General features: G+C 45.3%; 36 protein-coding genes (1 of these 36 cut by a window edge). 25 read left to right on the top strand and 11 right to left on the bottom strand.

Features of this window, described 5'->3' with window-relative positions; genetic code table 11:
- Positions 1–72 precede the first annotated feature (72 nt).
- The 4 genes from EPX21_RS22800 to EPX21_RS19090 all read left to right on the top strand — a co-directional run bounded on the left by EPX21_RS22800 (position 73) and on the right by EPX21_RS19090 (position 1,863).
- The gene (locus EPX21_RS22800; RefSeq protein WP_166670817.1) at positions 73–246 is read left to right on the top strand and encodes a hypothetical protein; all 174 of its coding nucleotides are present in this window, start codon (positions 73–75) and stop codon (positions 244–246) included.
- Positions 247–281: 35 nt separating this feature from the next.
- A complete protein-coding gene (locus EPX21_RS19100) occupies positions 282–1,076 on the top strand; it encodes an SDR family oxidoreductase (protein WP_134091268.1) in 795 nt (264 codons plus the stop codon).
- A 174-nt stretch (positions 1,077–1,250) separates the two neighbouring features.
- On the top strand, positions 1,251–1,607 hold the full coding sequence (locus EPX21_RS19095; protein ID WP_134091267.1) for a PAS domain-containing protein: 357 nt from the start codon (positions 1,251–1,253) through the stop codon (positions 1,605–1,607).
- 40 nt (positions 1,608–1,647) lie between these two features.
- Positions 1,648–1,863, top strand: a complete 216-nt coding sequence (locus EPX21_RS19090) for a hypothetical protein (protein WP_134091266.1) — start codon at positions 1,648–1,650, stop codon at positions 1,861–1,863.
- Between the two features lie 283 nt (positions 1,864–2,146).
- Here EPX21_RS19090 and glgB read toward each other — a convergent pair whose 3' ends face one another.
- The 4 genes from glgB to EPX21_RS19070 form a co-directional block, all read right to left on the bottom strand.
- Entirely contained in the window at positions 2,147–4,075 is a 1,929-nt protein-coding gene (gene glgB, locus EPX21_RS19085; RefSeq protein WP_134091265.1) for a 1,4-alpha-glucan branching protein GlgB, read from the bottom strand.
- 18 nt (positions 4,076–4,093) lie between these two features.
- On the bottom strand, positions 4,094–7,411 hold the full coding sequence (treS, locus tag EPX21_RS19080) for a maltose alpha-D-glucosyltransferase (protein ID WP_134091264.1): 3,318 nt from the start codon (positions 7,409–7,411) through the stop codon (positions 4,094–4,096).
- Positions 7,412–7,417: 6 nt separating this feature from the next.
- Complete coding sequence (locus EPX21_RS19075; protein ID WP_134091263.1) at positions 7,418–9,361, bottom strand: alpha-1,4-glucan--maltose-1-phosphate maltosyltransferase; 1,944 nt, start codon at positions 9,359–9,361, stop codon at positions 7,418–7,420.
- A 289-nt stretch (positions 9,362–9,650) separates the two neighbouring features.
- Positions 9,651–11,099 (bottom strand): PQQ-dependent sugar dehydrogenase, encoded by a 1,449-nt coding sequence (locus EPX21_RS19070; RefSeq protein WP_134091262.1) that lies wholly within the window; start codon positions 11,097–11,099, stop codon positions 9,651–9,653.
- Between the two features lie 398 nt (positions 11,100–11,497).
- On the opposite strand from EPX21_RS19070, the gene EPX21_RS19065 reads away from it, so the two are divergent.
- Both EPX21_RS19065 and EPX21_RS19060 read left to right on the top strand, forming a co-directional pair.
- Positions 11,498–12,031 carry a DUF4142 domain-containing protein gene (locus EPX21_RS19065; RefSeq protein ID WP_134091261.1) on the top strand — a complete coding sequence of 178 codons (534 nt, stop codon included), beginning with the start codon at positions 11,498–11,500 and terminating at the stop codon, positions 12,029–12,031.
- A 28-nt stretch (positions 12,032–12,059) separates the two neighbouring features.
- On the top strand, positions 12,060–12,890 hold the full coding sequence (locus EPX21_RS19060; protein ID WP_134091260.1) for an MBL fold metallo-hydrolase: 831 nt from the start codon (positions 12,060–12,062) through the stop codon (positions 12,888–12,890).
- A 13-nt stretch (positions 12,891–12,903) separates the two neighbouring features.
- Here the strand turns inward: EPX21_RS19060 and EPX21_RS19055 are convergent, their stop codons facing one another.
- From EPX21_RS19055 to EPX21_RS19035, 5 genes are all read right to left on the bottom strand, one after another.
- The gene (locus EPX21_RS19055) at positions 12,904–13,278 is read right to left on the bottom strand and encodes an STAS/SEC14 domain-containing protein (RefSeq protein ID WP_134091259.1); all 375 of its coding nucleotides are present in this window, start codon (positions 13,276–13,278) and stop codon (positions 12,904–12,906) included.
- A gap of 9 nt (positions 13,279–13,287) precedes the next feature.
- The gene (locus EPX21_RS19050; protein ID WP_134091258.1) at positions 13,288–13,686 is read right to left on the bottom strand and encodes a hypothetical protein; all 399 of its coding nucleotides are present in this window, start codon (positions 13,684–13,686) and stop codon (positions 13,288–13,290) included.
- 72 nt (positions 13,687–13,758) lie between these two features.
- Entirely contained in the window at positions 13,759–14,136 is a 378-nt protein-coding gene (locus tag EPX21_RS19045) for an SPW repeat protein (RefSeq protein ID WP_134091257.1), read from the bottom strand.
- Between the two features lie 2 nt (positions 14,137–14,138).
- Positions 14,139–14,978, bottom strand: coding sequence for a manganese catalase family protein (locus EPX21_RS19040; protein WP_134091256.1), 840 nt, complete (start codon positions 14,976–14,978; stop codon positions 14,139–14,141).
- A gap of 251 nt (positions 14,979–15,229) precedes the next feature.
- Positions 15,230–17,239 carry a PAS domain S-box protein gene (locus tag EPX21_RS19035; protein ID WP_134091255.1) on the bottom strand — a complete coding sequence of 670 codons (2,010 nt, stop codon included), beginning with the start codon at positions 17,237–17,239 and terminating at the stop codon, positions 15,230–15,232.
- Positions 17,240–17,556: 317 nt separating this feature from the next.
- On the opposite strand from EPX21_RS19035, the gene tkt reads away from it, so the two are divergent.
- The 7 genes from tkt to EPX21_RS19000 all read left to right on the top strand — a co-directional run bounded on the left by tkt (position 17,557) and on the right by EPX21_RS19000 (position 25,044).
- The gene (gene tkt, locus EPX21_RS19030; RefSeq protein WP_134091254.1) at positions 17,557–19,566 is read left to right on the top strand and encodes a transketolase; all 2,010 of its coding nucleotides are present in this window, start codon (positions 17,557–17,559) and stop codon (positions 19,564–19,566) included.
- Between the two features lie 72 nt (positions 19,567–19,638).
- Positions 19,639–20,772, top strand: coding sequence for a transaldolase (gene tal / locus EPX21_RS19025; RefSeq protein WP_134091253.1), 1,134 nt, complete (start codon positions 19,639–19,641; stop codon positions 20,770–20,772).
- A 119-nt stretch (positions 20,773–20,891) separates the two neighbouring features.
- Positions 20,892–21,272, top strand: coding sequence for a glycine cleavage system protein GcvH (gene gcvH, locus EPX21_RS19020; protein ID WP_134091252.1), 381 nt, complete (start codon positions 20,892–20,894; stop codon positions 21,270–21,272).
- Positions 21,273–21,425: 153 nt separating this feature from the next.
- Positions 21,426–21,806 carry a VanZ family protein gene (locus EPX21_RS19015; RefSeq protein WP_134091251.1) on the top strand — a complete coding sequence of 127 codons (381 nt, stop codon included), beginning with the start codon at positions 21,426–21,428 and terminating at the stop codon, positions 21,804–21,806.
- A 209-nt stretch (positions 21,807–22,015) separates the two neighbouring features.
- On the top strand, positions 22,016–22,237 hold the full coding sequence (locus tag EPX21_RS19010; RefSeq protein ID WP_134091250.1) for a FeoA family protein: 222 nt from the start codon (positions 22,016–22,018) through the stop codon (positions 22,235–22,237).
- Between the two features lie 21 nt (positions 22,238–22,258).
- Positions 22,259–24,361, top strand: a complete 2,103-nt coding sequence (feoB, locus tag EPX21_RS19005) for a ferrous iron transport protein B (RefSeq protein WP_134091249.1) — start codon at positions 22,259–22,261, stop codon at positions 24,359–24,361.
- Positions 24,362–24,429: 68 nt separating this feature from the next.
- On the top strand, positions 24,430–25,044 hold the full coding sequence (locus EPX21_RS19000) for a sprT domain-containing protein (RefSeq protein ID WP_134091274.1): 615 nt from the start codon (positions 24,430–24,432) through the stop codon (positions 25,042–25,044).
- A gap of 238 nt (positions 25,045–25,282) precedes the next feature.
- On the opposite strand, the gene EPX21_RS18995 is transcribed toward EPX21_RS19000, so the two are convergent.
- On the bottom strand, positions 25,283–25,945 hold the full coding sequence (locus EPX21_RS18995) for a YceH family protein (protein WP_134091248.1): 663 nt from the start codon (positions 25,943–25,945) through the stop codon (positions 25,283–25,285).
- Between the two features lie 47 nt (positions 25,946–25,992).
- On the opposite strand from EPX21_RS18995, the gene ispG reads away from it, so the two are divergent.
- The 11 genes from ispG to EPX21_RS18940 all read left to right on the top strand — a co-directional run bounded on the left by ispG (position 25,993) and on the right by EPX21_RS18940 (position 41,497).
- Entirely contained in the window at positions 25,993–28,005 is a 2,013-nt protein-coding gene (gene ispG, locus EPX21_RS18990) for a (E)-4-hydroxy-3-methylbut-2-enyl-diphosphate synthase (protein WP_134091247.1), read from the top strand.
- A gap of 99 nt (positions 28,006–28,104) precedes the next feature.
- Positions 28,105–29,844: a thiamine pyrophosphate-dependent enzyme gene (locus tag EPX21_RS18985; RefSeq protein ID WP_134091246.1), complete on the top strand. Its 1,740-nt coding sequence runs from the start codon at positions 28,105–28,107 to the stop codon at positions 29,842–29,844.
- Between the two features lie 217 nt (positions 29,845–30,061).
- Positions 30,062–31,138: an NADH-quinone oxidoreductase subunit NuoH gene (gene nuoH / locus EPX21_RS18980; RefSeq protein ID WP_134091245.1), complete on the top strand. Its 1,077-nt coding sequence runs from the start codon at positions 30,062–30,064 to the stop codon at positions 31,136–31,138.
- A 123-nt stretch (positions 31,139–31,261) separates the two neighbouring features.
- Positions 31,262–31,825: a 4Fe-4S binding protein gene (locus EPX21_RS18975; RefSeq protein WP_134091244.1), complete on the top strand. Its 564-nt coding sequence runs from the start codon at positions 31,262–31,264 to the stop codon at positions 31,823–31,825.
- Entirely contained in the window at positions 31,822–32,373 is a 552-nt protein-coding gene (locus EPX21_RS18970; protein WP_134091243.1) for an NADH-quinone oxidoreductase subunit J, read from the top strand. The genes EPX21_RS18975 and EPX21_RS18970 overlap by 4 nt, the downstream gene beginning before the upstream one ends.
- Entirely contained in the window at positions 32,370–32,675 is a 306-nt protein-coding gene (gene nuoK, locus EPX21_RS18965; RefSeq protein ID WP_134091242.1) for an NADH-quinone oxidoreductase subunit NuoK, read from the top strand. Before EPX21_RS18970 ends, nuoK begins: the two co-directional genes overlap by 4 nt.
- Positions 32,676–34,733 (top strand): NADH-quinone oxidoreductase subunit L, encoded by a 2,058-nt coding sequence (nuoL, locus tag EPX21_RS18960; protein WP_134091241.1) that lies wholly within the window; start codon positions 32,676–32,678, stop codon positions 34,731–34,733.
- 9 nt (positions 34,734–34,742) lie between these two features.
- The gene (locus EPX21_RS18955; RefSeq protein WP_134091240.1) at positions 34,743–36,344 is read left to right on the top strand and encodes a NuoM family protein; all 1,602 of its coding nucleotides are present in this window, start codon (positions 34,743–34,745) and stop codon (positions 36,342–36,344) included.
- Between the two features lie 12 nt (positions 36,345–36,356).
- The gene (locus EPX21_RS18950; protein WP_134091239.1) at positions 36,357–37,847 is read left to right on the top strand and encodes an NADH-quinone oxidoreductase subunit N; all 1,491 of its coding nucleotides are present in this window, start codon (positions 36,357–36,359) and stop codon (positions 37,845–37,847) included.
- 266 nt (positions 37,848–38,113) lie between these two features.
- The gene (locus EPX21_RS18945; protein ID WP_134091238.1) at positions 38,114–39,430 is read left to right on the top strand and encodes an ammonium transporter; all 1,317 of its coding nucleotides are present in this window, start codon (positions 38,114–38,116) and stop codon (positions 39,428–39,430) included.
- Positions 39,431–39,586: 156 nt separating this feature from the next.
- A complete protein-coding gene (locus EPX21_RS18940; protein ID WP_134091237.1) occupies positions 39,587–41,497 on the top strand; it encodes a class II glutamine amidotransferase in 1,911 nt (636 codons plus the stop codon).
- A gap of 178 nt (positions 41,498–41,675) precedes the next feature.
- Here EPX21_RS18940 and EPX21_RS18935 read toward each other — a convergent pair whose 3' ends face one another.
- Positions 41,676–42,305 carry a LysE family translocator gene (locus EPX21_RS18935; RefSeq protein ID WP_134091236.1) on the bottom strand — a complete coding sequence of 210 codons (630 nt, stop codon included), beginning with the start codon at positions 42,303–42,305 and terminating at the stop codon, positions 41,676–41,678.
- Between the two features lie 199 nt (positions 42,306–42,504).
- Here EPX21_RS18935 and EPX21_RS18930 point away from each other — a divergent pair, with 199 nt between their 5' ends.
- Positions 42,505–42,545, top strand: the beginning of a protein-coding gene (locus EPX21_RS18930; protein WP_134091235.1) for a dCMP deaminase family protein. Its footprint extends 409 nt past the window's final position; the window shows 41 of its 450 coding nt (coding positions 1–41); it begins with the start codon at positions 42,505–42,507; its stop codon lies beyond the right edge, outside the window.

Here is a 42,545-nt window from a genome sequence, read left to right as displayed (position 1 = left end):
TTGATCCAAGAGAAAGAAATTTAACCGGCTCCGAAAAAAAGTAGCCCAAAAACTTGTAATTAATTAGAGTATATGAAAAAGCACGAAAAAGAACAGACCCCAGAAAGCACCGAATTCGATAGAGAAGAATCCGTTGGCGATTCGGCATTGGCCGAAAATCAGGAAGGCAGAGACGAAACAAAACCTATCGACGAAGACGAATCGCTTGGTGCCAGCAATCTGAACGATAAGAAAAAAAATAAGTAAGGATTAGTGATCGGTAGCAAATTAAAGGAGATATTATGGAAAACGAGGCAAAATCGTATGCACTGATTACGGGTGCAACGAGCGGTATAGGCTTGGAACTAGCCAAATTGTTTGCGCAAGACGAGTACAACTTGGTATTGGTGGCCCGCAGCGAGCAGGAATTAGTAAATGTGGCAGATGAATTACGCACAAATGGGAGAGAGGTAATTACTGTCGTGGCCGATCTTTTTAACCCAGATGCTCATTTTTCGGTATATGAGGAAGTAAAGGCGTATGGGATTGAGGTGGAGGTGCTTGTAAATAACGCAGGCCAGGGCGTATACGGAAAATTTATCGAAACTGAGTTGCAACGCGAGCTTGACATTGTACAATTGAACGTGAGTGCCTGTATCGTGCTAAGTAAATTATTCATCAAAGATATGGTGCAGCGCGGCAGTGGAAAAGTGCTGAATGTGTCTTCCATTGCCGGTAAGATCCCCGGGCCATACCAGGCGGTATATCACGGAACGAAGGCCTTCATCCACTTTTTCAGTGAAGCAATCCGAAGTGAACTGAAAGATACCGGCGTGACAGTTACGTCGTTGCTGCCCGGAGCAACCGATACAGATTTCTTTAGGAAAGCGGATATGGAGGAGTCAAAAATAGTGCAGGATCAAGAGCTGGAAGATCCGGCTTTCGTTGCAAAGGAAGGGTATGAAGCGCTGATGGCCGGTAAAGATAAGGTGGTAACAGGATTTAAGAACAAGATGTTTGTGGCTATGGGCAATGTAAGTACCGATGAGGCCGCTACCGAGCGAATGGGTGATATGCAGAAGCCAGCCGACCAATAGCCGGTCAGCTGTTTTAAAAAAAAGTCACGGTTGTCTTTTTTATAGATCAATCGGCGGTTTTTTTGAGGCACTTACTGTTTAATTTTGGAATTTTTTTAACAATAATCTAGAATTTAATGCCTTTTATTCTTGGAATGGTTTTAGCAAAAGGTAGTTAACCCTTTAGTTAGGAATATGAATAGACTTGCTTTAAATAATCCGCCAGTGCAGTTGGGAGCTAATACGACTTGGAAGCCGATCGCCGACTCCGGATCTTTGGATATTGATCCGCATCAAACCATTATGGTTATGGATGAAACAGCAGCGAATTTGCTAGGTTTCGATCGGCAAAGAACGATAGGCTACAATGTGTGGGACATTTTATGCGCCTCATTGCCCGCTTATCATCATCAAGCGGTAAATGCGGCTATTAATAATAGAGAAAAGGGTGTAATTCGCACGCGATTAAGCAAAGTCGATATTCCAGTTTTTTTAACCGTGGTGCCCAGAGGTAATGGATATATAACGATTACCATATCGAAGATTTCTTAAGTCGACGATAAAGTGCGGTTCGTATAGTAAAGTTATTACGATGGTATTTAAAAAAGGACCTGCGAAAAATGAAGCGTTAAATGTCACGACCTCACTTAGGGAGGCGTTGGAAGGGGATGGGGTGTTGCATTCGCTTTCAGACGAGATTAAATCATTGGCCTTTAACGAAGAGGGAACTTATCGTCTGGAACAGCTACTCGTTGACCATAACGGACGGCTAAAGGAGGTCGTTTTTAACGGCAAGCATTATAGATAAAGATTATTCTTCTAAATTGTAAAGTTTAGTGCCACCACGTTGTCGAGATGACATCGTGGTTTTTTTATGAAACATACATAGAATAGGCGAGCCTGCTCCCTCGTAATCCAAGCGGAGTGCGTTGTTAGATTCAGTGTTTGTGTGCGAGATAATGGAAGGGTTATTGCGTATAGAAAGAGACGTGTTGTTTTAGTATTTTTCCACTAAAGCCTCTTGCTGTCGAGAGATAACAAGGGGCTTTTTTTGGGACTTATTCGGGTTATATAGCGGAATTAGCGTGAGATCAATAATAGCCGTGCTTATATTTCACGACGATAACGCTTAAGGGCGGAAGCAGAAGCGACAACGAATGGGTGCGACCATGATAGGGGATCGGTGCAGCTTCGATAACCGCATCATTTAATACGTCACTTCCATTATATCTGAGATTGTCAGAATTAAGAATTTCAGTATAAAAGCCGCTTTTATGCACACCGATACGATAGTTTTTTCTTACAATAGGGGTGAAGTTTGCGATGAAGAAAAGGCTGTCGTCTTCCTCGTCACTCATTCGAACCCAGCTGATGACGCTGTTTACAGTATCGTCTATAGCATTCCATGCAAAGCCTTTTGGGTCATAATTGTGGATGTACATGGCCGGTTCTCGCCGATAAAAGTCATTTAAATCACGAATGAATAGGGATAGCCCTGCGTTTGCAATACCGGTTTGCTCGTCCCAGTTCAAGGAATCGTCATGCTGCCATTCATCCCGTTTTCCGTATTCTGCGCCCATAAAAAGCATTTTAGCTCCTGGATGTCCATACATAAACGCGTACAATAAGCGGAGATTGGCAAACTGCTGCCAAGAATCGCCAGGCATTTTTTGCAAGAGCGAACCCTTCCCATATACCACTTCGTCGTGTGATAAAGGAAGAACAAATTTTTCGGAAAAAGCGTAGACCATGCTGAAGGTCAGCTGACTTTGATGATGGCGACGATAGATGGGATCTTTTTGGAAATACGCTAAGGTGTCGTGCATCCATCCCATCATCCATTTGAAGTCAAAACCCAAACCGCCTCTTTGGATAGGACCCGTAACATTTGGCCAGGACGTTGATTCTTCTGCGATGGTGAAGGCTCGTGGGTAATATACATGTACAGCATCATTCAGTTCTTGAAGAAATTGAATCGCTTCTAAGTTTTCCCTGCCGCCATATTTATTTGGAATCCACTGACCGTCTTCCCGCGAATAGTCCAGATAAAGCATAGAGGCAACGGCATCTACACGTAAGCCGTCGATATGGTACTTCTCTATCCAGAAAAGAGCATTTGAGATTAGAAAGGCGCGTACTTCATTTCGATCGTAATTAAAAATGCTGCTCTTCCAATCCGGATGAAAACCCTTCCTCGGGTCGGCATGCTCGTACAGGTGCGTGCCGTCAAAGAAGCCCAATCCATGTTCGTCGGTAGGAAAGTGAGAAGGCACCCAATCCAGAATGACGCCTATACCCTGTTGATGAAGGGTGTCTACCAGATACATGAAGTCTTGTGGGCTCCCGTAGCGGCTGCTCGGTGCGAAATAGCCGACAACTTGATAACCCCACGATCCGTAAAAAGGGTGTTCCATCACCGGCATAAATTCGACATAATTGAAGCCAAGCTCTTTACAGTAAGCAGGTAGTTCCAAAGCGAGTTCTCGATAGCTTAAGAAGCTCTTGCCCTCCATTCCCTTCCGTTTCCAAGAGCCTATGTGTGTTTCATAAATCGTCAAAGGAACGGTAAAAATGTCGGTATGGGTTTGTTTCTCTAACCACCGCTCATCATGCCAAACGTAGCTTAGGTCGACGAGGCGAGAGGCGGTCCGCGGTGGCTCTTCCCAGCTATACGCATAAGGATCTCCTTTTTCAACCTCATAGCCATTATATCCCTTAATATAATATTTGTAAAGATCTCCCTCCCGTCTTTCCGGAATATACAATTCCCAGATTCCGGAGTCGTCGGGTCTGCGAGACATGACATTTGCAGTACGGTCCCAGTAGTTAAAGTCGCCAATGACGGACACCTGTTCCGCATTAGGAGCCCATACGGCGAAGTAAGCGCCTTGTCCATTCGCCTCGCTCACTAAATGGGCTCCCAGCTTATTATAAAGCTGGTAATGTTTGCCCTCCTTAAACAAGCCTAAATCGAAGGCTGTGAATAGTGGTATGGAATCGGTCTGCGGATTTGTATTCATGATCATTGATTCGTATGCCTAAACTTCTTTTAAAATTGCCTTGATTCCGCGTAATGGAACAATCAACCAGTCGGGCCGGTTGTTAATCTCGTAACTTAGTTCATACACGGCCTTTTGTAGCAAATATACGTCCATCATTATTTTCAAATCATCCAATTCTGACGGTATAAATGCCGCCTCCTTCACTTTGTCGAGGTAGGCCCCCATGAAAAAGCCGCTCATATAGTGATACCATTGCTCAACAAAGGGCGTCAATATTTTCATGTCATCCTTTCGCACTTGATTGTCTAAGAACAAACTGCCAAAAGCGGCATAGTGTAACGAGCGCAGCATACCGGCCACATCACGCAGTGGGGAGAACTTCAAGCGCCTTTCGCTGTAGCTTCTGGCCGGCTCGCCCTCAAAGTCCAATATCAGAAAATCTTTCCCTGTGAAAAGTACCTGACCCAGATGGTAGTCGCCATGAATACGGGTTTTGATAGCCTCGATGCGACGGCCATAGATTCGCTTCATAGTGCTCAGCACCTTCTCACGAAGCGACAAGACCTCTTTTGCTTCCGCCTGCGTTTCTTCGTTAAGATTTCCGAGGTTTTTCTGAAGGCTTTGGAAGCTCGCTCTTACCAGCGACTGCAGAGACGAATACAGAGAACGTTGATAATGTAAAGAAAACGGTTCGGGCTTGAACTCCGGCTGCTCCGTTGGCTTCGATAAGGCTAGGTGCATTTCTGCTGTTCTTGTGCCCAGTAGCCTAACGGTCTCCGCCAAGTTTCCTTCGAGTAATAGCTGCATGTTCTCTGGTATCTGGTCGAATGCGAGCGGGCGCAATAAATTTCCCTTCGCTTCCTCTAGCAATGAGTTAGGATCTGAATGGGACAGCACTTTTTCGTTAAAGTCATTTAGGCGGTCGAGCATATAAGCCCAGCCGTCGCTATTGCTTTTAGCCATTTCCTGCATCATGGCCAACACCATTGTACGGCCGGATTTAAACTCCCACTGTATCCGTCCAAGATAGGCCGGGACGTGTTTAAACCGGGCTTTTCCTGATAAATAGGCGATCATTTCGACATCTGGATTAATAATCGCATCGACCTTTCGGTAAATTTTTAAATAAAAGGTATTGTCGTATACAATGGAGGTATTGCTCTGTTCGGCACTGAGTACGCGTGGTCTTGGCCTCGGATTCGCTATCAAATGGCTTTTTACCTTCCTGTTCCCTAAAAAGGTGAGCTGTCCGTTTTTTTGACTGGCGCGGCGATTTCCAACCATGTTGGAAATAATGGCCTGTTGCAGTTCGATTCCGTAAATAGCATCGTACAGAACACCTTCATTATTGCCAATTTTTAGCAAAGCAATGATCGACTGTGGGCAGTTGTCTTGTAGTCGATAGGAAAATTGGCCTTTACCGAATGCCACAGGCAGCTGATACATTTCCGGCAGTCCGTCGCGGTAAGACACTTCTATTAGCAGCACAAAACAAGTTCCTTCCTCCATTCCAATAGTGGCATGGTCGATAATGCGGAGGCTTTCAGGGCCTTTGCCTTTCCCACCAAACCAGCGTAATTTCATCATGTAATCCACCAAGATGCCGTGTTCCAACCGCCCAATAGTGGGGTCTTCCAACAGTTCTTTCCAGTCGCCGATCTCAATTAGGTCTAACCTATCATCGTTTTCCATTTCGGGATGGACTTTCTCCAATAGAAAGGTTTGACTCGCATAAGGCCCCAAAGTGAAAAAATAAGGGGCATCTTCCTTTATAATGGGGAACCGGTTGCGACTTAAAATTTCAATCGGCACAAAGCCTTTATAAGCTTCCAGAAACAGTTCTGCAGCCTGAGAAAAGCGCGAAAGGTTGGCGACGACAAGCATAATTTCGTCTTCATAGCTTCTTGTAAAAGCCAAAATCTTGGCATTTTCACTGTAGATGAATTGAATATCGCCGCGTCCAAAGGCCTTATATTTTTTACGCGTACTGATCATTCTTTTCATCCACCAGAGGAGCGAAGAGGTATTTCGCGATTGGAGTTCAACATTGACAGATTCGTAATGATATTCAGGATCCAGAATGAGCGGGAGATATAAGCGTTGCGGATTAGCCTCGGAGAAGCCTCCGTTTCGGTCGGGATGCCATTGCATGGGCGTACGGACGCCGTCCCGATCGCCCAGGTAGTAGTTATCGCCCATACCTATTTCATCACCATAGTATATCACCGGGGTGCCGGGTAAGGAGAATAGTAAAGAATTCAACAGTTCGATTTTCTTTCGATTGTTCTCCATCAAAGGTGCCAAGCGGTGCCGAATGCCTAAATTGATTCTAGCAACGGGATCTTTAACGTAAACCTTATACATATAATCTCGCTCCTCATCAGTCACCATCTCAAGTGTAAGTTCGTCGTGATTTCTTAAGAAAATAGCCCATTGGCAAATGGTTGGAATGGCGGGCGTTTGCTCAAAAATATCGATAATGGGATATCTGTCTTCCATTTGCAATGCCATAAACATCCTCGGCATAACCGGAAAGTGGTAGTTCATATGACATTCATCGCCATTTCCAAAATAAGCCGCCGAGTCTTCCGGCCACATGTTGGCTTCTGCCAAAAGGAGGGTGCCCGGGTAATGGAGGTCGATATGCGCACGAAGCTTTTTGAGAAAAGCATGTGTTTCCGGCAGATTTTCGCAGTTGGTGCCTTCTCGTTCAAAGAGGTAAGGAACCGCATCGAGCCGAAAGCCATCAACTCCCATTGCGCACCAATAGTTCAGTATATTGAACACTTCCTTTTGCACCAAGGGACTGTCATAATTGAGATCCGGCTGGTGATGGAAGAAACGATGCCAATAGTACTGTTGGGCTACCGGATCCCACGACCAGTTTGAGGTCTCAAAATCCTGAAAAATTATACGCGCTTCTGCATATTGCGTGGGGTCATCAGTCCAAACGTAATAGTTTCGGTAATCAGAGCCTTTGGGAGCGTTGCGCGCTCGCTGGAACCACGGATGTTGATCGGAGGTATGGTTAATAACCAGTTCGGTAATTACTTTCAGGCCACGTTTGTGCGCTTCCTTCAGAAGACGTTTAAACTTTTTAATATCCCCGTACGATGGATTGATATTATAGTAGTCGGCAATGTCGTATCCGTCGTCGCGCAGCGGCGAAGGATAAAAAGGAAGCAACCAAATGGTGTTAATACCCAAATCTTTTAAATAGTCAAGTTTTTGGAGTAGCCCATCAAAATCGCCCACGCCATCGCAGTTTCCATCGCGGAACGCTTTAATATGTAGCTCATATATGATGGCATCTTTGTACCAGTGAAGCTGGTTGTCTAATTGGCCGTTTTCCATAACAAATTATTGGTTTACATAAAAAACATGGGCTGGCATGAGATAAGGGTTCAATTCAATATAATTCGACTCACCGAACCATTCATATTTGTCGCCGCTCAACAGATCGAATAGGTAATAGGAGCGGCTTTCGTCGAGTTGAAGCACGGATAGCGGAATTTTGACCAAAGCTCCTTGTGTATGAAATAGATCAAGATTTACGGCAATGATTAATCTGTCCTGAGCTTCATGATCCACTTTTACATAACAAATGAGCTGATCGTTTTGGCTTTCCGCAAATTCAATGTTATACGTGTTCTGCAACGCTGGATGCTGTTTTCTGATTCTGTTAAGTCGGGCGATAATTTCTCCTGTTCGGCTATATCGGTTCCAATTCCAATGTTTTATTTCATATTTTTCATTATTTGTATATTCTTCTTTTCCCGGATGAGGATCGTTTATTCCAAATTCATATACCGGCCCATAAAGTCCATAGTTGGCAGAGAGCGTGGCGGCCAGTATGACGCGTGTGATGTGAGCATTTTCTCCGCCTTCACTCAGTATAGGCGGCAGGATGTCGGGCGTGTTGGGCCAAAAGCAGGGCCTAAAGTAGTGCCGCATCTCGGTCTTCGTAAGCTCGCGCATGTAGGTCTCAAGCTCCCATTTTGTGTTACGCCAAGTGAAATAGCTATACGACTGGTTGAAGCCGCCTTTAGCCAATTGCTCCATAATTCTAGGTCTGGTAAAGGCTTCGGCAAGAAAAATGACCGACGGTTTCTCTTTGCGGATTTCTCCAATTACCCATTCCCAGAAAGCAAGTGCTTTTGTATGCGGATTGTCTATCCGGAAGATGCTGATACCCACTTCAATCCAATAATCAAGTACACTTTTAAGCTCATTCCATAGGTTTTTCCAATCCGCTGTTTCAAAGTCAAATGGAAGGATATCTTCGTAACGTTTTGGCGGATTTTCGGCGTATTGAATGGTTCCGTCAGGCCGCCATTTAAACCAGTTTGGATGAAGCTGCACATAGGGATGATCGGGGGCACATTGAAAAGCGATGTCCATTGCGATCTCTATGTCGTAGTCCTTAGCGGCGCTTATTAATTCCTGAAAGTCCGCCAAGGTGCCTAACTGTGGGTGGATCGATTTGTGTCCGCCGTGGCGGCTACCTATAGCCCAAGGTGACCCGGGTTCTTCCGGATTGGCTACGAGCGCATTGTTCTTTCCTTTTCTTTTCACCTCACCGATGGGATGAATAGGCGGCAAATACAGTACATCAAATCCCATTTGAGCAATCCGCGGCAATAAGCGTTGTACATCACGAAAAGTGCCGTGGTGCCCCGGTATTGCTGCTGTTGATCTTGGGAATAGCTCGTACCAGGTACTGTATCCCGCTTTACGCCGCTCCGCCTCTATTTTGTAAGTCGGAGTAACAGAGGTGAACGCCTCTCGACGGTGTAAGCGCATAATGAGCCTTGCTTCTTCGGTCAATTCTTTTAGTAAGTCTTCGTCTATATGGCCTTCCCGTAAGGCGGTTATCCACTGATTAAGTTTCGCGTCGGGAGTGCTGAGCACGGCAGCGGCCTCTTCTAGCAAATTCGCACCGATTAATAAGTCTACGCGGACATCCTGATTGGCATTCAGCTTTTTCACTAAACCACTTATCCAGGAGTCATAATGATTTACCCATGCTTTTATGGCGAAAAGGTGTACGCCTCTCTTTTCAAAACGATAAGAGGCAATCCAATGATCGTTAATCAAATGCCGCATGCCGACTTCCTGCCATTCGCTGTCGTTCTCATGCCTGATGAACAAGCTGGCCGATAACTGGTCATGCCCGTCCGCAAAAATGTCGGCCGTGAAATTGAAAGCAGTATGTACGGTCGCCTTCGACGGATAGGCACCATTATCAACAGTAGGCATAACCCCGCTGATATAGACCCGTCTTTGACCTGTTATGTTATTCATCCCCGATTTAATTTTGAATGCATTTGGAAAAGCACTATCTTATTATGTCTCAGAATAGTGCCATTGTATAACCGCGAAAGCGGCCAACCAAAAAATACCTTGTTTTTTTGCGTTGCAGGCTATAAGCGGCTTGAAAGCGGCCTTTAAAAAGCCTGATAGCGCTAACTATTTTATATTTGGAATGATTTTTATTAGGTACTGAATAACTTACACTACTATAGCAGATAATGCATGTTGGTGTCTTGAAGATGTCGCTGCGCGCTCCTACTGTGGCCTTAAAATTTGAGGTTTAACGGTAGGTGAATACTAAAAGACAGCCGCGCAAATCCGTTTCGTCGGGGTTCTCTTCGGTCGGACCAGAGGTGACGGATGATCGGTCGGTAATCAGGTAGATCGTTCTACCGTCGGGCGAGATGGCCAGATCGCGGTAACGCAGTTTTCCTGCAAAGTATTCTTCGGGCTCGCCTACTACCCGTCGGCCATCGTCCGAAAGCTGTAAACGAATTAACTTGCCGGCCTTCAGCGTTGTAATCAACAGGCTATTCTTCCAACCAGGTATCTGTGCTGCGGAATACGCTTCGATGCTACTGGGGGCGATCGACTCCCACTCCGGGCTTTTGGAAGAGACAATGGCTTCCAACAGATTTTTAAGTGATGTATTGTCGGTCGGATTAAATGCATAAAGCGGATTCCGATAGTTGGCTCCGAGTGTCGCGGCGAGTTTTTTCTCGTCGGTGATCAAGGGATAGGTCGTATGCCATTTCCCTGGCAACTCTCCTTTATCTGATGCCCCGGCAGCCAGCCCGTTGTAATTGCCGTCGTCGTAACCGATTATCAACGGATGTCCGTAATTTTTGCCGGCTTCGATGAGGTTTATTTCATCATCCGAAAAGGGCCCGTGTTCGCAGGAATAGATTCTGTCTGCATCATTTATCGATAGGTAAGTTAGGCCCTGAGGATTGCGATGTCCAACGCTGTAGCTTGCATATTGCGTTCCCTCCCGGTTAAAGGGGTTGCTATTGGGTATCCATTGGTGCTCAGGCTGTTTGTCTTCATCCGGCTCCAAATTATAACGGAGTATTTTTCCCTCTTTTATGTCGGGGTTTTGTGCGTGGTTGGTGCGCCCCCCATTATCGAATTGGCCGGCACCTAAATCGCCTACACTATAAAACAGAAAGTGTTTGTCGCCCTGGGCTGCAATAAGTAAACGTCCGCCATTATGATCGTTGCTTCCCGGTATATTTGCGTCTATGGTTTGCGGACTTTCGAGTTGGTTCTGCTCTTTGTTGTATCGGTAACGCACAATCTTAGTGCGGAAGAAGCAACCGCCGAAAGCAAGGGCACAGCCCTTCCCTGCTTTGTCCTTTCCTTCGAAAGCATACACAAAGGCAATGTAAACGTAGGGTTTGCCTCGTAAAAAGTAGGGATGTAAGGCCATCCCCATTAAACCACCCTGCGGCCATGGTTTACCTGCTGTTTTTAAGGTGTCGTATCTGGGAAACTCACGCTCAGAATTTAGGTCTAAAACGACGGCCTGCTTCCCCGTTTCGGGATCTATCCGGAGAATACGGTATCCCTTAGATTCAGTGACCCACAAGTGATCATCAGGCCCATAGCTTACCTCCCACGGATCGGCGAGATTTTTAGCGAGGATGCGTCGATCGAACTTTGGTTCCTGCGGATGGGGTTTGAACGTTAATGTGTAAAATAAAATAATAAATAAAATGTACAGATTCATAGATGATATACTAGGACGTCTATCATCTATACAAAACCTCTCCAAAATATTTTAATAATAAAAAAATAAGCTTTTTTGAATTTTAAGTACTTCGAGAACGATCATGTGAAAAAGCGATGTAACACGCTTAAAGCCGCTGTTATGATCTTTTTAGGACACAGAAAAAATCCTGCCAAAGAGTGATTCGGAAAATGCCTGGGGTAAATGGTTAATTTCGGCTTAACATTTGATAGTGTTATATGAAAATACAGGCATGCGCGGTGAGCGTGGTCCTGTGTGTAACAGAAAAAAATAACCAGTGAAACCACTTGAGTTCTATTCAGAAAAAATAACAACTCATATAACCTGTCTTCTACGGTAGGCAGGACTTCATTGCTTTTAAAAACAAATTTAGTTAGATGAAAAAGTATCTGATTTTTGCGTTCATGTATTTGCTGGTCAGTCATTTGGTGTTGTCGTGCAACGATGAGGACGATAGCACGCCCAATATGATGGATAATCAACACTTCGTTTCGGCGGCCGCGAGCAGCAATCAATTTGAAATTTTGGCTGGCACGCAAGCGATTGAAAAAGGAAATGCTGAAGCGGTAAAGAACTTTGGAGAGCACATGGTAAACGACCACGGGGCAGCGGGCGAAGAGTTGCAAGGAGTCGCGGAGACACAAGGCTTTACAGTACCCACAGAACTTGCGGCGAAAGAGCAAGCGAATTTAGACCAGTTGACCGCTCTGACCGGCGAAGCCTTCGATCAAGCTTTTGCTCAGATAATGGTAAAGTCGCATGAGGATGCGGTAGTGCTATTCACAGAAGCTGCCAGCCAAAACGGGGTGCCGAATAGTGCATTAAGAACTTGGGCCAATGAAAAAATACCAACCTTGGAAGCGCACTTGGAGGACGCTAGAACGTTAAACGTGCAGTTGAATCCGCAATAGTTGCCGTAAGGGGGCGTAAAACATTATCATGAAACAGAGCAAGGATCATAAATTTATACCGATTACCTCGTCGAATAGTAACAGCGGTCGGGAAATAACCGAAGACGTGTTTTATTACACCAATCAGATCGTTAACATCGTGATGATAGGCCAAGCAGGAAAGGAGGGATGGGTTTTAGTTGATACGGGTATGCCGAAATGTGCAGAGGAAGTCCTAGGTATCGCAAATGCTCGTTTTGGAGCCAATCCGCCCGCAGCAATCTTGCTAACACACGGGCATTTCGACCACGTGGGGAATATTGTCTCTCTGTTGGAAGCATGGGCTAACACGCCGGTCTTCGCTCACTCCTTGGAATTTCCGTACTTAACCGGCATAAAGGATTATCCCGAACCTGATACATCGGTAGAAGGGGGAATGTTGGCCAAACTTTCGGTCCTTTATCCGCATCAGGCCATTGATATTGGTGAGCGGCTTTCGCCTCTACCGGAACAGGGCGAAGTGCCTTTTTTATCCGATTGGCGTTGGATACATACCCCGGGCCATTCGCCCGGGCAAGTGGCGCTGTTCAGAGAACGTGATAGGATGCTGCTGTCTGCCGACGCCGTTATTACCGTTAGGCAAGATGCACTATACAAGGTGTTAGTCCAGAAAAAAGAAGTCAACGGCCCACCACGTTACCTAACAACCGATTGGAAAGCAGCCTGGGATTCGGCTGCCAAACTGCAGCAGTTGAAGCCCCGCGTTTTAATTGCCGGACATGGCGAGGCGATGGAAGGCGATGCATTGGATGTAGGATTAAGCAATCTGGTTGCCGATTTCGATAAAGTGGCGATCCCTCAATACGGGCGGTTTGTTTGACCCTGCTACCTGATTAAGTTTCCAAGGGGGCCGAAACCCATTCCCGCGCCAATTCTTGATCTTCAATTCGATAAGTGCGGATTTCGCCGTGTACTAATGGACTTAAGAGGTCGTACGCTTTTCGCACCCATTTCTGATCAGATATAATTGCCATTCGATTCCATTTAGTGAAGTGTTCGAAGCTCACTTTGACATACTCCACAAAGGCCATAAAGCTGTATTCCTCAAATCCGGTTTCCAATAACACGAAAAAGTTGATGAGTGGATAAGAGGCAGCCACTTCGTCCACACGATGCATTACCACGTCTTTATATTCCTCTTTGTTTACGCTTCCCTGTGCGCGATAGGCCGCCACATGCGGTGGAAAGTTGTGCAATAGTGTTACCATATTTATAATTTAGCGATGATAAATATGCCGCTCTCCCGATCTGTGCATATAGATGCGCTGCGACTCCCGAACGGTGAGTAGGCCGGATAAGCACAGGCCAAGGCCCATAATGAGGTGGAAAGCGTAAGTCGTTTCAGAGAACATATATAACCAAGGCGAAAGAGCCAAATAAGCGCCCCCGAAAATGTCGGCGTATAAATGGATGTCCATCGGAATGGTTTTCCGTATGCCGCCTTCATAGTTCGTCAATAAAGACATGCCTAGGATCGTTATACCAAATAAAATGCTCAAAACCGTAGCGGGTCGTTCTTGGCTAAAATGAAAAAGAAAAGGGGCCGCTAAGAGCAGCAAGCCGGCGCCATAATCGAGTATCGCGTGCAAGATTCGTGGAAAAAGTCGTACTAACATAAGTATTCAATTTGTTGTCTGTAATTGTTAGAAAAAATACAAGCAGGAGTTTTTCAACCCTGCTTGTACGGTCTAGCTGAGTACACCTTTCGGGTTCACCCCATGCTGACTCGCTGGCGCCGTGCAGACGCCCGCAATAATGGAAAACAAGCCGACGAGCAAATGCGGTAAAAATACTTCGTCACTGAAGTTTAATATCCAGGGAGACAATGCTAGCAATATTCCGAAGATCACGTCCATTACCAAGTGCGTCGGCAAAGGGATAATTTTAGCAACCCCGCCTTCATGCTTTGTAAGTAGTGTCACTGCTAGCACTAAGATCCCCACGACAATAGCGCTATACTTTGCAGCCGCAATATGGGAGAAACCCAATAAAGCTGGTGCGAATATTAATAGGATTCCTACTATATAATCTAATATAGCGTGAACTCGTCTGCTAATGAATTTCATAACTATAGATTTTTATTTACCATTTGCTCGGTTTGTGCATAGCCTTCTGGGATTGGTGGCGCCAATACGGGTTCTTCTCCTATCGGGGTGCCATGCTCGAAGGTGAATACGCCTTTGCCGTCGACGGAAGTTCCATCGGTCCATCGAGCGATCGGTTTTTCCGGAAGGTTAATATCTGTTGAGATGAAAGAATAGCTGAAGGCGCTAACTTCTTCGTCCCTCGGGAAGCTGTTCGGTATCGGATGTGCGCTTGGCCCGCCTAGTTCTTCCAGAACAGCTAGCCACTGATTTTGGTGCATGGTATCTCGCGCGATCAAGAAGGCCAGCATGTCTTTCATCCCCGGGTCGCTAGTCGACTCCCACAATCTGGTGGCCAAGGTGCGTCCCGTCGACTCGGCCATTACATTGGCATACATATCTGCTGCCAGATTACCGCTAGCCACCACCCAGGAACCGTTGAACGGTACACCATTAGCGTCGGCTGCCATCGCTGCCAAGCCTGCAGATAAGTAATGTCTCGGGTCCATGCCACCCATAATCTGCTCGACCACAGGGTTTGATGATACGACTTCGTCAATGATGGAGCCTTTTGCACCTTCCAAATTAAGCGCGACTGCCGTGCATAACATCTCAATATGAGATATTTCTTCGGTGCCCGTCTCTAAAAGCATATCTCGGTACTTAGCAGGCCCTCTGGCGCCCCAAGCTTGAAAAAGATACTGGAGACACACTCTGATCTCTCCTTCGATACCGCCGATGGCTTGTTGTAATAAGCGAGCAAACTGCGGATTGGGCTTGTCTACCCTAACCTTGTACTGTAGTCTCTTGTCGTGAAAAAACATATCTGACTTTCTTTAAGTTAAAACGATGTAAACGATCATGAGAATATTGTGCCACAGCGATAAGCGCATCAGGAGGCTTAGAAGCTTGGGGAAAAGAAGACGTTAGCGAATTAAATGGGCTAGTGCGCTATAGGGTAAAAAGGACGTAGAAAAAACCTTGCCAAAACCTTGATCTCCCAGTCACAAGCGAGGCAGCTCATCAAAGGCCGGGTGTGGCTGGCATAAGACGTCTTGATCTTAACAGTAATCGGTTAATTTTTGGGAAGCGGAAGTGAAATCACAAACTCGCTGCCCTTGCCATACTCGCTCGTCAATTGAATTGTTCCAGCATGGCGTTCCACAATTTCGCGCGAAAGATAGAGTCCTATGCCTAAGCCTGATATCCCAGAGGTATTGTCGGCACGATAAAATCGGGTAAAGATTTTTTGCTGTTGGGACGGCGTCAAACCGATTCCCTTATCTTTAATGCTAATCTCAACAGAGCCCTCTTTCCTTTTACAGCCAACCCACACGCGGTCGGCGTCGGGCGAATACTTAACCGCATTACTCAGGAAGTTAATGATGACCTGTTCAATACGTTCTTTGTCCGCTTTGATATAAACAGGCGTTTCTTGGGCGTCAAGTATAATCCGATGGCTATTTATCGAAAAGCTGAACGCTTCTACAGTTTCGTGTAAAAGCTCATTTAAGTCAAAAAATTCTGTATTGAATTGAAGCTTTCCCGCTTCTATTTTTGAGACATCCAGCAGCTCTGACACCAATTTGTTCAGTTTGTCTAATTGTTTGAGTCCTTTGTCGACAAACAAGGAGGTCATTTTGCTGTCGGGCCCTTTTGCTAAAAGTTGTAAATATCCGTAAACACTCGTTAGCGGAGTTTTGAGCTCGTGACTGGCCAGGGCTATAAATTCGTCCTTTTTCGCATTTAAAGCTTTGACTTCTTCAAATAACCTCGAATTGTCTAAGGCCACCGCGGCTTGTGCCGTAATATTGCTGATAAGACTCTCATGGTGTAAACTGAACTTGCCCGGTTCTGGATGTCCTAAAAATAGCGCACCCATAACGACCCCCTTTGCAGAAACGACCGGCGCAGCTAAATAGCTTACTACTTGCGGATGACCGCCGGGCATTCCATAAAACGGCTGATTTTGCCCGTAACGGGGATCTTTCGTGATATCGTCCGATCGTACGATCTCTGTTCCGTTAAAGGTAGGGTGGAGCAAAGCTGTATCTCGAGGTATCGGTAAGTGTTTGGCCGCTTCTTCCGGATAGCCAGATACCGTAAAACGTATATTGGCAGTACCATCTTCATCTACCAAGTTATAAAAGAACGTACCATAGGCGGCGCCCGTAACTTCTCTACTGGCGTCTGTAACTTGTTGGAGCGTACTCTGTACATCTAACTTCGAGGAGATGGTTTGACTAATCGAATTCAGGGCTTCCAAATCGCGTGTGTATTGGTAAATAGCATTTTGAACCTTCACTTCGTCAGAGATGTCGCGCGCAATTTTTGAGGCGCCAATGAGGCGCCCCTGTTTATCCTTTATTGGAGATACGGTAAGGGAAACGAGCAGTTCCTTACCATATTTGTTTAGTCTCACTGTTTGGTAGTGGTCTACCTTTTCTCCTTTACGTATCTGACCGAGAATATATTCTTCCTCACTTAAACGGGATTTGGGAATTAGAATAGTAATCGATTTTCCAATCACTTCTTCTGCCGCATAACCAAAAAGTCTTTCGGCTCCTATATTCCAACTTGTGATAATGCCCTCTAAGCTTTTACTGACAATGGCGTCATCAGATGATGCTATGATGGATGAAAGAAAAGCTTGCCGTTCTTCTAATGAAGCTTTTTCAGTGATATCTATTAAGGTAGTGTGTGCACCGACGACTTGACCTGCCGCGTTACGAATGGCTCTGGGGAAACTTAATACCTTCTTAATAGTTCCGTCAGGACGCTCAATAATCACTTCTGCTTCAACAAGCACATTCATCCCCGTCGCTGCCAGTGCGGTAGGCGATTGCTCTAATGGTAATTCGCTACCGTCACTATAATACATTTTATAAGCGCCGCTCCAACGATCTTTTTTTACATCCGGCGTTCGGCCCCAAAGAACAACGGCGGCCGCATTGTAAAAGGTGATAACACCTTCCCGGTTACAGGCGTAGATCGGTACAGCAGAATTGTAGACAAGATCATCAAGCGAAAAGCCGGCATCGTGCCTAAAATAACGATGTGATGCAGATGTAAAAGTATCTCCCATAGTCTAAGCCATTATTGTTTTGAAATGGATTGTAAAGATAGGCTATTTATCAATAGTTTGGATTTGGATTTGGAAATCATCACAAATAAGGTGCCGATCGGCTTGCTAAAGTGTACCGTCTTCTCGATGCTGAAAAATATGCTTTCCGTGTTACTTGTCATATCAGTTGCCAATTTATGACCTAATGTCAAGAAATCTAACACTATAGATACTTAAATTTGTTATGGTAACTAGGGTAAAATGGAATGCCGAAGGCCGGAGGTCTGTGCGCGAGCTGACCACTACCAGCGAAAGTTAATTATTATAGATAAATAAAAATGGCAAAAGAAAGCAGTAACACCTTAGACGGATTAGTTGTCAACACCATCCGTTTCCTTGCAGCCGACATGGTGCAACAAGCAAACTCTGGCCACCCCGGCCTCCCCTTAGGCGCCGCTCCGATGGCGTATGTATTGTGGAATCGGTTTTTACGGTTTAATCCGAAAAATCCGAAGTGGCCAAACCGCGATCGCTTTGTGCTTTCTGCTGGTCATGGTTCCGCCTTACTATACAGTTTGTTACACCTGTACGGTTACGATTTACCCCTAAGCGAATTGCGGCAGTTCAGGCAATTAGGCTCAAAGACACCCGGTCATCCGGAGTCTGTGCTGACCCCCGGGGTCGAAGTGACAACAGGGCCCCTCGGTCAGGGTTTTGGAAACGGAGTGGGAATAGCTATTGCCGAAAGGTTTCTGGCAACCAAATATAATAAAGAGGATTATCCGCTGATAGATCATTATACCTATGCGATTGTTAGCGATGGCGACCTCATGGAAGGGGTGGCCGCCGAGGCGGCGTCTTTGGCCGGACATTTGAAGCTTGGGAAACTTATTTATCTGTATGACGATAATGCGATCTCCCTGGACGGGCCCACTAATTTAGCCTTCACGGAAGATGTGCCCGCGCGTTTTAGAGCCTACGGTTGGCAGACCCTCACGGTAGAGGACGGCAATGACTTGGAGGCGATCGAACAGGCAATCTTAACTGCACAGGCGGAAACGGAGAAGCCGTCTTTAATTTCGGTAAAAACGATTATAGGTTACGGCAGTCCACAACAGGGCACCAATAAGGCACATGGTAGTCCCTTAGGCGAGGAAAATTTGAAAAAAACCAAAGAGTTTTTCGGCTGGGACCCTGAAAAGAGCTTTTGGATCCCAGATGAGGTGAAAGACTACCTAGCAGAGGTGGAAGAAAAGGGCATGGAGCTGCAACGTGCTTGGGATGAGCTCTTCGCAGGATATGAACAAAACTTCGCAAAGGAAGCGCATGACTTAACGATCAGCTTCGACGGGCAATTGCCGGAGGGATGGGATCGCGACATGCCTGTTTTTAAGGCCGGAGAAACGCTCGCTACTCGAGAAGCCTCTGGAAAAGTGCTCGAGATGTTGCGACAAAATATAAGTTGGCTCATTGGCGGCTCTGCCGATTTAGCGAGCTCCAATAACACGCCCATTAAGGGTGATGAAAGTTTTCAGCCTGGGCATTACGACTTACGCAATATTTGGTTCGGCGTTCGCGAACATGGAATGGGTGCCATATTGAATGGCTTAGCATCTTATGGAGGTACGCGGGTATATGGGGGTACCTTTCTGACTTTCTCCGACTATATGCGGGGAGCTATCCGCCTGGCCGCACTAACGAAGGCACCGGTCACTTATATCTTTACACACGATAGTGTAGCTTTAGGGGAAGACGGCCCTACCCACCAGTCTGTTGAACATGTGTCGGCTTTGCGCTTAATTCCAAATTTAACGGTAATTCGGCCAGCGGACGCCTGCGAAACTATAGAGGCTTGGAAGATCGCTATGAGCCGATTAAAAGGGCCGGTTGCTTTGGTCCTGTCGCGTCAGAAATTGCCTGTTATTGATCAGGAGCAATATGCTTCAGCAGAGAACCTGAAAAAAGGTGGTTATATCTTGCGCGATTGTGAAGGAGCTCCTGATATTATCCTCATGGCAACGGGTTCGGAAGTGCAGTTGGTGCTGAGAGTGCAAGAACGCCTTTCGAATGAAGGCATTAAAGCACGCGCAGTAAGCCTGCCCTCCTTTGAATTGTTTAATCAGCAAGATCAGGCCTATAGAGACCAGGTTCTTCCTCCCCGCCAAGGTAAACGCTTAGCCGTGGAAGCAGGAGTGACGTCTTTATGGTATCAATATGTGGGTGTCGACGGCGACGTAATTGGCATCGATACATTCGGCGAATCAGGAGAAGGCAAAGCCGTGATGGAATATTTCGGGTTTACGGAGGCAAATGTATACGAGCGAGCGGTAAAACTCCTCAACCGCTGATAGCAGCACCAAGCTGTTGCCTAATCCGGCTCCCAGTATATAAATAAATAATGAATCATTAATATTTTAAAAATGAAAGATAAAAATCCATTAGCAAAGATTCCTGATTTTGGCCAAAGTATATGGCTAGATTACATCAAGCGATCGTTTATCCGGTCCGGTGAATTGAAAAAATTAATAGATGAGGACAATTTGAGAGGCCTTACCTCCAACCCGGCGATCTTTGAGGAAGCGATTGCTCGGAGTGAAGATTATAACGATACCATTACGGAATTGGGAAAGACGGATTTGTCAAACGAAGACATTTTTCTCCAATTGGCCATTGAAGACGTACAACATGCTGCGGACGTGTTTAAGGATGTATATAGGGATACCAATGGTCTCGACGGCTACGTAAGTTTGGAGGTTTCGCCCAGTTTGGCTTTAGATACCGAGGGATCGATTGCCGAGGGGCGATCATCATGGAGCGCGCTCGATCGTCCAAACGTAATGATTAAGATACCGGGAACGAAGGAAGGTCTGCCCGCAATCAAACAGTTGATCAGCGAGGGCATTAACATTAACGTAACCCTACTTTTTGGCTTAGATCGCTATCGTGAAGTGGCAGAAGCCTATATCGAAGGGCTGGAAGAGCGGGCAAAAAAAGGTGAGCCTTTGGAACAGGTGGCCTCTGTAGCGAGCTTCTTTTTAAGTCGCATCGATACCATGGTGGACCTCATGTTGGACGAAATTAGTGCGAAAGATGCCAGTAAAGCGACTGCGGCGAAGCAGATAAAGGGACAGGTGGCCATTGCAAGTGCTAAGGTTGCTTACAGCATTTACAACGAGCTTTTCATGTCGGACCGCTTTTTAGCACTGGAGGCGAAAGGTGCTAAACCGCAACGTCTGCTATGGGCCAGCACAAGCGTTAAAAATAAGGACTATGATGATTTGATGTACGTTGAAGCATTAATCGGTCCGCAAACGGTAGATACCTTGCCTAAGGAAACCCTCGATGCTTACCGCGACCATGGTAAACCTGCTGCTCGCTTAAAGGAAGATTTAGAGCATGCGCGTTATACGCTTTACAAGCTAGAGGATATCGTAGGCATCAGGTTGGCCGAGGTGACGCAGCGATTAGAAGAAGAAGGAATTCAAAAGTTTATCAAACCGTTTGACAGCCTAATGACCGTTCTAGCACAAAAGCGGAAGGAGGTTGTGTCTTAGTGCAGTAAAAAACGAAAATTGCATTTGAAAGCAATTTTATCTAAGTTTGGCAAAAAAAGCAACATGAATATGTCCCTTCAGAGAAAAAGGGATTTACTAAAGCACTAAACAAGTAATAAATGAATTTTCCAGCTGAATTAAAGTACACAAAAGACCATGAGTGGATTCGTGTAGAGGGGGATGAAGCAACAATTGGGATCACTGAATTTGCCCAGCGCGAGCTTGGGGATATTGTTTTTATTGAAGTTCCGACTGTCGGCGAAGAGGTCGCAGCCAATGAGGTGTTTGGTACAGTGGAAGCGGTGAAAACAGTGTCGGATTTATACATGCCTGTTACAGCAACGGTGTCAAGTATGAACGATGAGCTTGACGGATCTCCTGAATTGGTTAATAGCGATCCATATGGCGGCGGTTGGATCATAAAGGTTAAAATCAGCAATACCGCCGATTTAGAATCATTGCTTTCCGCGGAGGCTTATCAAGAATTGGTAGGAGCTTAAGTAGCTATTGCAATTAGCCTCTTGGCTTATCTAAGGCATAAGCGATAGATCGCTTTTTCAATAGTGAACTATCGCTTTTACTTTTCTGGCTGATTGTTTTTATGATATTATTTATCCAACAGTATAGCGTTTTGTTATTCCCTGCACAATAGCATGAAGTACTTTATTTGGGCCATATTATGGGCAGTGGTCGTCTTGTTGCTGACTTGCTTGCCTATGAACAACACGACGGAAAAGGTACCCCATTTCGAAGGGATGGACAAATTAGTTCATACCGGGTTTTTCTTTGTCTTTTCCGTATTACTTTGTTTGGGATACACACAGAAAAAGAAGACGCATAAACCTCAATTCGGCATTTTTGCGAAGAGCTTGGCCTGGTCGGCTTTGTTTGCTTTGCTGACAGAGTTTCTACAGTATCAGTTTTTTACTTACCGTAGCGGCGATTGGTGGGATGTCTTTGCAGATATGACCGGTACCGGTATGGGATTGTTTTCGTATATCGTGTTGCATAGAAGCTATAAGGCGCTAGCCTGAGCCGTTTTCATACTCCTTATTTCTTACCCCTCGTTCTCGGCTAAGCCTTGAATAAGTGAATCTTTTTTGAATCATTCTAAATAAAGCTTACCTTTGGGCTTATTTATGGGCGAATGCAATCACGCTTCTTTTTCGCAAAGAGCAAAGTAACGTGACTTTCCTGCGCTGACGGCATGGTATAGGCTAAACCATAAGAATAATAATTACGAATGAAACTTACAGCATTAAAAATTGGAAGTTCTGGTATTATAAAGGATTTTACGGACTTAAACCTTTCAGTAAAGCTTATGGAAATGGGCTGTTTACCAGGAGAGCGAATTACTTTTGAACGGATAGCCCCTTTGGGCGATCCGATTGCCGTATCTGTAGCGGGCTATCAGCTTAGCTTGCGGAAAGAGGAAGCAGCAACCATTATTGTTGAGGGATTGTAAAAAAGATAAGAACAGATATTCATGAGAGTAGCGTTAGTAGGGAATCCGAATACGGGCAAATCAACTTTATTCAATAGTCTAACCGGGCTCAACCAGAAAATTGGCAACTTTCCCGGCATTACTGTGGATAAAAAGACCGGTGCCAGTAAACTCCCTGACGGAAAGCAAATAGAAGTAATTGATTTGCCCGGGTGTTACAGCCTTTATCCGAAGAGCAAAGACGAAGCGATTGTACTGGAGGTACTTACAAATCCAAAGAATCCTTCTCACCCCGATCTTATTGTTGTAGTAGTGGATGCCACCAACCTGAAACGCAATCTATTATTGTTTACACAGGTTGCGGATCTAAAGATTCCGGTTATTCTGGCGCTCAATATGATCGATGCGGCGCGAAAGGAAAAAATCCTGATCGATGTAGATAAAATGTCGCAAAGATTGGGCGTGCAGGTGGTGCCTATCAGCGCCCGGAAAAATGAGAACATAGTGCTGTTGAAACAGGCAATCGCTGATGCGCCTGCTATTGCACTGCAAACCGAGAGCTTTGAAGTTTCAACGATTGCGCCCGCGTTGATTTCTCAAATAAAACATGACGTTCGTATAAAGCAAGATTATGTCGCCTTGCTATTGGCGCATCAACATGAAATATTGGACTACCTTACAGCGGATGAAAGTAATCATATTGAATCCCTGGAAGCAGCAAATGCCTTTCAGCCTCAACATGCGCAGACTAGGGAAACAATCGCCCGATACGATTTTATTAGCACCGTCTTGCAAGAATCGGTCAAGCAGCCGCCTAAGGACGTTTCGCAGACCCCTACCGGGAAGATCGACCGTATTTTGACCCATCGCGTTTGGGGATTTGTTTCTTTCTTCGCGATTTTGCTGCTCATCTTTCAAGCCATTTTTGCCTGGGCTGAATATCCGATGGGACTGATTGAAAACTTTTTTGCTTGGCTCGACAGCATTGGAAGGCAATACATCCCGGAAGGGGTTTTGGCTGATCTTTTGTTGGATGGTATATTGGCCGGGCTCGGTGGTGTGTTGGTATTTATCCCTCAAATTGCTATTCTTTTCGGCTTTATAGCGATATTGGAAGATACAGGTTATATGGCTCGGATCACCTTTCTAATGGATAAAATCATGCGGAAAGTGGGGCTTAATGGGAAGTCGGTCGTGCCGATGATCGGTGGTCTGGCCTGTGCGGTACCCTCTATTATGGCTGCCAGAAATATCGAAAGCTGGAAAGATCGGATGATCACCATTATGGTGACGCCTTTGATCAGTTGTGCAGCCCGTCTGCCGGTGTATACCTTGTTGATTTCTTTAGTTGTGCCTAATGAGAAGATTTGGGGCTTTTTTAACCTCCAAGGGCTGGCTTTGATGGGTATGTACCTGATAGGAACCGTTGGCGCCATAGCGGTTGCTTGGGCCATGAAAAAGATAATTAAAGCGAGGGAAAAGTCGTATTTCATATTGGAATTGCCTGTATACCGTACGCCCCGTTGGAAGAACGTTTTTCTTACCATGTACGAAAAGGTGAAAACCTTCGTCTTACAAGTGGGAAAGGTGATTATTGCAATGTCTATCGTATTATGGGTATTGGCTACCTATGGCCCCCCGGGGAGGATGGATGCGGTGGAACAGAAATATCAAACGGCCGACTATGTCGATAACTATTCGGAGGAGGAGTTGACGTTTATGGAATCGGCAGAAAAGCTGGAGAATTCATACGTCGGCATTTTAGGGAAAGCAATTGAACCGGCAATTAGGCCTTTGGGTTTCGATTGGAAAATCGGTATAGCGTTGATTACGTCTTTTGCGGCAAGAGAGGTTTTTGTAGGAACGATGGCCACTATTTACAGTGTGGAGGAGCCCGAGGACGATACCTCAACTATTCGGGAAAAGATGCTCAATGCGAAGGACAGTATAACCGGGCAACCTGTTTACACCGTGGCATCGGCATTTTCTCTTATGATATTTTACGCTTTTGCCATGCAATGTATCAGCACGATCGCGGTCGTATATCGTGAAACGAAAAGCTGGAAGTGGCCGGTTATTCAACTTACCTATATGACTGCATTGGCTTACTTTTCGTCTTTATTGGTGTTCCAGTTGTTTAAATAATGCGCGTACATGCAAACTGTCCCTGCTGCTCGGGATGGTTTGCCCACACTTTTGTCTTCATGTTGGAAATGATTGAAAAAACAAGGTTAAGCCTGGAAAAGTATCTTCCTGAACAGGCTGCTCCAATAATAGCTCGTTGGATTCATCAAGCTCCATGCCTGTTTAAGATAAGTAAAGGCCGAATGTCTAAGTTTGGCGACTATCGTTCTCCGTACAGAGATAAAGGACATCGCATTTCTGTTAACCACAACCTGAATCCCTATGCTTTTTTGATAACTACCGTGCATGAATTCGCGCATCTGAAAACTTGGAATGAACACAGGACAAAAGCGAAACCTCATGGCTTGGAATGGAAACAGAATTTTAAAACATTAATGCAGCCCTTCTTTCAATTGGAGATATTTCCCGAGGATATACGACAAGCGGTGATAAATTACTTAGCGAATCCGGCGGCATCCAGTTGCTCCGATTTAACCTTATATAGGACACTACAGCGCTATGATCAACCAAAAATGGGGCATATTAGGGTGGAAGAACTGTCTCCTGGAAGCGCCTTTGCCCTTCCGAACGGAAGGGTTTTTAAGAAAGGTGAAAGAAACAGGACCCGGTTCCGCTGTGAGGAATTGACCACGGGTAGAATATATCTGTTTAGTCCAGTGGCGGAAGTCAGGGTGGTAGGCTAGTTGTTAGTTGCCGGTTGCCAGTTGCCAGTTGCCGGTTGTCAGTTGTTAGTTGCCGGTTGTCAGTTGTGTGTTGTCAGTTACCAGTTGTCAGTTATCGGTTGCCTCCAAGTAAAAAGTAAAAACCCCGAAGGGCTCATTGATGCCTTATTAAAATAAGCAAGACATCAATAATTCAAAAGTTAAAAATGTCAACTATACAGCCCCTTTTCCTTACTCCCTACCAACAACTCCTTAGTCCCTAATAAAGTTCCTTCATTAACTTTTCAAACGCTTCTTTCAGTTCGGCGAGCTCTTGTTCTACGCGGGCGAGTCGAGTTTCTAGTGCTTCAACATCTTGTGTGGCGGTCGCAGACACCTCGTTAAACAGCTTGCTTTCGAAATCGGGCATTCCGCCGAAAAGATGCATATAGCGAATTTCTTTCTGCCCGGCTTTTTTGGGAACTTGGACCACCATTGCAGGTAGCTCCGACGCTTGACTCAGTTTTTCGAGGTATTGCTGAATTTCTGCCAATGATTCAAAAGCGTAAAGACGACCCGAATTGCTGTTGATTTCGCCGACGGTGAGCGGGCCTCTTAACAGCAAAAGACATAAAATGGCGACTTCCGCCGGTATAATGGGATATAAAACGCTTAATGTATGCCTATATTTAATGGCTCGGCTTGATCCGCCCGTAGCGGTTGCAACCAGGCCCTTTTTCCTTAATGAATCCAGTGCGGCAACTACGGTGTCGTCGTCGTATTGTACGACTGGCCTGCGCGCGGATTTTTGGTTGCAAGCGGCCACTAAGCTGTTTAACGTGAGTGGATAATATTCGGGCGTCGTTTTGCTTTTCTCCATTAATGAGCCCAATACCCTTTGCTCTTCATTGCTTAATACTGGTAAGGTAATCTGTTGATCCATGGCTAAAGATAGGAAAATTACCTAACTTTGTGCCACATACATGCATTATGGATTTAGCGAAGAATTTAGCACTTCCGGGAAAATATTGTAAGTCTTTGACACATTATGAGCGTTGGCTTACCCGTGAGGTAAATATTGGAGACGTGCCGATGGGTGGAAATCATCCGATACGTATCCAAAGTATGACTACCGTAGATACCATGGATACCATGGGTTCGGTTGAGCAAACTTTGCGAATGGTAGAGGCTGGATGTGAATATGTCCGCATTACGGCTCCAAGTATTAAGGAAGCGCAGAATTTGGCTGAAATCAAAAAGGAACTTCGCAAAAGGGGCTGTGAAGTTCCCTTGGTAGCAGATATTCATTTTACGCCAAATGCGGCGGAAGTGGCGGCCCGTATTGTTGAAAAGGTGCGGATAAATCCTGGCAATTACGCGGACAAAAAGAAGTTTGATCAATTGACTTATACGGATGGTGAATACCAAGCCGAGCTGGAAAGAATATATACCAAGTTTGCTCCCTTGGTGAAAATCTGTAAGGAGTACGGTACGGCAATGCGAATCGGGACGAACCACGGCTCCTTATCAGATCGGATTATGAGCCACTATGGCGATACACCGGAAGGCATGGTGGAGTCGGCTTTAGAGTTCATCCGCATCTGCGAAGATCTACATTATTATAATCTGGTGATTTCCATGAAATCGAGTAATCCGCAGGTAATGGTACAGGCTTACCGGTTACTGGTAGAAAAAATGGTGGCCGAAGGCATGAACTATCCGCTGCATTTGGGTGTTACCGAAGCGGGTGATGGTGAGGATGGAAGAATCAAATCGGCAGTAGGTATAGGCACCTTGCTGGAGGACGGCTTGGGAGATACCGTACGCGTGTCCTTAACCGAGGAGCCGGAGTTGGAGGCACCCGTGGCAAGGGCTTTGGTAAACCGTTACCTAAGACGGGCGGAGAAGGCCTCGGAGATCCATGCTCCGGAAAAGAGCCTGTCCGCTACGCAACTGATTGCTGACAACTTAACTAAACGATACCAAACCACCGAGGTCAATGCCTTTATCGGCGGCGCCATGGTTCCGCGTGTGGTGGTCGACCTTTCCCAGAAGCGTTTAATGGATCCGATGATCTTAAAAGACGTCGGCTATATATATGATCCACTGTTGGATAAGTATCATATGGGCGATCAATCGGTGGATTTTGTTTTCTTTGGCGATAGCTTGCCAGCCTTTACCATGCCCGGCAACTTAAAGCAAATCTACAATTTTAGTACTTGGCAGCGGCTGTTGCGCAAAGAGAACGCACATCCTTTATACTCACTCAAGGAATATACACATGCTGCTGAACGTGATAGGCATCTTAATCTGGTGCGGCTTTGTGCGGAAGATTTGGAAGGAGAGGCTTTTGAAAACTTGCCTATAGATCAAACGCTGGTTTTTGTTTTAGAAACACGGCAGCTGCATGGTCTGGCCAATCAACGGGCCTTTTTCGCAAAGCTGAAAAGCTGGCAATTAACGGTGCCGGTAATCATCAAACGCTGGTATGATCCTTCGGACTTTAAGGGCCCTATCGGAGACATCATGAGTCCCGAAGAGCCGATCTCCAAATTACAATTATATGCGGCGACCGACATGGGGGGACTATTGATTGATGGTATGGGAGATGGTATATGGATCGACGCTCCGGTTATGCCTACCGACAAGCTTGTCTCTGCCTCTTTTGCGATTTTACAAGCTACGCGATCGAGGATCTCAAAAACAGAATATATCTCTTGTCCGAGCTGCGGCCGCACCTTGTTCGACTTGCAGGAAACAACGCAAATGATTCGAAGCCGCACCAACCATTTGAAAGGCTTGAAAATTGCGATTATGGGCTGTATTGTGAACGGACCCGGTGAGATGGCCGATGCCGATTATGGATATGTCGGAGCGGGCCCCGATCGGGTAACCCTGTACAGGGGAAAAGAAGTAGTAAAGAAAAATGTGCATTCTGCCAATGCGCTGAACGAATTGATTGAAATCATTCGCGCAGATGGAAATTGGGTGGAATTGGCCTAACTCGGTCATTTTGATCGAACTTCTATTCCTTCCTATCCAAACTAATAAGCCATTGTGTTGTTATTAATAGAATCTTAGTAGCAACCTTTAGATTTTATCATGGCAAAAAAAGTAGCTGATCAGCTAGTCGACACTTTATGGGAAGCAGGAATTAAGCGTATTTATGCCGTTACGGGCGATAGTTTAAATGAGGTAAACGATGCAGTTCGAAGAAACGGTAAAATTCGATGGGTACATGTTCGCCATGAAGAGGCGGGTGCCTACGCAGCGGCAGCGGAAGCAGAGCTGAATGGCATCGCTTGCTGTGCCGGAAGTAGCGGTCCCGGCCACGTACATCTTATCAATGGCTTATATGACGCAAACCGATCGGGAGCTCCCGTCCTGGCCATCGCGTCTACCATGCATAGCGATGAAATGGGCTCCGATTATTTTCAGGAAACGAATACCATCAAGCTCTTCGATGATTGCAGCGTCTACAATCAAATAGCGACCACCCCTAAACAATTTCCGCGAATGCTTCAAGCGGCCTTGCAGCACGCTTATAGCAAAAAGGGCGTGGCCGTGATCGGGATGCCGGGCGATGTGGCAATGGATGATGCTATGGATATAGTCACAGAAACAAGGTTGCTCCATCAAAAGCCGTTAGTGCGTCCGAGCGATGATGAACTACAAAACCTGGCGACTTTGTTAAATGGCCATAAGCGGATTACCCTCTTTTGTGGCATCGGATGTAAAGATGCGCATCAGGAAGTCGTAGCGCTTGCAAAGAAATTGAACGCCCCAGTGGGGTATTCCTTTAGAGGAAAAATGTATGTGCAGCACGATAATCCCAACGAGGTAGGGATGACAGGCCTTTTGGGCTTACCCTCCGCGTACCATGCCATGCATGAATCCGATCTGCTATTACTGTTGGGTACAGATTTTCCGTATAAAGATTTTATGCCAGATAATTGCAATATCGTTCAGATCGATGAAAAGCCGGAGCGCCTAGGACGGCGAGCGAAGCTCAAAATGGGACTTATGGGCGACATTAAACCCACAGTACAAGCCTTGTTGCCCTTACTCGACCAAAATCCGGATGATAGTTTCTTGAAAGCCCAACTGAAGGTCTATGAGAAAGTGAAGGAGACACAACAGACCTACGTGAACGATCGAGGCAAAAAAGATAATATATCACCCGAATATTTAGCCTATACAATTGATCGATTGGCAGCAGATGACGCCATCTTTACCGTAGATACAGGAATGAGCTGTGTTTGGGGCGCCCGGTTTATACAGGCTACAGGTAAAAGAGAACTGCTCGGCTCGTTTAATCATGGCTCTATGGCAAATGCAATGCCACAGGCAATTGGTGCCGCTTTTGCCAGGCCCGATCAACAGGTCATCGCATTTTGTGGCGATGGCGGAATTTCCATGCTGTTGGGTGACTTAGCGACCATTGTTCAGTATAAGCTTCCAATTAAAGTGATTGTTTTTGACAACCGTTCCTTGGGTATGGTGAAGCTGGAAATGGAGGTGGCCGGCTTGCCCGACTGGCAAACGGATATGTACAACCCGGACTTCGCAACGGTTGCGATGGCTATGGGAATGAAAGGGATATGCATTGAAGAACCCGATAAAGTGGAAGACGGGGTGAAAGAAGCGCTAGCCTATCAGGGGCCCGTCTTGGTGCATGTAAAAACGAATCCTAATGCCTTGGCAATGCCGCCAAAGATTGAGTTCTCGCAAATGAAAGGTTATGCGATCACAATGGGAAAAATGATCCTGAATGGACGAATGGATGAAGTGCTCGAAACTGTAAAGAGTAATTATAAGCATCTAAAGGAAGTCATTCGGTAGCTTTGAAGTAGGGAGTAGGCATTAGGCTATTGGTATTAGGCAGCTGGCAACAGGCAACGCACAACCGGCACAACGCACAACGGGTAACTGACAACTGATAGCCAATCACTACTGCATAAGTAGTTATTAGAATCATTCAAAATAAGTTTATTTTCCATTTAGTATTTTCGTGCTTAATCGTTAAGTTTGCATTAATTACACATAGTGCAAGTTGATCTTGAGTTTTTACGTTATATATGTTCTGGTGGCCGTCCTATTGTTCGCTTTTTTAGCGGGCTTTACGCTCTTTGCGGTATACGCGGAGCGCAAGGTGGCTGGCTTTGTGCAGGATCGCCTAGGTCCAATGGAAACGGGAAAGTTTGGTAGTTTGCAAACCATCGCGGATATCCTGAAGCTATTGCAGAAAGAGTTTATCTCACCAGCGAATGCAGATAAGATACTCTTCGCCGCAGCACCGGTTGTTGTATTTGTTGCGGTATATTTGGGCTTTGCGGCAATGCCTTGGGCTCCGGATGTAGCGCCGGCAGCTTTAAATCTTGGCTTGTTTTATGTGATTGCTATCATATCTGTAGAAGCGGTGGGTGTGCTAATGGCTGGATGGGGTTCCAATAATAAGTTTGCTCTATTGGGATCGCTCCGTTCGGTAGCACAGATCATTTCTTATGAAATACCGGCTGGTTTAGCCTTAATTGCGGCGGTGATGATAACACAGACGCTCGACATGCAGGAGCTTACGGTAAATCAGGGGATATTGACCAATGAACGCCTGCTCTTTTTAGGTTTTTGGGATGTAAGTGAAATAGGGGGCTTCTTTGCATGGAATATTTTTCAAGCGCCTCACCTTATTTTGGCTTATGTTATTTATTTTATCGCTTCGTTGGCCGAGTGCAATCGCGCTCCTTTCGATATTCCGGAAGCCGAGTCGGAGCTGGTATCGGGTTATCACACGGAGTATGGTGGCCTACGCTTTGCTTTTTTCTTTTTGGCCGAGTATTGTCTGATGTTCTTGGTTTCCATGATTGGAGTCGTACTCTTTTTAGGTGGTTGGAACAGTCCTTTGCCCAATATAGGCGCTTGGAAATTGGCAACGTGGACTACCGGTATGGCCTGGGGAATTTTTTGGGTGTTAGCCAAAACTTTATTAATAGTGGGAATCCAGATTCTGATTAGATGGACGCTCCCTCGATTACGGGTGGATCAGCTAATGAGTTTATCTTGGAAGGTGCTCACTCCCTTAGCCTTCTTGTGCATGGTCATCTCCGGTATCTGGCGAATTATGGTAATGGTAGGGTAGTGGAGAAGTAGCGCGTTTTCGATAGGCAGGGATCATCGCTAGGGGAATTAAAGCCAATGGGGCTGCTTACTAAGTCGGCGTAAAGCTTAAAGCCTATAGCTTACCGATTAAAGCTGAAATAATATGTTAAAAAGAACATTACATGCATTTACTACTGCGCTTAAGGGCTTAACAATCACCCTTCGGCATTTTTTTGCCGCACGCACAGCACGTAAAGAGTTAGATATTAAGCAGGAAAATTATTTTGACAAACAGCAGGGCGTTACGACTATTCAGTACCCTAAACAGAAAATACCGATACCGGAGGTAGCCCGTTATCAGTTGGATGTTGAGATTGACGACTGTATAGTATGCGACTTATGTGCCAAAGCTTGTCCGGTAGATTGTATCAGCATCGAAGCAATTAAAGCGACGGAAGCCATTGGAAAGACTTCAGATGGCAGTGTGAAGCGCTTATACGCCGCAAAGTTTGATATCGATATGGCGAAATGTCTGTATTGCGGCCTGTGCACGGTAGTGTGCCCAACGGAATGCATTACCATGACCAATAATTACGATCGTAGTTTCACCGATCCATCCGACTTCATTTATAAGTTTTCTAAAATGACAGAGGAGGAAATCGAAGAAAAACGTGCGGATTGGGCACGATTTCAGGCTGAAAAGGAGGCAGCGAAACGCAAAACATGAGTTTAAATTTACTCCTTTTCTATTTACTTGCGTTTACGGCGGTCGGCTCTGCCCTCTTGATCGTTTCCATGAAAAATCTAGTGCGGAGCTTGTTCCTTTTCTTTGTAACGCTGTTTGCTGTGGCCGGTCTTTATGTTTTTGCCTTGGCCGATTTTGTGGCGGTAACGCAGGTCATTGTTTATGTAGGCGGCGTCTTAGTGTTAATGCTGTTTGCGTTTATGTTGTCAAATAAGGTATTGCTGAGCGATTTACAGTCGGGTGTCAAGGGTGTTTTTGGGATGCCATCTTGGCAGGCAGGAATCATAGCTATTAGCTTTTTTACGATGCTGCTCAGTGTCGTATGGCAGGTGGCAATAAACGAGCCGCAGTGGATCACCGAGGCGAAGCAGCAACAGCTGTTGATTCGGTATCAAGATAATACCATACATCATTTAGGAATTAACCTCATGACGCGCTATGTATTGCCCTTTGAAGTGGTTTCTGTGTTTCTGATGATGGCATTGATGGGCGCTGCTCATTTGGCGAGGAAGGAGAATCAGGAACCGTGATAAGCCTAACCCATTTCCTGCTGGTCAGTGCTTTGTTGTTTTCCACCGGGTTATACGCTGTATTGGCCAAGAAGAATGCTATTCTGGTATTGGTGGGCATTGAGCTAATGATTAATGCGGCGGTCTTAAATTTGGTGGCTTTCGGCAGATATGACGGCGGTCTCTACGGAGGCCAAACTTTTGCTTTATTCGCTATCGTCTTGGCTGCCGCCGCTGTAGCGGTTGCGTTGGCGATTATACTGAATGTATATAAACACTATAAGAGTATTAATCCAGACGACATTAACGATTTGAAAGACTAAATGGACCAGCTGAGTCAGATATCAACACCTGTTTTAGCGGCACTTATTGTGCTGTGTGCTCCACTCATTTCTTTTGGTCTCTCCGCCATTGCGGGAAAACGGTTACGAAGCGGAATTCCGGCTACAGTGGCGATTGCGATAAGCCTGCTGGCAGCAATTTTTATCTTTGCCACTGTTTGGAACGGGCAGCAAGTCCATCAACAAACATCCTGGTTCCGGATAGGGGAGCATTCTTTCAAAGCGGGTATATTACTGAATAATTTGTCGGCTCTCCTGTTGTTGCTCGTGTGTGCCATTGCACTTCCCGTCCACGTATATTCAATGGTTTACATGAAGGGCGATTACGGCATCCATCGATATTGGCTCTACCTCAGCCTTTTTTGCTTCGCCATGCTTGGCCTGGTGATGGCCGATAGCCTGTTACTTATGTATATAGGATGGGAGCTCGTGGGCTTTGCTTCCTATCTATTGATCGGTTTTTGGTTTACAAGGCCTGCCGCCATAAAGGCCAATAAAAAGGCCTTTTTGATTAACAGGATAGGAGATCTTGGGTTTCTTATCGGAATAGCGATTATTTATACGCAGTTTCAGACACTGGATTTAGTCGCACTCTTTGGAGACCATGGAATGGTACGGGAAGCCTTTAACGATGGTGTGGAATGGCGATACGCGCAGCATGCTATGCCAGCTTTTTGGTTGACGATCGCAGGAGCAGCCTTCTTTCTAGGTGCAATGGCGAAATCGGCCCAATTCCCTTTTCATATCTGGTTACCTGATGCGATGGAGGGGCCTACCTCGGTTTCTTCTTTGATTCACGCGGCAACCATGGTTGCTGCAGGTGTTTTCATGCTCGTAAGGATTTCTCCGCTTTTTGATGCGCAGATACTTTTGCTCATCGGTGCTATAGGTGCCTTTACGGCGCTGATGGCTGCTACCATCGCCCTCACGCAGCAGGATATAAAGAAAATATTAGCGTTTTCTACCATTTCGCAATTGGGCTTTATGATGGTTGCCATAGGTATCGGGCAATATGGCGTGGCTATCTTTCACTTGGTTACGCATGCGTTTTTTAAGTGTTTACTTTTCCTCTCAGCCGGAGCAGTCATACATGAGATGCAGCACGTAAAAGAAACGCTTAAACTCGAGTTAGATCCGCAAGATATACGGAATATGGGGGGATTGCGACGGTATATGCCTCATACTTTCCGCTTAACGCTGGTGGCGGCCCTTGCACTCGCAGGTTTACCGCTAACTGCCGGTTACCTCTCTAAAGATGCTATTCTGATTTTTGCTTTCGAATGGGCCGAATGGCAGTCTGCCTGGTGGAAGTTTATTCCGGTGTCCTTGTTAGTGACCAGTGCCTTGACGGCTTTCTATATCGCTAGATTAGTATTCAAGGTGTTTTATGGAAAGCCCAGGATTTCTGCAATCGGTCAAGGGACAAACTATCTGCATGAAGCGCCCCGTGGCATGCTGCTTCCCATGCTGTTTTTGGGACTCTGCTCTCTCTTTCCGCTATTTTCATATAATCCACTCCTATTCGAAGATACCTGGATAATTAAAGGTTTCGAATTGCCGGAGACCTTGGAACGCGTTAATATATATCATACTGTTGTGCCAGCGGCAGTCAATGGACTGGCCATTGTGATGATTTTTATAGCTTGGAGATGGTATGCACAAGGTAAATATCCGCAGGGCAGCTTGCGTGGTAGGCTTTATGAGTTTTCCGCTGCGCAGTGGTATCTCAATGTAATGTATGAAAAAGGCATCGTTAAGCCGCTACTGAAGGTATCGAAGATGTTGTACGCATTTGATCGCACAATAGTGGACGGCTTAGTAGATACAGGTGCAGGTACTGTCCGTTGGTTTGCCAATACGGCGCAATGGCTTGATCGGGCCTTGGTGGATGGCTTGGTAAACGGAGTCGGAAAGGCTGCCGTTTTTGCGGGCGGTGTATTGCGCGGTTCAAGAAAAGGGAAGATACAATACTATTTGTTTAGTATGTTTTTAGTTTTGTTAATTGTGTTATTTGTTGGATTAAAGATTTTTAGTCCTTAACCTGGAAATATGAGCTTATTGTCTGTTTTAATCTTTTTGCCTTTACTTGCAGCGCTTCTTATATTGCTGGTGCCTTCGGCCTACAAAGCCCTCTACAAATACCTTGCAGCGGGCGTAAGTGCGGTACAGCTGTTGCTCGCGGCTTATATGTATACTTCGTTTGACGAAAAGCTTGCTGGAGTTTCTGCAATAGATAGTTACCAATTCGTAGAGAAGCTCCCTTGGATTAGGTTGAACTTGGGCAGTTTGGGTAGTTTGGAGGTCGATTATTTCGTAGGGGTCGACGGATTTTCTATTTTGTTCTTGTTCTTAACCGCCTTGGTGATGTTCGTAGCCGTTGTGGCTTCGTGGAAGATTGATAAGCAGCCTAAAGGTTTTTTCTCCCTCTTGTTATTGCTCAATATGGCGGTTATGGGTGTGTTTGTGGCGCTCGATTTTTTCCTTTTTTATGTGTTCTACGAGGTTATGCTGCTGCCGCTATATTTTCTTATAGGCATTTGGGGCGGAGCAAGAAGAGAATACGCAGCCATGAAATTTTTTCTTTATACCTTGTTCGGTTCGGTATTCATGTTACTGGTGATGGTCGGCTTATATTTTTCGGTTATCGACCCGGTTACCGGAAACCATACCTTTAATTTATTGCACATGATGGACGGTAAAAACTACCTAGATGGCTCCATCTTTTCGGTTTCGGGCGACTATCAACTATTTGGCATAGCTGCCCGCCTGCTCGCATTTATCGTTCTTTTTATCGCTTTTGCTATTAAAGTGCCGATCGTACCGCTGCACACTTGGTTGCCTGATGCACACGTGGAGGCGCCTACGCCCATTTCTATCATTCTAGCGGGGATACTGCTGAAAGTGGGGGGCTATGGTATGATCAGGATATGCTACAGTATTTTTCCTGATATCGCACTGGACAGCGCGTGGTGGATCGGACTTATTGGGGTAATTTCCATCCTATACGGGGCGCTTAATGCCTTGGCACAACAGGATTTGAAACGTTTGGTCGCTTATTCTTCCGTTTCGCATATGGGGTTTGTACTTTTAGGAATCGCTTCTTTGACGCCAGAGGGACTGAGTGGTGCAATGTTTCAAATGGTCAGTCACGGATTTTTATCCGCGATGCTGTTCTTTCTGGTAGGAATAATATATGATCGGGTGCATGATCGGATGATCTATAACTTCAGGGGTCTGGGAACCATGATGCCCAAATATACGGCTTTTGTAGCAATCGCGTTTTTTGCGTCTCTTGGATTACCGGGCTTCTCGGCTTTTATTGCGGAAGCCTTTACCATCATCGGAGCATTCAACGCGGAAAGTGTTAACGGGCTGCTGCCGAGGTGGATGGCCATCGGCGGCGCAATTGGAATTTTATTAAGTGCCGCTTATTTTTTATGGACACTGCAACGTATGTTTTTTGGAGAGACCAGATTAAAAGGAGGAGATGAATGGAAGGCACGGCTAACGGACGTCGACGGCAGGGAAACGTTCGTTTTGGTACCCATGGTGATTTTGGCACTCTTGTTCGGTCTGATGCCCTCCCTGGCTTTTGATAAAATAAACGCTTCCGTACTTTCTTTAATTGAATTGGTGAGTGGCGCAAAATAAGTAGTGTTATTTATGAGAGAATACATTCCACAAATAAGTAAGTTGTTAAATGGCGTATTGGATGGGCTACCCTTCCTGTTGCCGGAATTTATATTAGCGACTACTTTTCTGTTAAGCATATTCTCCGGAATTTCGAAAGGTCAGTCTAAAGTGACCTGGTGGCTGAGCGTTACCGGTATTGTGGCTGCCGGTCTTGCTGCGGTTCTTCAAAGCTCTTCGCCTGCTGCGGGCCCTGTTTTTTTTGAGATGATTTTACCCGATGCAAACGGCGCTTTGCTGAAGGTGCTCATTGGTTTTGTTTGCCTGCTGTTCTGCATTTTTGTATACCATAATCAACCTTTGCGAAATCATCCTAAAAAGATGGATGATTTACTGAGTGTTTTACTCGCCGTTCATATCGGACTGAATTTGATGGCTATTGCGGTGAATTGGTTGATGGTATATATTACCATAGAAATGGTTTCTATAGGTTCTTACGTGATGGTGGCCTATTTATCGCGTGATAATAAACAAAGTGAAGCTGCTGTAAAGTATGTGCTCTTTGGAACGGTATGCTCAGCAATTATGCTATACGGCTTGTCTTTTTTTTACGGTTATACAGGTAGTCTTAGTTTTGTTGACGCTCGCCATTTAACAGGGCTTCTGGCAATGCCGGCTCCTGTATTTATGCTGGCTACTTTGTTGGTATTGACAGGCATCGGATTCAAACTCTCATTTGTTCCTTTTCACTTTTGGAGTCCGGACGTATATCAAGGAGCGCCTACGCCGGTCACTGCTTTTTTATCCACCGCGCCGAAAATAGGAGCGATCGTCCTCCTCGGACGCTTTGTTTTATCCTGGCCCCAAACGCTAGATACAGCTATACCCAGGCCGCTTTTTTACCTTTTGGCTGTCATCGCTATGGCGAGCATGCTCGTGGGGAATTTAGTGGCGATCCGGCAGAACAATATGAAGCGCATGATGGCTTATTCCTCCATCGGGCATACGGGTTTCCTAGTGATGATCATATTAGCGGATGTTGAGCGTTCCTTTCCGATCCTTTTCTTTTTTTTAGCTTCTTACGTGATCATGAATATGGGGGTGTTTATGCTGGCCGATTATCTGGAAGAGAAATTGGGATTAACCGAAATTAGCCAATATCGAGGTTTAGGAAAATCTCATCCAGCAGTAATGGTCGCTCTAACGATTTTAATGGTTTCGCTTATCGGATTGCCGCCAACGGCGGGCTTTGTTGCTAAATTACTCACTTTTTCGGCAGTGCTCACCGCCTATCAGGCAGAGGCAGATTTGGTATGGCTGCTGCTGGCGGTCACAGGAGCAATCACAACCGTGGTGGCTTTGTTTTTTTATTTTAAAATTCCGCTACAGGCGTTTTTAAGAAGCGCTGCGGAACAAAGCGAGCAAAAGGCTCCGCTAAACGCTTTATTAATAACGGCCTTTCTTTTGTGTCTGCTAACTGTTTTGTTCGGTATTTTCCCGGCTGTGGTGCTCGACTTACTTTAGCGCTTGAGTTTTTTTACTTATCCAATCGACTTGCCGCTATGGCGGAAAATTGCATTTCTTTTTCCTACTCTTTGCTGTTTTTTTATTCTCCAGACACCGTTTAAAAGCTTTCTTTTTGCCGGCTTTGCTGTTTGATCGGCACTTTTTTGGAAATGTTTTATGTTATTTTTAATAGATGTTCGGTTTATCTGTTAAAAAAGTAGAACATTTTGTTCTGTTTTAAAAATATTATATATATTTGGCCCGCAGTTATATCGAAATATCATATGAATTCGAAAAAATCAACGATTCCTTTCATTTTTATCTTACTTGTGGTGCTTTTGGCGCTGATTTTTCCCTCCGTTCCTCTGTCTGCAAACGCGGCTGCGGAATACGACGGCGCAGATGTGGCTTGGATGTTGACGTCGACAGCCTTAGTATTAATCATGACGCCCGGTTTAGCATTTTTTTATGGCGGTATGGTCAAGAAAAAGAATGTGATTTCGACCATGCTCCAAAGTTTCATCTGTATGTGCATCGTGGCCGTTATTTGGGTAGTATTTGGTTTTAGCTTAGTATTTGGCGAGTCTTTGCACGGTATCGTCGGGAACCCGGCTACTTTTTTCATGTTTAAGGGAGTGCTAGACGGGCCGAATTGGGAGGGAGCTCCTACCATTCCACTAGCCATTTTTGCGATGTATCAGTTAAAATTTGCCATTATTACGCCAGCGCTGATAACCGGCGCTTTTGCGGAACGCATTCGTTTTACTTCTTATATCTTGTTTGTTTGCCTGTTTTTCATCTTTATATACGCTCCTTTGGCCCATGCTACCTGGCATCCGGAGGGAATACTGGCCAGCATGGGGGTGTTGGACTTTGCCGGAGGGACGGTTGTGCATATGTCTGCCGGTGTAACTGCATTTGTATCCGCTATCTTCTTGAAAAGAGGAAACGGCAATGGACACGACCCGGCTCGCGTAACCTACGTACTGATCGGTATGGGGCTTTTGTGGTTTGGATGGTTCGGTTTCAACGCAGGTTCCGCTTTTGGTGCAAATCACCTGGCAGCATCCGCTTTGGCGACTACCACTACGGCCTCGGCAGCAGCAGCTTTGGCTTGGATATTTTTTGATGCCGCGCGAGGAAAGAAACCTTCGGCACTAGGCGTTTCGATTGGTGTGGTGGTTGGATTGGTTGCAATTACCCCTGCAGCGGGCTTTGTAACGGTTCCACATTCACTCATTATAGGCGTCGTGACAGCGATTATCTGTAACCTACTGGTTGAATGGCGTACAACACGTTCAAACGTGGATGATACATTGGATGTGTTTCCAAGTCATGGTGTAGGAGGTATGATCGGTATGCTGCTCACAGGCGTTTTTGCATCCAAGCAAGTAAACTCTGCGGTTGCTACCGACGGATTATTCTTTGGCGAAACATCTTTGTTTTGGGCTCAACTCATTGGTCTGATCGGATCTGTCGCCTACACATTTATCGCTGCTTTCATCTTGCTGAGACTAACGAATGCAATTAGCAAATTGCGCGTTTCTCCGGAGGAGGAGGAGCTGGGACTGGATATCAGTCAACATGGAGAGAAGCTTTAATTAACCAACCAATATCTTTAGGCACGCTTTGTCTAAAACCACGGAGCCTCTTGATGGAGAGGCTCCTGTTTTTTTTACATAGTGGTGTTTATTTTTAGGAGGCTTTCTTTTTGCAAAGTTGTTTAAATATGTAATTTTGCATGCTCAATTCCAACTATGAGTGACTCAATTAAACACGAGTGCGGCATTGCATTAATTCGCTTGCTAAAACCTCTTTCTTATTACCAGGAAAAGTACGGTACATCGCTGTACGGCATCAATAAGCTTTATTTATTAATGGAAAAACAGCACAACCGCGGACAGGATGGAGCCGGTATTGCGACCATTAAATTTGATATAAAGCCAGGTAATCGATACATCAGCCGATATAGAGCCATGGGCTCTAGTGCGGTTTCAGAGATCTTCGAATACGTTCAGCGCAAGTTCGCGGCCCTTCAGCAAACTGAACCTGAACTATTTCAAGATCCGCATTGGTTAAAGGAGAATATGAGTTTTGTAGGAGAGGTGCTATTGGGACACCTACGTTACGGAACTCACGGAAAAAATAGTATTGAAAACTGTCACCCCTTTTTGAGGCAGAACAATTGGATGAGCCGCAATTTGGTAATTGCAGGTAATTTCAACATGACTAATGTCGATGAGTTGTTGGAGCAGCTTTTCGAATTAGGACAGCATCCAAAGGAACAGGCCGACACGGTTACCGTTTTGGAGAAAATAGGACACTTTTTGGATACCGAAAATCAGGAACTCTTTGATAAATTCAAAAGGGAAGGTTATTCCAATGTGGAGATAAGTGCGCTAATTGCCAAAAATCTCGACGTGACGAACATTCTTCGCCGTTCCGCGAAAACATGGGACGGGGGCTATACAATAAGCGGTATTTTTGGCCATGGTGACGCCTTCGTTATGCGCGATCCGGCTGGAATTAGGCCGGCTTATTATTACTATGACGATGAAATCGCGGTGGTTACATCAGAGCGCCCGGCCATCCAAACTGCATTTAATATTAAGTTTGAAGATATTCGTGAGATCAAGCCGGGACATGCACTCATTATTAAAAAAGATGGGACCATTACCGAAGAGATGTTCCGCGAGCAGGAAGAGCAAAAGTCCTGCTCTTTCGAAAGAATTTACTTTTCGCGGGGTAGCGATGCCGAAATCTATCAGGAAAGGAAGCAACTGGGGAAATTGCTGTGTCCAGCTATCTTGGAAGGAATCAATTACGATATAAAGAATACGGTGTTTTCTTTTATACCCAATACGGCAGAGGTTGCCTTTTACGGGGTGACGGACGGCATTAATAATTACGTGCGCAAATTACAGAAAGACACGCTGTTGAAAAGGTCGGACAAGATCTCTGATAATGAATTGGAGGAAATGCTGAATATCTCGCCCCGATTTGAGAAGCTGAGTATCAAAGACGCCAAATTGAGAACCTTTATTACACAAGACGCCGATAGGCAAGATATGGTCGCTCATGTGTATGATACAACCTATGGGGTGGTGAAGAGCGGAGAGGATACGATTGTAGCGATCGATGATTCCATCGTTAGAGGAACGACCTTAAAACAAAGTATACTGAAAATCTTTGATCGACTTAATCCTGTAAAAATCATCATTGTTTCATCTGCTCCTCAAATACGTTATCCTGACTGCTATGGTATTGATATGTCGAGAATGGGCGAATTCGTCGCCTTCGAAGCGGCTATTTCGTTGCTACGTAAAAACGGCATGAATTACATTATTGACGATGTTTACCAAAAGTGTGTAGAATCCTTGGATATGGATAAAACCATGGTTCCAAATCATGTCAAGGCCATTTATGAGCCGTTCACTTATGAGGAAATTTCGGCTGAGATTGCCCGTATTGTGACGCCTATTGATATCAAGGCCAAAGTGGAAGTGATTTACCAGAAGCTGGAAGATTTGCATGTGGCTTGTCCCAAGAACAAAGGTGATTGGTACTTCTCCGGGGATTATCCAACTCCTGGAGGAAATAAGGTTGTAAACCGAGCTTTCATGAACTGGGTAGAAGGTAAGAATGTACGTGCTTATTACTCGGCTTAGTCTCGCTTACTAAAAGAATATAGTAGAAACGGGCTGGAATTTTATCCAGCCCGTTTTTTTTATCCGAAGTTGTTGAAGGATCAACGGATGCCGCTTTGGGGCACTCAAGCACAGGCATAGGTTAAAGTCCGTTTATAGATTCCCTATATTGACTTATTCCCTTGCGCTTCCCTATTTCCTAAACGATCGTATGGGTAAATACTAGTTCGTACATTAATCGCAACGCGAAAACAATGATAAGGGCGCCCGCAAATTTGTTAATTTTATTTAGCGTGCATTCCTCTATCTTATGACTCAGCTTGTCAGCATAAAAAGCTTTCAAGGAGTCTATCCCCAATTGGGTGAAAAGAACGCAGGCGAAAAAAGGGATGATTCTTTTTAAGTCAAAAGTATCACTGATGGAAACCACACCGCTTGTTACACTGATCCAATAGAGCAACAGAGTTGGGTTAAAGATACACATCGCTAATCCCTTGAAAAAATAGCCGCTATGTTCTCTTTTGGATAAGCATCTCGTACGTTTAATAGTGACTTTTTTACGGATATAATGGATACCAACGCCAAGCAGCACCAGACTTCCTACAATACCAAGTGGAAGGAGAATTTCCTTTTCGCTAGCAATATAAGAAGATCCGTATAACGCAAGTGCTACATACATGACATCGGCGATGAACACGCCAAACGCAAAAGACAATCCCCCGTGGAAGCCTTTTTCTATACTTGTTTTCAGTAATGCGAAGAATGCTGGACCGGTGAGAAAAGATAAAATAATCCCCAAACCGATACCAGAAATGATTACTTCAATCATGTTTTCATTACTTGGTTGAACTGCAAGTATAGTAAAAAAATATTAAATGGTACTTTGTGTTGAAAAAAGCTTCGTGAAATCTGCACTTTAATTCTATTTTTGTAACGCAGTATAGCGCGCATTTTGGAGCCTTAAGCATATATTTTTTCAATGGTTAATCAGCTCTGTAACAGTTTTGTAATGTAACAACCGAAAAGAGATGGCAAGACCCAGCTTTGATGAGATATTTATGAACCTAGC

The sequence above is a fragment of the Olivibacter sp. XZL3 genome, from assembly GCF_004368405.1.
In the GTDB taxonomy this organism is placed as follows: Bacteria; Bacteroidota; Bacteroidia; order Sphingobacteriales; family Sphingobacteriaceae; genus Olivibacter.
Note: the sequence above shows the minus strand (reverse complement) of the source record. Positions and strands in the feature narration are given on the sequence as shown.

Bases quoted from the DNA above. Each gene is read 5' to 3' on its own strand.
- EPX21_RS19065 (WP_134091261.1), top strand. From the start codon at position 11,498: ATGAAAAAGTATCTGATTTTTGCGTTCATGTATTTGCTGGTCAGTCAT.
- EPX21_RS19055 (WP_134091259.1), bottom strand. From the start codon at position 13,278: ATGGTAACACTATTGCACAACTTTCCACCGCATGTGGCGGCCTATCGC.
- EPX21_RS19090 (WP_134091266.1), top strand. From the start codon at position 1,648: ATGGTATTTAAAAAAGGACCTGCGAAAAATGAAGCGTTAAATGTCACG.
- EPX21_RS19045 (WP_134091257.1), bottom strand. From the start codon at position 14,136: ATGAAATTCATTAGCAGACGAGTTCACGCTATATTAGATTATATAGTA.
- EPX21_RS19015 (WP_134091251.1), top strand. From the start codon at position 21,426: ATGAAGTACTTTATTTGGGCCATATTATGGGCAGTGGTCGTCTTGTTG.
- EPX21_RS18955 (WP_134091240.1), top strand. From the start codon at position 34,743: ATGAGCTTATTGTCTGTTTTAATCTTTTTGCCTTTACTTGCAGCGCTT.
- EPX21_RS19095 (WP_134091267.1), top strand. From the start codon at position 1,251: ATGAATAGACTTGCTTTAAATAATCCGCCAGTGCAGTTGGGAGCTAAT.
- EPX21_RS18975 (WP_134091244.1), top strand. From the start codon at position 31,262: ATGTTAAAAAGAACATTACATGCATTTACTACTGCGCTTAAGGGCTTA.
- glgB (WP_134091265.1), bottom strand. From the start codon at position 4,075: ATGAATACAAATCCGCAGACCGATTCCATACCACTATTCACAGCCTTC.
- EPX21_RS18950 (WP_134091239.1), top strand. From the start codon at position 36,357: ATGAGAGAATACATTCCACAAATAAGTAAGTTGTTAAATGGCGTATTG.
- tal (WP_134091253.1), top strand. From the start codon at position 19,639: ATGAAAGATAAAAATCCATTAGCAAAGATTCCTGATTTTGGCCAAAGT.
- nuoL (WP_134091241.1), top strand. From the start codon at position 32,676: ATGGACCAGCTGAGTCAGATATCAACACCTGTTTTAGCGGCACTTATT.
- EPX21_RS18940 (WP_134091237.1), top strand. From the start codon at position 39,587: ATGAGTGACTCAATTAAACACGAGTGCGGCATTGCATTAATTCGCTTG.
- EPX21_RS18985 (WP_134091246.1), top strand. From the start codon at position 28,105: ATGGCAAAAAAAGTAGCTGATCAGCTAGTCGACACTTTATGGGAAGCA.
- treS (WP_134091264.1), bottom strand. From the start codon at position 7,411: ATGGAAAACGGCCAATTAGACAACCAGCTTCACTGGTACAAAGATGCC.
- EPX21_RS19040 (WP_134091256.1), bottom strand. From the start codon at position 14,978: ATGTTTTTTCACGACAAGAGACTACAGTACAAGGTTAGGGTAGACAAG.
- EPX21_RS19010 (WP_134091250.1), top strand. From the start codon at position 22,016: ATGAAACTTACAGCATTAAAAATTGGAAGTTCTGGTATTATAAAGGAT.
- EPX21_RS19000 (WP_134091274.1), top strand. From the start codon at position 24,430: ATGATTGAAAAAACAAGGTTAAGCCTGGAAAAGTATCTTCCTGAACAG.
- gcvH (WP_134091252.1), top strand. From the start codon at position 20,892: ATGAATTTTCCAGCTGAATTAAAGTACACAAAAGACCATGAGTGGATT.
- EPX21_RS18935 (WP_134091236.1), bottom strand. From the start codon at position 42,305: ATGATTGAAGTAATCATTTCTGGTATCGGTTTGGGGATTATTTTATCT.
- EPX21_RS19070 (WP_134091262.1), bottom strand. From the start codon at position 11,099: ATGAATCTGTACATTTTATTTATTATTTTATTTTACACATTAACGTTC.
- EPX21_RS22800 (WP_166670817.1), top strand. From the start codon at position 73: ATGAAAAAGCACGAAAAAGAACAGACCCCAGAAAGCACCGAATTCGAT.
- EPX21_RS18945 (WP_134091238.1), top strand. From the start codon at position 38,114: ATGAATTCGAAAAAATCAACGATTCCTTTCATTTTTATCTTACTTGTG.
- ispG (WP_134091247.1), top strand. From the start codon at position 25,993: ATGGATTTAGCGAAGAATTTAGCACTTCCGGGAAAATATTGTAAGTCT.
- EPX21_RS18970 (WP_134091243.1), top strand. From the start codon at position 31,822: ATGAGTTTAAATTTACTCCTTTTCTATTTACTTGCGTTTACGGCGGTC.
- EPX21_RS19100 (WP_134091268.1), top strand. From the start codon at position 282: ATGGAAAACGAGGCAAAATCGTATGCACTGATTACGGGTGCAACGAGC.
- EPX21_RS19060 (WP_134091260.1), top strand. From the start codon at position 12,060: ATGAAACAGAGCAAGGATCATAAATTTATACCGATTACCTCGTCGAAT.
- feoB (WP_134091249.1), top strand. From the start codon at position 22,259: ATGAGAGTAGCGTTAGTAGGGAATCCGAATACGGGCAAATCAACTTTA.
- EPX21_RS19075 (WP_134091263.1), bottom strand. From the start codon at position 9,361: ATGAATAACATAACAGGTCAAAGACGGGTCTATATCAGCGGGGTTATG.
- tkt (WP_134091254.1), top strand. From the start codon at position 17,557: ATGGCAAAAGAAAGCAGTAACACCTTAGACGGATTAGTTGTCAACACC.
- EPX21_RS18995 (WP_134091248.1), bottom strand. From the start codon at position 25,945: ATGGATCAACAGATTACCTTACCAGTATTAAGCAATGAAGAGCAAAGG.
- EPX21_RS19035 (WP_134091255.1), bottom strand. From the start codon at position 17,239: ATGGGAGATACTTTTACATCTGCATCACATCGTTATTTTAGGCACGAT.
- EPX21_RS19050 (WP_134091258.1), bottom strand. From the start codon at position 13,686: ATGTTAGTACGACTTTTTCCACGAATCTTGCACGCGATACTCGATTAT.